Here is a 56237-nt window from a genome sequence, read left to right as displayed (position 1 = left end):
CCGCGTCAACGCCCTGTGCCCGGGGCCGGTGAACACCCCGCTGCTCAAGGAGCTCTTCGCCAAGGACCCCGAGCGCGCCGCGCGCCGTCTCGTGCACGTGCCCGTCGGCCGGTTCGCCGAGCCCGAGGAGATCGCGGCCGCGGTCGCGTTCCTCGCCAGCGACGACTCGTCCTTCGTCAACGCCGCCGAGTTCCTCGTCGACGGTGGCATCGCGGGCGCGTACGTGACCCCGCTGTAGGGTCCATGATCAAAAGGCCGGTCCGGCCGCGGGTGCAGACCCCGCGGCCGGACCCGGCCGAGGATCCCCCGGTGCGGGCCCGTACGGCCGGCCCCGGGGGATCTCCCGCCCCCGCACGCACCACCGCAAAGAGAGCACATGCGCACCAAGTCCGCCATCGTCGCCGGCCTCGCTGCCGCCGCGGCCCTCGCGACCGCGATCCCCGCCACCGCGGCCCCCGCCCACGACGCGCCCCGCCGCAACTGCCCCCAGCTCGACAAGAAGCTCCCGTGGGCCGGCGACAACCGCGCCCGGCTCCAGAAGATGATCGACGAGCGCGGCACCTGCTCCGGCAAGGGCGGCCCCCGCCCCGTCGCCGCCTTCGACTGGGACAACACCGTCGTCAAGAACGACATCACCGACGCCACGCTCGCCTGGGCGCTCAAGCACGACAAGATCCTGCAGCCGAAGAGCTGGAAGGACACCAGCGCCTGGCTCACCCCGGCCGCCGACAAGGCCCTCGCCAAGGCGTGCGGCACCGCCGTGCGCCCCGGCCGGCCGCTGCCCACCTCGAAGAACACCGCCTGCGCCGACGAGATCTTCGAGATCCGCGAGAAGTCGAAGACCATGGCCGGCGAGGACGCCTTCGCGGGCGACTGGAACCACCGCCGCACCGTGCCCGCCTACGCCTGGATCCCCCAGCTGTTCGCCGGTCACACGCCCGCCGCCCTGACCTCCTTCGCCAAGCAGGCGCGCGCCGAGCAGCTCGCCGCGCCCGTCGGCGCCGTGCAGACCGTCGGCACGCACACCCTCGCCGGCTACGTCCGCTACTACGACCAGCAGAAGGACCTCATCCGCACGCTCAAGGCGGCCGGCTTCGACGTCTACATCGTCTCCGCCTCCTCCGAGTCGATCGCCGAGGCCTGGTCGGGCGGCGTGGGCCTGGACGCCAAGCACACCATCGGCATCCGCAGCATCACCAAGCACGGCCGTCTCACCACGGCCATCAAGGGCTGCGGCGGCGTCGAGACCGGCCGCGGCGACGCCCTGCCGTACATGGACGGCAAGCGCTGCATGATCAACCAGGAGATCTTCAAGATCAAGGGCGCGAAGGCCTGGCAGCAGCAGGACTTCAAGCACCGCATCGCCCTCGGTGCGGGCGACGCCGACACCGACGTGACGTTCGTGAACGACGCCACCGGTGCGCACGTCGCGATCAACCGCAACAAGGCCGAGCTGATGTGCCGCGCCTACGACGACGCGGACGGCCGCTGGGTCGCCAACCCGATGTTCATCGACCCGATGCCGCGCAAGTCCGGCACGTACCCGTGCGCGACGACGGGCGCCACCGCGGAGGACGGCTCGAAGACGCCGGTCCGCCGCGCGGACGGCTCGGTCATCCCGGACCAGGCCGACAAGGCGTTCTGACGAAGGCCTGACGACACCGGCACACCGTCACAGAAACGTTTGGCCTTCGCCTCGGTAGGTGGCGACCGTATCCACGATGCGGTCGCCATCGACGAGCCGCAGCGCGGAGAACCGCTCGCACAGCTCTCCCGCCTTCGCGTGCCGGAACCACACCTTGTCACCGATCAGCAGGTCGTCCGCGGGCCCGCCGAGCAGCGGCGTCTGCACCTCGCCCGCCCCCTCCCGCGCGTCCAGCCGCAGGCCCGCCGGAAGGTACGGCTGCGGAAGCCGGTCGGATCCGGCCGCCCCCGACGCCGGGTACCCGCCGCCCAGGACGGTCACCACGCCCACCCCCGGCCGCCGCACCACCGGCAGCGCGAACAGGGCGGCCGGGCGGCCGTGGAACGACCGGTAGTGGTCGAACAGCCGCGGCACGAACAGCCCCGACCCCGCCGCGACCTCCGTCACCGCGTCCTCCGCGGCCGTGTGCTGCACGCTCCCCGTGCCGCCGCCGTTGACGAACTCCAGGTCCGCCACGGCGCGCACAGCCTTGACGGCCTCCGCCCGGCGCACCGCCAGCTCCCGGCGCGCCGCGGCCTGCATCAGCCGCACCGAACGCGAGTACAGCGGCCGGCCCTCCACCGCGTCACCCACACCCGCCACATGCGCCTCGTAGGCCATCAGGCCCACCAGCCGGAAGCCCGGCCTGCGCGCGACCGCCCGCGCCAGGTCCGCCAGCCGCTCCGGGTCTCGCAGCGGCGAACGCAGCGCCCCGATCCGCAGCCGGCCGCCCAGCAGCCGCAGCGAGGTGTCCAACTCCAGGCACACCCGCACTTCCTCACGCCCCGTCCGGGCCGCGTCGATCAGCGCCAGCTGGGCCGGGTCGTCCACGGTCACCGTGACCGCCCGCGCCAGCTTCGGATCCGCCGTCAGCTCCGCCAGGCCCGCCCGGTCGGCCGTCGGATACGCCAGCAGCACGTCCTCCACGCCCGACCGCGCCAGCCACAGGGACTCGGCCAGCGAGAAGCTCATCACACCCGTGAAGCCGTCCCGGGCCAGCACCCGCTCCAACAGCGCCCGGCAGCGCACCGACTTGCTCGCCACCCGCACCGGCTTCCCCTGCGCCCGGCGCACCAGGTCGGCGGCGTTGGCGTCGAAGGCCTGCAGGTCCACCACGGCCAGCGGCGCGTCGCAGGAGGCGGTCGCCCGGTCCAGCCGGGCCCGCTCGGCACTCGCGTGCACGGCAGGACGCGCGGCGGAACGTGCGGCAGGACGTGCGGCGGGAAGACGCATGGGGCGCAGCTTGCCAGAGCCGCCCGGCGGTGGACAGGGGCCCGGCACGGGCGAGATGGCAGGGCCCGCCACCAGCCCCGTAGAGTGGCGCCCACGCCGCGGACCGCACGCCCTGCGGCGTGATGTCCGGATACGAACCGGCCTGTCCCGAACGGGGACCGGGCGCGGACGGGTAAGCCAGCTCACGAGGGGGAGCGCAGGGTGAGCACCGAGGCGGACCGCGCTCCCGCACTGCCCGTCCGTCCCCTCCCGGCCGCCGCCTGCTTCCCGCCCCCGCCTCCACCCCTCCCGCCGATGCCGCCTCCGGGCTCCGGCCGCCGCTCCGGGGCCCGCACGCTGTCCGCCGCCGTCTGCCTCGTCCTCGGCCTCGGGCTCATCGGCGGCGCCCTCGCCGGGAGTTGGCTCGCCGACCGCGCCGACGGCGGCACCGCCGCCGAACGCGACTTCGCCCGCGGCGGCACGCTCTGGCGCACCGTCCCCGTCGACGACCTCTTCCCGCCCGTCCTGCGCGCAGACGCGGCCGGGCCCGGCGGCGCCGAACGCGTCTGGACCCGCATCGGCGTCGCCCCCGACAGCGGCTGCGAAGAAGCCTTCGACCCCCTCCTGGAGAAGGCCCTCGCCCCCGCCGGCTGCACGCGGCTGCTCCGCGCCACCTACACCGACGCCACGTCCACCGCCGTCACCACCGTCGGACTGCTCGTCACCGCCACCGGCAGCCAGGGCATGCGCGACCTGCGCCGGCGGTTCGCCGACGAACGGCTCGACGAGCGCACCGACCTGATGCCCCGCCCGTACGCGCCGCGCGGCACCGTCGCCGAGCACTTCGGCGACGCCCAGCGCGCCAGCTGGGCCGTCAGCGTCCTCACCGACGCACCCGCCGTCGTCTACGCCGTCACCGGCTTCGCCGACGGCCGCACCGGCACGCCCCCGCAGCCCGCCGCCCTCGCCACCCGCCCCGGCGCCACCACCGCCCCCGCGCAGGCCGGACTCGGCCACGAGGCCGCCGCCCTCGCCGGGCGCGTCGAGAGCGGCTTCCGGCAGGCCGTGCGGCGGACGACCGCCCAGGAGGGCTCCCGGTGACCACCGCCCCGCGCCGCCGGGCGTGCAGGCCCCTGCTCACGGCCGTCCTCGCCGCCGCGCTCGCCCTCCTGCCGGCCGCCGGGACCGCGCACGCCGACTCCATACGCGTCCAGGAATGGGCGCTCGAAGCCCTCCACGCCGAAGAGGCCTGGCAGACCACCAAGGGCGCCGGCATCACCGTCGCCGTCCTCGACACCGGCGTCGACGACGGCCACCCCGACCTCGCCGGGCAGGTCCTCCCCGGCAAGGACCTCATCGGCTTCGGCGCCGGCCCCGGCGACCGCGCCTGGGCCCGGCACGGCACCGCCATGGCCGGCATCATCGCCGGGCGGGGGCACGGGGCCGACGGCACGGACGGCGTCGTCGGCGTCGCACCTGAAGCGAAGATCCTTCCCGTACGGGTGATCCTCGAGGACGGCGACCCCTCCCGGGCCAAGGCCCGCAGCGGGCGCGGCAACGCCCTCGCCGACGGCATCCGCTGGGCCGCCGACCACGGCGCCCAGGTCATCAACCTCTCCCTCGGCGACGACAGCGAGACCGCCCACCCCGAGCCCCAGGAGGACGCCGCCGTCCAGTACGCCCTCGGCAAGGGCGCCGTCGTCGTCGCCTCCGCCGGCAACGGCGGCGAACAGGGCGACCACGTCTCCTACCCCGCCGCCTACCCCGGCGTCATCGCCGTGACCGCCGTCGACCGCTACGGCAGCCGGGCCGCGTTCTCCACGCGCCGGTGGTACGCGGCCGTCAGCGCGCCCGGCGTCGACGTCGTCATCGCCGACCCCGACCGCCACTACTACGAGGGCTGGGGCACGAGCGCCGCGGCAGCCTTCGTCTCCGGTGCGGTCGCCCTCGTCCGCTCCGCGCACCCGGGCCTGAGCCCCGCCCAGATCCGCCGGCTCCTCGTCGACACCGCCCGCGACGCGCCGCCCGGCGGACGCAGCGACTCCCTGGGGGCGGGCGTGGTCGACCCCGCCGCGGCCATCGCCCGCGGCGGGGACCTGACTCCCGAGTCGCTGAGCCCCCGGGCCGCGCGCGACTACAACAGCCCGTACTTCGGCACCTCCGGCCCCCCGGGCCGGCCCCCCGAGCCCCGGGACACCCCGGACTACACGGCCCCGGTCGCGGGTGCCCTGGGCGTACTCCTCCTGGCCACGGCCGCCACGCTGTGGAGGGGCCGCCGCCGCACGGCCTGAGCCGGCCCGGCACCGCCCTCTCACCCACCCTGTGCCCACGTTTCCTCCCGCCGCAGCGGCGCTCAGCCCGCGCGGCGCGGTCCGGCGGTGCGGGAGGGTCCTTGGCCGGGGGCCGGTTCGGCACCGCCGGGTTCCACGGCGCTGGCTGCGCGCCGTTGCGGCGGATTCAGGGGCTGGGCCCTGGGCACTCTCCCCGTGGTGCGGCCCGGCGGTGCCGGAAGCCCCTCGCCTGAGGCGGAGGCCGGGAGCCCCGGGCACTTCTCCCGCCGCAGTGGTGCTCAGCCCCCCGCGGCGCGGCCCGGCGGTGCCGGACAATCCTCGGCCCGAGTCCGGGTCGGCACCGCCGGGTTCCACCGTGGTGGTTGCACGCCGTTGCGGCGGATCAGGGGCTGGGGCCCCGGGCCCTCTCCGTCCGCCGCGGCGGACACGTGAGGCCCGGCCTCGGCCGGTCAGGCGCGGGGGCGCCCCGTAGGGCGTCAGGCGCGGACCATAGACTCTCCAGGTGGCGCTGAAGAATATTCCTGATCCCGGGTTCTCCGACGACGACGGTTCCGCCGATGCGGAGCTGACCGCCGCACTCGCGGCGTGGTCCGCGGAGCGGGACCGCGGCGCCGAGGCCCGCGTGCTCGCCGCGCTCCGCGGCGCCCGGCTGCTCGTGCCCGTCGTGGCCGTGCTCGGCGAGGTCGAGACGGGCCCGGACGGGCTGAAGCGCGAGAAGACCAGCGACATGGCCGTGCCGACGCTGCAGGCCCCGGACGGCCGCAAGGCGCTCCCCGCCTTCACCTCGATCGAGTCGCTGGCGCGCTGGCGCGCGGACGCCCGCCCCGTGGCCGTACCCCTGCACCAGGCCCTGCAGGCGGCCGCGCACGAGAAGGCCGACACGATCGTCCTGGACATGGCGGGCCCCGTGCCGTACCAGCTGACGGGCCCCGCCCTGCTGGCCCTCGCGGAGGGCCGGGAGAGCGCCGACCCGCTCACCGACCCGGCCGTGGCGGAGGCGCTCCGTACGGTCCTGACCGCCGAGCCGGCGGTGCGCCGGGCCCACCTGGTTCCCTCGCGGGAGGCGGACGGCACGCTGGCACTGGCCCTGGCCGGCGAGGCCGAGGCCTCCGGCGCGGTGCAGCGCATCGCGGAGGCGCTGGCCTCCGACGAGGTCCTGCGGGCCCGCCTCGTGCGCGGCCTCGACCTGGCGCTGCTGCCGACCGGCGCCTCCGTCCCCGGGGAGCCCCTCTTCACCCGCTGAGTCACCGCTGGGTGACCACCGGGTCACCCCCCTGAGCCACCCCGAGCCGGCCGCAGGCCGACAGGCGCCCCGCCGTGGATCGACCGACAATGCGAAGAAGGTCCACGAGATCCCTGGAGGACGCCATGGACGTGAAGCTGGGGGCCGCAAGTCTCGACTCCGTGGAGACGAGAACCGTCGCTGCCGAGTTCCTCGGCACTCTGCTGCTGGTCTTCTTCGCCGTCGGCTCCGCGGTCCTCGCGGCCGACTACATCGGAGTCCTCGGCATCGCCCTGGCCTTCGGCTTCGTCCTGCTGGCCCTCTGCTACGCGCTGGGCCCGGTGTCGGGCTGCCACGTGAATCCGGCGGTGACGCTCGGCATGCTGATGGAGGGCCGCATCGCGCTGCGCACGGCGATCGAGTACTGGGTGGCGCAGCTGCTCGGCGGCATCGTGGGCGCGGCGCTGCTGTTCCTGCTGGCCAAGCAGGTGCCGGGGCTGAGGACGGAGGGCGCGTTCGGCAGCAACGGCTGGGGCAAGCGCTCGGCGGTGCACCTGAACACGGGCGGTGCGTTCCTCGCGGAGGTCGTCCTGACCTTCCTGCTGGTCTTCGTCGTGCTCGCGGTGACCCACAAGATCGCGCTGGTGGGCTTCGACGGCCTTCCCATCGGCCTGGCCCTCGCGGTGATCCACCTGGTGGGCATCCCGCTGACGGGCACTTCGGTGAATCCGGCGCGGAGCCTGGGCCCGGCGCTGTTCGCGGGCGGTGGCGCGCTGTCCCAGCTGTGGCTGTTCATCGTCGCGCCGCTGATCGGCGGCGCCCTCGCGGCCTGCGCGCACCGGGTCACGCATCCGCCGTTCAGTCCGGCGAACCTGGCGAACGGCCTGGCGCTGCCGCAGTACCCGAAGGGGCCGACGACGGCCGCGCACCCGACGGAGGAGCGCCCCGGGCCGCGGGAGGACCGCGGCGACGGGGACGAGGGCGGGGAGGGCGGGGAGCGCCCCGATCAGGCGGGTCCGTCGGGCCTGGCCTGACCGGGGCGCCGCAGTCCCGGAGGAAGAAAAAAGGGGGGCTCAGCCGAAGACGGGGCCCGTGAACTTCTCGCCGGGCCCCTGACCCGGCTCGTCCTGCACGACGGACGCCTCGCGGAAGGCCAGCTGGAGGGACTTCAGCCCGTCGCGCAGCGGTCCGGCGTGGAAGTTGCTGATCTCGGTGGCACTGGCGGTCACGAGCCCGGCGAGCGCGGTGATCAGCTTGCGGGCCTCGTCGAGGTCCTTGTGCTGCTCGCCCTCCTCGGCGAGGCCGAGGTTGACCGCCGCCGAGCTCATCAGGTGCACCGCGACCGTGGTGATCACCTCGACCGCGGGAACGTCCGCGATGTCACGGGTCATGGTGTCGAAGTCCGGCTTCTCGCCGGTGGGGGTCGCGTCGTCGCTCATGGCGGACACGATACGTGCCGGTGAGGAATCGGTTCGCCGCGGGTTGGCGCACCCCCTGGCATCACTGCTAGGGTTGTGCACACGACCGGCTGGACACTCATGTGCCCGGCCCACAAGTGGAGCTCCGTTCTCCCACCTCGCCCGGCCACAGGCCGGCAGGTCTCCGGTCAGGCGGCGCCCATCGTTCCGTACGGACGATGGAGCTGCCCGATGCGCCCCGCGGCATGCCGTGGCGGTGTTCCGGTTTCATGGAGCCCCGCCTGTGTCCCGTCGGGGCATTTTTGTTGCACCGGCGCGGTTGGTCTTACGAAAAGACGTTACGTGGCCGCCCGCCAGGCCGCCGCGTGGTGCTACCGAGGAGGATCCATCAGCGCCGAGCCCCGCATCAACGACCGGATTCGAGTCCCCGAGGTGCGACTTGTCGGTCCCAGTGGCGAGCAGGTCGGCATCGTGCCGCTTGCCAAGGCACTGGAGCTTGCGCAGGAGTACGACCTCGACCTCGTCGAGGTGGCGGCGAACGCCCGTCCGCCGGTCTGCAAGCTCATGGACTACGGGAAGTTCAAGTACGAGTCGGCCATGAAGGCCCGTGAGGCGCGCAAGAACCAGGCGCACACGGTCATCAAGGAGATGAAGCTCCGGCCGAAGATCGACCCGCACGACTATGACACCAAGAAGGGTCACGTCGTCCGGTTCCTCAAGCAGGGCGACAAGGTCAAGATCACGATCATGTTCCGTGGTCGCGAGCAGTCCCGGCCGGAGCTCGGCTACCGACTGCTGCAGCGCCTCGCGGAAGACGTCCAGGACCTCGGTTTCGTCGAGTCGAACCCGAAGCAGGACGGCCGCAACATGATCATGGTCCTCGGTCCGCACAAGAAGAAGACCGAGGCGATGGCCGAAGCCCGCGAGGCGCAGGCCGCCCGTAAGGCGGAGCGCTCCGGCGCCTCGTCCGCGGACGCCGCCGAGGAGCCCGCAGAGGCGTGATCCGGGGGCGCCCCGCGCCCCGGATGACCCCCGCCCGGGGCATCCGCCCCGGACACCAACCGAACACAGATGACACTCCCGTGCGCCCTGATCCGGCCGGGGGAGTGCCACCGACGAGGAGAGAACGGCGCTATGCCGAAGAACAAGACGCACAGCGGTGCCAAGAAGCGCTTCAAGGTCACCGGCTCCGGCAAGGTCCTGCGCGAGCGCGCCGGCAAGCGCCACCTGCTCGAGCACAAGTCGTCCCGCCTGACGCGTCGCCTCACCGGCAACGCCGAGATGGCCCCGGCCGACGCCAAGAAGATCAAGAAGCTTCTCGGCAAGTGACGTTCCGGCTTCGGCCGCACGTCCACACCGGGACCCAATCGATTTCGGGTCGTGTGAGAATCCACCACGGCCCCGCTACAAGGAGTTAACAAGTGGCACGCGTCAAGCGCGCAGTCAACGCGCACAAGAAGCGCCGGGCGATCCTCGAGGCGGCCAGCGGTTACCGCGGCCAGCGGTCGCGCCTGTACCGCAAGGCCAAGGAGCAGGTCACCCACTCCCTGGTCTACAACTACAACGACCGCAAGAAGCGCAAGGGCGACTTCCGTCAGCTGTGGATCCAGCGCATCAACGCCGCTGCCCGCCAGAACGGCATGACGTACAACCGCCTGATCCAGGGTCTGAAGGCCGCCAACATCGAGGTGGACCGCAAGATCCTCGCGGACCTGGCCGTCAACGACATGAACGCGTTCGCCGCGCTCGTCGAGGTCGCCCAGAAGGCCCTGCCGGCCGACGTCAACGCCCCGAAGGCCGCTGCCTGACCGGCACCCCGAGGCTGTTGCTGACCGGACCCGCAGGCCCACGGCCTGCGGGTCCGCTCGCGTCCGGCCCCAGGAACCCTCCCGGTGCCGGCCCGGCACCGCACCGCGCACACCAGCAACCGAAAGTGAGCCCATGGCGGCCCCCGAGCTGACCTCCCTGCGATCGCCCCGTGTCATCGCGGCCCGCCGTCTTGCCAAGCGCAGCTTCCGCGCCAAGGAACGCCGCTTCATCGCCGAGGGGCCGCAGTCCGTCCGCGAGGCCATAGGCCATCTCGTCGAGGTGTACGTGACGCCGGACGCCGCCGGGCGCCACGCGGACATCGTCGACGCCGCCCGCGCCGCCGGGGTGCCCGTCCTCACCGCGACGGACGAGGTCATCGCCGAGATGTCCGACACCGTCACCCCGCAGGGCATCGTCGGCCTCTGCCGCTTCCTGGACACGCCCTTCGAGGAGATCCTGGCCGGCCGGCCCCGCCTGGTCGCCGTCCTGGCCCACGTGCGCGACCCCGGCAACGCCGGCACCGTCCTGCGCTGCGCGGACGCCGCCGGCGCGGACGCCGTCGTGCTCACCGACGCCTCCGTGGACCTCTACAACCCCAAGGCCGTACGGGCCTCCGTCGGCTCCCTCTTCCACCTGCCGGTCGCCGTGGGCGTCCCCGTCGAGCAGGTCGTGAGCGGCCTGCAGGGCGTCGGCGCCCGGATCCTCGCCGCCGACGGCGCGGGCGACCGCGACCTGGACGCCGAGCTGGACCGCGGCACCATGGGCGGGCCCACCGCCTGGGTCTTCGGCAACGAGGCGTGGGGCCTGCCGGAGGAGACCCGCGCGCTCGCCGACGCCGTGGTGCGCGTCCCCATCCACGGCAAGGCCGAGAGTCTGAACCTCGCGACGGCCGCCGCCGTGTGCCTCTACGCCTCCGCCCGTGCGCAGCGTGCACCCGGAGGGTGCCGCTCCGTGACCTTCAGCTAGTAGGGTTGCCCCCCGGGGGGATCGGGAGGGGGTGCGGATGACGAACGTCAGGACTTCCGGGGGCGTGCCCGGCGCCGCTCCGGCGGCGGACCCCGCGCCGCACGGATCCCACGGGCAGGACGGCACGGGCGCAGCGCCCGCCCAGGGGCTCGCGGGCCTCGGCCCGCACCCCGACGAGCTCCCCGACGGCCTCGTCGTCGCCGATGAGAACGGCCGCGTCACCTGCTTCAACGCCGCCGCGGCCCGGATCACCGCGGTCCGGCCCGACGAGGCGATCGGCCGCCCCCTGGAGAGCGCCCTGCCCCTGGAGGACCTGGACGGCCGCCGCTGGTGGCCGCTCACCGACCCGTACGGCGGCCTCGCCACCCGGGTGGGCCAGCCCGAGCGGAATCTGCTCCTCCCCGGCGGCCGCGAGGTCCTCGTCTCCGCGCGCTACGTCCGCGAGCGGCCCGCCGGGCCCCTGCGCCGCCTCGTCGTCCAGCTGCGCGGCACCGACGCCCGCCGCCGCACCGAGCGCAGCCACGCCGAGCTCATCGCCACCGTCGCCCACGAGCTGCGCTCGCCGCTCACCTCCGTGAAGGGCTTCACGGCCACGCTCCTCGCCAAGTGGGAGCGCTTCACCGACGACCAGAAGCGGCTGATGCTGGAGACCGTCGACGCCGACGCCGACCGCGTCACCCGGCTGATCGCCGAGCTGCTCGACATCTCCCGGATCGACTCCGGCCGCCTGGAGCTGCGCCGCCAGCCGGTCGACATCGTCGCGGCCGTCCGCCGCCACGTCCAGGCGTACACCACCGCGGGCCACCGCGCCGACCGCTTCGAGGTCAAGGTCACCGCCCCCCTGCCCGCCCTCTGGGCCGACCCCGACAAGGTCGACCAGGTCCTCGGCAACCTCCTGGAAAACGCGGTGCGCCACGGCGAGGGACGCGTCACGATAGAGGTGGCGCCGGCGCTGCTGAAGGCGCGGCCGGAGGGCACGGAAGGTACGGCGGTCACGGTGAGCGATGAGGGGCCGGGCATCCCGGAGGAGTCGATGAGCCGCGTCTTCACCCGCTTCTGGCGGGGCAGCAAGCGCGGCGGCACCGGCCTGGGCCTCTACATCGTCAAGGGCATCGTCGAGGCCCACGGCGGGACGATCACCGTCGAGCGGGCCGCCTGCGGCGGCGCCCGGTTCCGATTTACGTTGCCCGTGGGCGCCCCGGCCTTTCTCTCACAGGCCTGAGCGGGCGGCCCGCGGGCCCACCGACCCCCATGCGCCCCTTAGACTCGACCTTTGGCACCTTTGGCACGACCTTGGCACCCATCCGTCGGGCAAAGCCGCGCAGCGAAGCGAAGCCATCCAGAACCGGAAGCACGGGAAGAGATGTCCGCACCCAATAAGTCGTATGACCCTGTCGAGGTCGAGGCACTGAAACCGGAAGAGATCGAGCGCATGCGGGACGAGGCGCTCGCCGCCGTCGCCGCGGCCGCCGACCTCGACGCCCTGCGCGAGGTCAAGGCCGCGCACGCCGGTGACCGCTCGCCCCTCGCCCTCGCCAACCGCGAGATCGGCGCCCTGCCGCCGCACGCCAAGGCCGAGGCCGGCAAGCGCATGGGCATGGCCCGCGGTGCCGTGAACAAGGCCTTCGCCGCCCGCCAGGCCGAGCTGGAGGCGGAGCGGGACGCCCGCGTGCTGGTCGAGGAGGCGGTGGACGTCAGCCTGCCGTACGACCGCGTTCCCGCCGGCGCCCGGCACCCGCTGACCACGCTCAGCGAGCGCATCGAGGACGTCTTCGTGGCCATGGGCTACGAGGTCGCCGAGGGCCCCGAGGTCGAGGCCGAGTGGTTCAACTTCGACGCCCTCAACCTCGGGCCGGACCACCCGGCCCGCAGCATGCAGGACACCTTCTTCGTGCAGGGCGCGAAGAAGGACGCCGACTCCGGCGTCGTGCTGCGCACCCACACCTCCCCGGTGCAGGTCCGCTCGCTGCTCGACCGCGAGCCCCCGGTCTACGTCATCTGCCCGGGCCGCGTCTACCGCACCGACGAGCTGGACGCCACCCACACCCCGGTCTTCCACCAGGTCGAACTCCTCGCCATCGACGAGGGCCTGACCATGGCGGACCTCAAGGGCACCCTGGACCACATGGTGCGGGTGCTCTTCGGCGAGGACATGCGCACCCGGCTGCGCCCGTCGTACTTCCCGTTCACCGAGCCGTCCGCCGAGATGGACATGGTGTGCTTCGCCTGCCGCGGCGAGTCGGCCGGGAACCCCGACCGCCCCTGCCGCACCTGCTCCAGCGAGGGCTGGATCGAGCTGGGCGGCTGCGGCATGGTCAACCCCCGCGTGCTGACCGCCGCGGGCATCGACCCGGCGAAGTACAGCGGCTTCGCCTTCGGGTTCGGCATCGAGCGGATGCTGATGTTCCGCCACAACGTCGAGGACATGCGAGACATGGTCGAGGGTGACGTGCGCTTCACCCGGCCGTTCGGGATGGAGATCTGATGCGCGCCCCGCTTTCCTGGCTGCGGGAATACGTCGACCTGCCGGCCGGTGAGACCGGTCGCGACGTGCAGGCCAAGCTGATCGCCGCGGGTCTGGAGGTCGAGCGCGTCGAAAGCCTCGGCGCCGGCCTCAAGGGCCCCCTGGTCGTCGGCCAGGTCCTCACCATCGAGGAGCTGGAGGGCTTCCGCAAGCCGATCCGCTTCTGCACCGTCGACGTCGGCACCGCCAACGGCACGGGCGAGCCGCAGGAGATCGTCTGCGGCGCCCGCAACTTCTCCGTCGGCGACAAGGTCGTCGTCGTGCTGCCCGGCGCCGTCCTGCCCGGCGACTTCGCCATCGCCGCCCGCAAGACCTACGGCAAGGTCTCGCACGGCATGATCTGCTCCGGCGAGGAGCTGGGCATGGGCGACGACGGCACGCACGGCATCATCGTGCTCCCGCAGGAGTACGAGCCCGGCACCGACGCCATCGAGCTGCTCCAGCTCGTCGACGAGGTCCTGGACATCGCCGTCACCCCGGACCGCGGCTACTGCCTGTCGATGCGCGGCATCGCCCGCGAGGCCGCCACCGCCTACGGCCTGCCGCTGCGCGACCCGGCCCTGCTGGACGTGCCGGCGCCCAACAGCTTCGGCTACCCCGTGCAGATCGCCGACCCGGCCGGCTGCGACCGCTTCACGGCCCGCACCGTCACCGGTCTCGACCCCGAGGCCCGCTCCCCGATCTGGCTGCAGCGCCGCCTGCAGAAGGCCGGCATGCGCCCGATCTCGCTCGCCGTCGACATCACCAATTACGTGATGCTGGAGCTCGGCCAGCCGCTGCACGCCTACGACCGCTCGCGCCTCGACGGCCCGATCGGCGTCCGCCGCGCCGAGCGCGGCGAGAAGCTGACCACCCTCGACGGCACCAAGCGCGTCCTGGACGCCGAGGACCTGGTCATCACCGACAACCGCGGCCCGATCGGGCTCGCGGGCGTCATGGGCGGCGCCGAGACCGAGATCGCGGACCACGCGGCCGGCCGGGGCACCACCGAGGTCGTCATCGAGGCGGCCCACTTCGACCCGACGGCCATCGCCCGCGCCGTCCGCCGCCACAAGCTGCCCTCCGAGGCGGCCAAGCGCTTCGAGCGCGGCGTCGACCCGAAGGCGGCCTCCGCGGCCGCCCAGCGCACCGTCGACCTGCTGGTGCTGCTCGCGGGCGGCACCGCCGAGGCCGGCGTGACCGAGTTCGAGGCCCCCAGCGGCCCGCGCACCATCGCGATCCGCGCCGACCACCCGGACCGCGTGGCCGGTGTGGAGTACGGCCGGGAGACCGTCGTCCGCCGCCTCCAGCAGGTCGGCTGCGACGTCTACGGACAGGACGAGCTGATCGTCACCGTCCCGAGCTGGCGCCCCGACCTCACCGACCCGAACGACCTCGCCGAAGAGGTCATCCGGCTCGAGGGCTACGAGAACCTGCCCGCCACCCTGCCGGCGCCCCCCGCCGGCCGCGGCCTGACCCACCGCCAGCGGCTGCACCGCCGCGTCGGCCGGGCGCTGGCCGGCGCGGGCTACGTCGAGGTGCTCAACTACCCCTTCCTCGGGGACTGGGCGCTCGACCACCTCGGCCTGGAGGCCGGCGACGCGCGCCGCACCACGGTGCGCCTGGTCAACCCGCTCTCCGAGGCCGAGCCGGCGCTGCGCACCACGCTGCTGCCGGGCCTGTTCACGGCCCTGCGCCGCAACGACAGCCGCGGCGAGCACGACCTGGCCCTCTTCGAGACCGGCCTCGTCTTCCTGCCCACGGGCGAGGAGACCGCCCCGGTCCGGCTGCCCGTCGACCGCCGTCCCACCGACGAGGAGATCGCCGGCCTGAACGCCGCGCTGCCCGTGCAGCCGCGCCACGCCGCCGTGGTCCTCGCCGGGGCCCGCGAGCTCGCCGGCTACTGGGGCAAGGGCCGTCCGGCCGGCTGGGCCGACGCCGTCGAGGCCGCCCGCACGGTCGCCCGCGAGGCCGGCGCCGAGCTGATCGTCCGCCAGGACCAGCGCGCGCCGTTCCACCCGGGCCGCTGCGCCGCCCTGTTCGCCGTGGTCGACGGCGCCGAGGTGTTCGCCGGCTCCGCCGGTGAGCTGCACCCGCGCGTCATCAAGGCCTTCGGCCTGCCGGAGCGCGCCTGCGCCATGGAGGTCGACCTCGACGTCCTGGAGCGGGCGGGCACCGGTGCCGTCTCGGCCCCGCACGTGTCCTCCTACCCGGTGGCCACGCAGGACGTCGCGCTCGTCGTGGACGCCTCCGTCCCGGCCGCCGACGTCGAGGCCGCGCTGCGGTCCGGCGCGGGCGAGCTGCTGGAGTCGCTGCGCCTGTTCGACGTCTTCACCGGCGAGCAGCTCGGCGCGGGCAAGAAGTCCCTCGCCTACGCGCTGCGCTTCCGCGCGGCCGACCGCACGCTGACCGCGGAGGAGGCGTCCGCCGCGCGCGACGCCGCCGTCGCCGCGGCCGTCGAGCGCACGGGCGCGGTGCTGCGAGGCGCCTGAGGAAGGTGACGCCGCGTGACGGCCGCCGGGCTTCGGCGCGGCGGCCGAAAACAGTCGGCGGAGGCTGAATGAAGCCGCGGGAGACCGCGGAAAAGCAGCCGGAACGAGGGGCGCACCCGGGTGAACCGGGTGCGCCCCTCGCGCGTTCCCTCGCTCAGGAGTGTCCGAATATCACTCAATAGGGTGGAAACGAGGGTCCGGGTCGTTACTTAGCGCTGAACACTCGCGAGAATCGAGGGCGTCATTGCTGCTAGGGGGGCCAACGGCATGATCCGGACAAGAGCGGTGCGCTGGCGGCGGGGGGTGGTCTTCGCTCTCCCCGGGCTGTGGGTACTGGGAGTGGTCGTGTGGGAGCTGCTGAGCCCCCGCGGACAGGCCGTGCAGCTGCTCGCCGCCGCGCCCGCCATCGCCTGCGCGGGCACCGGCCGCCGCCAGTGCGTGGCCGCCGCGGGCGCCTGCGCGATCCTCGCCCTCGTGCCCCTGGGATCGGCCGGCCGCGCGGACGCCGGCATGCGCGTCGGCACCTGCTGCGCGATCCTCGCCGTCGCCGCCGCGGGCTGCGCCGTCACCGTGCGCCGCCGCCGGCTCCTGCGCGAGCTGGAGCGCGCCCGCGAGGTCGCCGCCACCGCCCAGAGCGTGGTGCTCCGCCCCCTGCCGCCCCGGCTCGACGGCATCACCGTCGCCGGCGGCCACCTCTCCGTCAGCGAGGGCGCCCTCGTCGGCGGCGATCTGTACGAGGCGCTGGCCACGCCGTACGGCGTGCGCATCGTCATGGGGGACGTCCGCGGCCACGGCCTCACCGCGATCTCCACCGTCGCCGCCGTCCTCGGCAGCTTCCGCGAGGCCGCCCACGACGAGCCCGATCTCGCCGATGTGCTCCGCCGTCTCGACCGCGCCCTCCAGCGCCATCTGTGCGAGCGGGCCCGCGCCGAGGGGAGGGCCGGGCCCGGGGGCGAAGCGGAACGCTGGCTGGGCGAGGACTTCGTGACCCTCCTGCTCCTGGAGGTCTGCTCCGACGGCGTGGTCACCGCGCTCAACTGCGGCCACCCCTGGCCGTACCGCCTCGCCTGCCCGGCCGGGGACGGCGATGGCGTGAGCGCCCGCGCCGCCGCCGTGGGCCGCGGCGATCCGCTGCCGCCGCTCGGCCTCTTCCCGCTGCCGCCCGAGCTGCCCGTCGCCCGCCTGACCCGGCTGCTGCCCGGCGACGCCCTGGTGCTCCACACGGACGGCGCGGAGGACGCGCGCGATGCGGCCGGAGCGTTCTTCCCGCTGGCCAGGGTCCTCGGTGATGCCGCCGGCGGGGCGCCCATCGTCCCCTCCCGCGTCATCGACCGCGTCCAGGCCGCCCTCCTGCGGCACACCGGCGGCCGGCTCACCGACGACATCGCCCTGCTGGTGCTGAGCAACGACCGCCGCCGCGCCGCGGAGCACGGGCCGCGCCCGTGCCTGGTCCGCTCGGGCCGCCCCCGCCGCTGACGGCCCCCGGCCCCCTCCAACTGACGCTCCGTCACGGCCGGTTCACACCCCGTGCGAAGGGATCTCCACTACGCTGGGCCCACCGAGCGCATGCGGAGGGGCAGGATGGAGCCCAACACTCTCCTAGACGCCATCCTCGACGAAGCAGGCATATCCCACGCCGGACTGGCCGCGCACATCAATGCGGCGGGCCGGGCCCGGGGGCTGTCCCTGCGGTACGAGCACACCGCCGTCGCCCGCTGGCTGAAGGGCCAGCGGCCCCGCGGCCAGGTGCCGGATCTGATCTGCGAGGTGCTCGGCGAGCGGCTGCACCGCCCGCTGACCCTCGACGACATCGGCCTCGGCACCCCGGGCAGCCCGCGCCTGCCCAACACCCCGCTCTCCGGCTTCGTCGAGCGGGCCACCGCCCTCTGGCGCTCCGACGAGCAGCAGCGCGAGCACGTCGTCACCGCCCCCGCCGTCACCGGGACCCCGGCCGTCATCCCGGTCTGGGAGTGGGAGAACCCGCCCGAGGACGCCGACGTCTCCCGGCGCGGCCTCACCCGGGTCTCCATGGACGACATCGAGATGCTGCGCGCGGCCCGCACCCACTACGAGCAGATGTACCGCAAGGCCGGCGGCATCGCGACGCGCGTCCGGGTCGTCGGCTTCCTCAACGCCGAGGCGGCCCCGCTGCTGCGCGGCAGCTACACCGATGAGACGGGCCGTCAGCTGCACCGGGCCACCGGCGGGCTGGTCGCCGTCGCCGGCATCTGCGCGTACGACTCGGACGCGCACGGCCTGGCCCAGCGCTACTTCCACCAGGCGCTGCGGCTGGCCAAGGCCAGCGGCGACCGCGGCCTCGGCGGCTACGTCATCGCCCTGCTCGTCAACCAGTCGCTGTTCATGCGCGAGTACCGGCAGGCCGTCGCGTTCGCCGAGTCCGCGCTGCGGGCCGCGGGCACGGAGCTGACCCCCGCCCTCGCGGCGGATCTCTACGCGATGCAGGCCAAGGCGTACGCCCGGCTCGGCGACGGTGCCGGTGCGCTCGCCTGCATCCGCCGCGCCGAGACCGCCGCCGAGCGCATCCGCCGCGGCCAGGAGCCCGCCGAGACCGGCTATGTGCAGCCCGGCCTGGTGAACGTGCAGGTGGCGGAGGCGCTGCTGAGCCTCGGCGACCTCGGACCCGCCCGTGAGCACGCGGACCGGGCCGTCGACACCCCCGCCCACGACCGGGGACGTGTCCACCGGCTCGCCATGCTCACGCACATCGAGCTGCGTCAAGGAGACGCGGACAAGGCGGTGGCCACCGCGCGGGAGATGACCGAGCAGGCGAGAGGCATGGAATCGCAGCGCTTACGGGACCGGCTCCGGGCGGTGCGCGAGCACCTGATCGAAAGTGGGTGTGCGGCCACTGCCGAGGCCGCCGAGATGATCGACGGGGCGTTGCGCGTGCCCCTGTGAGGACAGCGCCCGGGGAGGTGGCCACCTCGGCGGAAGGTGGCAACACGTGCGTTGGAAGAATCTCAGGGAGCGGACGGTTTATGCGAACCGCTGGTTCCGGGTCAATCTCGCAGACGTTCAACTCCCCGACGGCCGCCATCTCGACCACTTCCTCATCAGGCTGCGGCCCGTCGCCGTCGCCACGGTGGTCAACGAGGCCAACGAGGTCCTGCTGCTGTGGCGGCACCGCTTCATCACCGACAACTGGGGCTGGGAGCTGGCCGCCGGCGTCGTCGAGGACGGCGAGGACCTCGCCGGCGCGGCGGCCCGCGAAATGGAGGAGGAGACCGGGTGGCGGCCGGGCCCGCTGCGGCACCTGATGTCCGTGGAGCCGTCCAACGGCCTCACCGACGCCCGGCACCACATCTACTGGTCCGACGAGGCCGAGTACATCGGCGACCCGGAGGACGACTTCGAGTCCGACCGGCGCGAGTGGGTGCCGCTGAAGCTGGTGCCCGACATGATCGGCCGCGGTGAGGTGCCGGCCGCGAACATGGCGGCGGCGCTGCTCCTGCTCCACCACATCAGGCTCGGCTAGCGCGCGGCCCCGCACCCGGCCGCGGCACGTCCCGCGCTCACCGGCCGGTCGCCTGCCAGACGGCGAGTGCCAGGGCGGCGACCCCGGTGAGCGCGGCCAGCGAGGGCAGGGGCCACCTGCCGTGCTCCAGGGCCCGCACCCGGTCCGACATCTCCGTGAGATCGCGTTCCGACTGGTCGCTGCGCTGGGTGAGGAGGGCGAGGTGGCCGTCGATGCGGACGACGCCGACGTCGAGGCTACGACGGAGCTCCGCGAGCTCAGCCGTTCTGGTGGCCTGCTCGGGATGCATGGTCACGGTCCGTACCCCTTCCGGAATGACTCCTGTGTGTCCGACGAGCCGAGTCAATCGCGTGGCGGCGCGGAACGGGAGCGTGTGCGGGGGGTATATGCGAGTCACCGCCGCACACCCCGTGCGAACACGGGTGTGCGGCGGTGACGGTGCGTGACGCCCGTACGGGTACGGGCTTTACGTACGAGGGGCCGGTGCGGCGTACGAGGGATCAGTACGAGTAGAAGCCCGAGCCGGTCTTGCGACCGAGGCGGCCCGCGTCGACCATGCGCTGGAGCAGCGGGGGAGCGGCGTACAGCGGCTCCTTGTACTCCTGGTACATGCTGTCGGCGACCGAGGCCACGGTGTCCAGGCCGATGAGGTCGGCGAGCTTGAGCGGGCCCATCGGGTGGGCGCAGCCGAGCTCCATGCCGTTGTCGATGTCCTCGCGGCTGGCGATGCCCGACTCGAACATCCGGATCGCGGAGAGCAGGTACGGGATGAGGAGGGCGTTGACCACGAAGCCCGAGCGGTCCTGGGCGCGGATCGCGTGCTTGCCCAGCACGTTGGCGACCAGCGCGTCGGCGCGCTTGATCGTTTCCTCGCTGGTGGTGAGCGCCGGGATGAGCTCCACGAGCTTCTGCACCGGGGCCGGGTTGAAGAAGTGGATGCCGATGACCCGGTCCGGCCGGGAGGTGGCCACGGCCAGCTTCACCAGCGGGATCGAGGAGGTGTTGGAGGCCAGGATCGCGTCGGGGCGGGTGACCACCTGGTCGAGCACCTGGAAGATCTCGGTCTTGACCTGCTCGTTCTCGACGACGGCCTCGATGACCAGGTCACGGTCGGCGAACTCGCCGAGGTCGGTGGTGAAGCTCAGCCGGCCGAGCGTCGCGTCGCGCTCCTCCTCGGAGATCTTGCCGCGCTCGGCGGCCTTGCCGAGGGAGTTGGTCAGGCGGGTGCGGCCGATCTCCAGGGCCTCGCCGGTGGTCTCGGCGACCATGACGTCCAGACCGGCACGGGCACACACCTCCGCGATCCCCGCGCCCATCTGGCCGCAGCCCACCACCCCGACACGCGCTACGTCTGCCACAGTGTCCGTCACATCGTGCCTTTCGCTGATCTTGGTCGTCCGGCGGGGCGCCGCGTTCCCTGCCGCGCTCTCCGCCTCGTTCCAGACGTTACTCCGCGCCGTGCGGTCCCGGCGGTGCCGGGGCGGGCATGCTGGCCTCGAACGGTGTGACCGATCCGACGACACGGCGAAGAGAGGTCCCGCATATGGGGCGTATGACCCGAAGAGGGTTCACCGTGGCCGCCGCGGGGATGATGTCCTCCGCGCTGCCGGCACCCGGCGAGGCGGGAGCGGTGCGAGCGAGCGGGCGGGAGCCCGCGCCCGCGGAAGCCGGGCTCTCCCGGCCGGGAGGCACTCCCGGGCGCCGGCGCGAGTTCCGGGGGATGTGGGCGGCGACCGTCGTCAACGTCGACTGGCCGTCGAAGCCGGGCCTGACGCCCCGGCAGCAGCAGGACGAGCTGACCGCCCTGTTCGAGGCCGCCGTGGAGCGCCGGCTGAACGCCGTGATGCTGCAGATCCGCCCCACCGCGGACGCCTTCTGGCCCTCCCCGTTCGAGCCGTGGTCGGAGTACCTGACGGGCGCTCAAGGGCTGTACCCGGGCTGGGACCCGCTCTCCTTCGCCGTCCGCGAGGCCCACCGGCGAAGACTCGAACTGCACGGCTGGTTCAACCCCTACCGCATCGCCAACCACACCGACCCCGGCCGGCTCGTTCCCACGCACCCCGCCCGCATCCACCCCGAGTGGGTCGTCCCCTACGGCGGGAAGCTCTACTACAACCCCGGCCTGCCCGAGGTGCGCCGGTTCGTGCAGGACGCCATGCTCGACGCCGTCTCCCGCTACGACCTCGACGGCGTGCACTTCGACGACTACTTCTACCCGTACCCCGTGGCGGGACAGTGCTTCGACGACGACGCCGCGTACGCCCGCTACGGCTCCGGCTTCCCCGACCGGGCCGCCTGGCGGCGCGACAACATCGACCGGCTGGTGCGGGAGATGGGGCAGCGCATCAAGCGGCGCAAGCGGCACGTGCAGTTCGGGATCAGCCCGTTCGCGGTCTGGCGCAACCGCTCCACCGACCCGCTCGGCTCGGACACCCGCGCGGGCGTCCAGACCTACGACGACCTCGGCGCGGACACGCGCAAGTGGGTCCGCGAGGAGTGGATCGACTACATCGTGCCGCAGGTGTACTGGCACATCGGCTTCCCCGCCGCGGACTACGCGAAGCTCGTGCCGTGGTGGGCCGAGGCCGTGCGCGGCACGGGCGTGCGGCTGTACATCGGCGAGGCGCTGTACCGGGCGGGCGACCCCGCCCAGCCCGCGCCCTGGCAGGACCCGGCCGAACTCTCCCGGCACGTGGCCCTCGGGCGGGGGTACGCGGAGGTGCTGGGAAACGTGTACTTCTCCGCCAAGCAGGTCGTGGCGGACCCGATAGGAGCGATGGCGCGGGTGGTCAAGGACCACTACCCGGCACGGGTGCGTCCGCCGCGCTGACCGCGGCGGCCCGACGGACCGCCGCAGCGCCCTGCGCCGGTCCCGGCAGTCTGCCTCCGCCGCGACGGCGACGAGCCCCCTACGGCCTTTCCGTCGGTGCCGGACCCACCTGAGGTGCCTGCGGCACAGCCGGATCCCGCCGCCGCAGGGGTGGAGCGCCGCTGCGGCGGAAGGAAGGGGTGCGGGCCCCGGGGGCCGGAGGGGAGCCCGATCGGCTAGCCCTGGCCGGAGGCCTTGCGGTGGTCGACCACCGAGTCCGGGCCGGGCGACATGATCGTCTCGTGGCCTTTGCCGTCGCGGACCCGGTAGGGCGGATTGCCGTTGGGACCCAGCACCTCCACGATCTCCACGACGTGGTCCTTCGTGCCGACGACCCGGCCGTGCACCACCAGGTGGTCACCTTTGCTCGCATGCATCGACGGTGCCCTTCTGTTCGAGTTCCGTTCGAGATTCGCGATTCGAGATGTGCGCTGGGATGCTCCCAAGTCTACGGTGACCGGCGGTATATGGCCCGTCCCTCGGCCAGGTGGAGCAATGCGCCCCGCGCCCCGCTCAGCCGCGCGCCCGCTGCGTCACCCCGATGCACACGAGCACCGCCACCGCGGCCACCGGCGCGGCGGGCGTCAGGCTCTCGCCGAGCAGCAGCACGGACCAGACCAGGGTGAGCAGCGGCTGGGCCAGCTGCAGCTGGCTGGCGCGGGCCACGCCGATCGCGCTCATGCCGCGGTACCAGACCCACATGCCCACGAACTGCGACCCCGCGGCCAGCCACAGCAGCCCCGCGATCGTGTGGCCCGTCAGCCGTACGGGCTCGGCCGGCAGCGCCAGCGCGGCCCCCGCGGCCGCCACCGGCAGGCACAGCACCAGCGCCCAGGCGATGACCTGCCAGCCCGGCATCTCCCGGGCCAGCTGCCCGCCCTCCGCGTAACCCGCCGCGCACACGAGCAGCGCCCCGAACAGGTACAGGTCACTGGTCGAGGGGCTGCCGCCGCTCTGCTGCACGGCGAAGGCGATCACCACGGCGGCGCCCACGACGGCCGCGCCCCAGAACGTGCGCGAGTGACGCGTCCGGTTCCGTACGGACGAGTAGGCGGCAGTCGTCAGCGGCAGCAGGCCCACGACGACCGCGGCGTGCGAAGTGGTGGAGGTCTGCAGTGCCAGCGTGGTCAGCAGGGGGAAGCCGACGACCGTGCCGCCGGCCACCGCGCACAGCGCCGGCCAGTGGCGGCGGGCGGGGGCCCGTACGCGCAGCGCCAGCAGGCAGCCGCCCGCGATCAGGCCGCCGAGCAGCATCCGGCAGCTGACCAGGGACCACGGGCCGAGCCCCTCCAGGGCCCAGGCCGTGGCGGGGAACGTCAGCGAGAAGGCGGCCACGCCCAGGGCGGCCAGCAGGACGCCGCTCCGCGTGCGGACGGCCGAGGGGGAGGTGCTCGCGGGGCGCTGCACTGCTATCGCGGTCGGACGGATAGCGCTATCTTTGAGTCTCATGCATGAGCGTAACAGCGTCGCTGAACTGGCCGAAACCCTGAAAAGGGAGCTCGACCGCTACTCTCCGGGTGAGAAGCTGCCGTCGAGCCGGGCCCTCGTCGAGCGTTTCCGCGTCAGCCCCGTCACCGTCTCCCGGGCGCTCGCCGCGCTCGCCGCCGAGGGACTGGTGATCACCCGGCCCGGCGCGGGCGCCTTCCGTGCCGCCCCGCACAGCCCGCCCGCCCGCCTCGGCGACACCTCCTGGCAGCAGGTCGCCCTCAGCGCCGAGAGCGCCGCCGAGGCGATCCCGCGCGCCGTCGACGCCACGGGCGTGCTCATCACGCTCGCCGAGCCGCCGCCCGGCGTCATCGAGCTCAGCGGCGGCTACCTCCACCCCGCCCTGCAGCCCGAGCGCGCCCTCGCCGCGGCACTCGGCCGCGCCGGCCGCCGCCCCGGCGCCTGGGGCCGCCCGCCCATCGAGGGCGTGACGGAGCTGCGCGCCTGGTTCGCCCGCGAGATCGGCGGCCCCGCCGGCACCGTCGCCGCCTCCGAGGTGCTCATCACCGCCGGCGGCCAGAGCGCGCTGACCGCCGCGCTGCGGGCCCTCGCCCCGCCGGGCGCGCCGGTCCTCGTCGAGTCCCCGACCTACCCCGGCATGCTCGCCGTCGCCCGCGCCTCCGGCCTGCGGCCCGTCCCCGTCCCGGCGGACGCGCACGGCGTGCGCACGGACCTCCTCGCCGACGCGTTCCGGGCGAGCGGCGCCCGCGTCTTCGTCTGCCAGCCGCTCTTCCAGAACCCCTCCGGCGCGGTCCTGGCCGACGAGCGACGGCGCGAGGTGATGCGGGTGGCCCGCGAGGCCGGGGCCTTCGTCATCGAGGACGACTTCGCGCGCCGCCTCGCCCACGAGGACGCCCCGCCGCTGCCGCCCACGCTCGCCTCCGACGACCCCGACGGCATCGTCGTCCACGTCTGCTCCCTCACCAAGGCCACCTCGCCCAGCCTGCGCGTGGGCGCCCTCGCCGCCCGCGGGCCCGTCCTCGAACGCCTGCGGGCCATCCAGGTCGTCGACAGCTTCTTCGTGCCGCGGCCCCTGCAGGAAGCCGCCCTCGAACTCGTCGGCTCGCCCGCCTGGACCCGCCACCGGCGCACCGTCGCCGCCGAACTGCGCATCCGCCGCGAGGCGCTGCTCACCGCGCTACGCCGCGAACTCCCCGAGGTCACCGTGGACTTCGCCCCGCCCGGCGGCTTCCACATGTGGGCCCGGCTCCCGGACGGCACGGACGAGGACGCCCTGGCCGCGGCCGCGCTGCGGGCCGGCGTCGCCGTCGCCTCCGGCCGCCCCTCCTACCCCGCGGAATCCGCCGCCCCGCACCTGCGGCTCAGCTTCGCGGCCGCCGCGGGCGTGGCGGAGCTCGCGGAGGGCGTGGGGCGGCTGCGAACGGCGTTCCACGGGGTGCCGGGCGCGCCCGGCTAGAGTCGGAGACATGGCTTCAGACGAGGGGAACGGCCCGGTGCGGGTCGACAGCTGGATCTGGTCCGTACGGCTCGCCAAGACGCGCTCCGCGGCGGGTACGGCCTGCCGCGCGGGACACGTGCGCGTCAACGGCGATCGGGCCAAGCCGGCCCAGCCGGTCCGCGTCGGGGACGAGGTGCGGGTGCGGCTCGCCGGGCGCGAGCGCGTCGTCGTCGTGTCGCGCCTCATCAGCAAGCGCGTCGGCGCGCCCGTCGCGGCGGAGTGCTACGTCGACAACTCCCCGCCCGAGCCGCCGCGCGAACACGTGGCCGTGGCAGCCGTCCGGGACCGCGGCACGGGGCGCCCCACGAAGCGGGACCGCCGCGAACTGGAACGCTTGCAGGGCGGCAGGGGGCGCTGAGACGGGGCGGCCCGCGGCCGGACCGCCGCCGCCCCGTCGTGCCCGCCGGCTCAACCGCGGCCGCGGCCCCGCCGTGCTCGCGGCCCCGTCGTGTCCGCGGCCCCGCCGTGCCCGCGGCCCCGCCGTGCCCGCGGCCCCGCCGTGCCCGCGGTCAGTACGCGACCGTGAACCTGGCCCGGTGGTGCGCCGGGCGCTCCGCCTCGTCGAGGAGGGCCACGGACAGATCCTCCATCGATATGGCCGAGACGCCCTCGGCGTCCACCAGGAGTTCGTCCTTGCCCAGCCGGTACCGGCCGGTGCGCTCGCCCGGTTCCAGGAGGGCGGCCGGGCTCAGGTAGGCCCAGTCGACCTCCTGGTCCGCCCGGCAGGCCGCGAGCTGGTCGTTGCAGGCCAGGGCGATGGGCCGCCAGTCGGCGGGGAAACCGGGCCCGTCGATCACGGTGGTGCCCTCGGTGCCGGGGAGGGTCAGGCTGCCCGCGCCGCCGACGAGCAGCAGCCGCACCCCCGTGCGGGCGAGCCCGGCCAGCAGCCCCTCCGTGGCGGCGACGAGCTGCCGCTCGCTGCCGGGCGCGGGGCGGGTCGCGCCGATCACGACGTCCTGCCCGGCGCTGAGCCGGGCGACGTCGTCCGGGTTCGAGGCGTCGCCCGTACGGGCCTCCGCCGCGGCCGGCAGTTCGGGGAAGCGGGCGGCGTCGCGTACGACGGCGGTGACGTGGTGGCCGCGGGAGAGGGCTTCGGCCACCACGCGGCTTCCCACGTTGCCGGCCGCTCCGAAGACGGTGATGCGCATGACTGTCAGCTCCTGTGCTGTGTGGTGGATCAAGCGGTGGATGAGGTCGTCCCGGCCGCCGGCCGGTCCGTGGGGGGAAGGGTGTGCGTGCTGCGCGAGCCGCGCCCGCGTCCTCCCTGCGCCGCGACGAGCGACCCGAGGACGACGACCGCGCCGAACCCCTGCGCGACGGTGAGTTCCTGACCGAGCGCCAGCCAGCCGAGCACCGTGGCGACGAGCGGGCTGAGGAGTCCGAGGAACGTGACGTCGGTGGGGGTGAGCAGGCGGATCCCGCGGAACCACAGGGCGTACGCGAGGGCCGAGCCGATGACGGCGAGGTAGGCGTAGCCGGCGAGGTTCGTGCTCGTCGGCGCGGGCGGCGGGCCCTCGGTGAAGAGGGCGACGGGGAGGAGGAGCAGTCCGCCGGCGACGAGCTGCCAACCGGTGGTCGCGAGCAGCGGCGCGGGCGATGTCCAGCGCTTGCTGAGGACGACGCCGGTGGCCATGACGACGGCCCCGCCGGCCGCGGCGGCGACGCCGAGCCCGTCCAGCCGTGCGCCGGCCCGCAGGACGAGCAGGCTGACGCCCGCCACGCCGGCGACGGCGGCGATCAGTGTGCGCGGCCTGAGCCGCTCGCCGAGCAGGCCGGAGGAGAGCACGGCGACCAGCAGCGGCTGTATCGCGCCGACGGTCGCGGCGACCCCGCCGGGCAGCCGGTACGCGGCGACGAACAGCAGCGCGAAGAACGCGCCGATGTTGAGCGCGCCGAGCACCAGCGCCCGCCACCACCACACGCCCTGCGGCAGCCGCCGCGTGACGGCGACGAGCGCGAGCCCCGCGGGCAGGGCGCGGACGACCGCGGCGAGCAGCGGACGGCCCGGCGGGAGGAGCTCGGTCGTGACGAGGTAGGTGGTGCCCCAGACGGCGGGCGCCAGGGCGGTGAGCAGCAGGGTTCCGACTCGATTGCTTAGCACTAAAGCAATGTATCTCAGCGCTAAGACATCTGGGCAGGGGTGGCCGACGTGAGGTACCTCACCGCTAAGGCAATTGACGTCGGTCCTTTACGCTGGAGCGATGGCAGACCACGTCGACCTGGTGCTCGCACAGTGGGCCGTACGCCGCCCCGACCTCGATGTCTCGCCGATGGCGGTGATCGGCCGGCTCTCCCGGCTGTCCCGCCTCGTGGACGCCGAACTGCGCCGCACCTTCACCGCCCACGGCCTCGACGCCGCGTCCTTCGACGTGCTCGCGACCCTGCGGCGCAGCGACCCGCCGCACAGCCTGACCCCCGCCGAGCTCATGCGGTCCTCGATGGTCACCTCGGGGGCGATCACGCAGCGCCTCGACCGCCTGGAGGCCCGCGGCCTGGTGAGCCGCAGCCCCAGTGCCTCGGACGGACGCAGCGTCGTCGTCGCCCTCACGGACGCCGGCCGCGACCTCATCGACGAGGCCCTGCCCGACCACGTCGCCACCGAGGCCCGCCTGCTCGCCGCGCTCACGGAAGGGGAGCGCGACGCGCTCGCGACGACCCTCGCGACGCTCTTGGAGTCACTCAGCGAGGAGAAGGACGGGAAGGGCGGGAAGGACAAGAAGGCGTGAGGGGCGGGGCCGAGCCCCCGCCTCCCCTCTCTCCCCCCATCTCTCCCTTCACCCGCCCCTCAGACCTCCGTCTCAGAACTCCGTCCGCACGTCGAGCCGCCCGAGCCGCTCGGGGTCCGCAAGGATGTCGATCTCGACGATCCGGCCGTCCGCGATCGTGAATCCCAGCACGGACAGCAGCCGCCCCTCCAGCGCCGTGACGACCCCCGCGGCGCCGTTGACCAGGGCCCGGCGCGCGAACAGGGCCGGGGACCGGAAGAGCATGGCCTGCCCCGCCACCTCCCGCGCACCACGGACCTCCTGCGATCCGCGCACGCCCCCCGCCCCGGCGTCGGCCCGCAGCACCACGTCCGGATCGAGCACGGCCAGCAGGGCGTCGAAGTCGCCGGCGCGCGAGGCCGCCATGAAGGCGTCGACGACCTTCCACTGCCGGGCGAGGTCCGTCTCGGGCTCCGGGGCCGCGCCCCGCACCCGGCGGCGCGCCCGGCTCGCGAGCTGCCGCGCCGCGGCCGTCGTCCGCCCGACCATGGGCGCGATCTCGTCGAACGGCATGCCGAACATGTCGTGCAGGACGAACGCCAGCCGCTCGGCCGGATCCAGCGTGTCCAGCACGACCAGCAGGGCGAGGCCGACCGAGTCCGCGAGGAGTGCCTCGTGCTCGGGGTCGACCTCTTCCTCGCTCCGGCTCACGACCGGGTCGGGCACCCGGACGTCCAGCGGCTCCTCGGCCCGCGACGCGCGCGAGCGCAGTATGTCGAGGCAGACCCGGCCGACGACCGTGGTCAGCCACCCGCCGAGGTTGGCGACCCCGTCCGCGCCGGAGCGGTCGAGCCGCAGCCACGCCTCCTGCACGGCGTCGTCCGCCTCGCTGAGCGAGCCGAGCATGCGGTAGGCGACCGCCCGCAGCCGGGAGCGGTGGGCCTCGAAGCGCTCCGCCAGGAATTCGTTGTCGTTCATCGGTCACACTCTTCCGTCGCGATCCGTCGTAGAGATGACGGGCGGGAGGGCACCGATGTGACAGGCGGCGTGACGGCCGGGGCGGCGGCCGATGTGACACGTGAGTGTGGCCAGGGTCCTGTCGAGAGGGGCCCCGGCACGAGATATCTTGATGTCGAGCAATGTTACAGACGTGGAGCGGAGCACCCGGTGACTGACTCGACCATCATCTATACGCACACCGACGAGGCCCCGGCCCTGGCCACGCACTCGTTCCTGCCTGTGGTCCAGGCCTACGCCTCGACGGCCGGGGTCACCGTGGAGACGCGTGACATCTCGCTGGCGGGGCGCATCATCGCCCACTTCCCGGAGTACCTGGAGGAGGGGCAGCGCATCCCCGACGCGCTGGCCGAGCTGGGTGAGCTGGCCAAGAAGCCCGAGGCCAACATCATCAAGCTGCCGAACATCTCGGCGTCCATCCCGCAGCTGAAGGCCGCCGTCGCCGAGCTGCAGGCCCAGGGCTACGCCCTGCCGGACTACCCGGACGACCCGAAGACCGACGAGGAGCGCGAGATCCGCGCCCGCTACGACAAGGTCAAGGGCAGCGCCGTCAACCCGGTCCTGCGCGAGGGCAACTCCGACCGCCGCGCCCCGGCGTCGGTCAAGAACTACGCCAAGGCCCACCCGCACCGCATGGGCGCCTGGTCGGCCGACTCGAAGACGAACGTCGCCACCATGGGCGTCGACGACTTCCGCTCCACCGAGAAGTCCGCGGTCGTCGCCGAGGACGGCACGTTCCGCATCGAGCTCAAGGGCGACGACGGCTCCACCACCGTCCTGCGCGAGTCGGTCCCCGTCCTCGCGGGCGAGGTCGTCGACGCCTCCGTCATGCGCGTCGCCGCGCTGCGCGAGTTCCTGGCGGAGCAGGTCGCCCGTGCCAAGGCCGAGGGCGTGCTGTTCTCCGTGCACCTGAAGGCCACGATGATGAAGGTCTCCGACCCGATCATCTTCGGCCACGTGGTGCGCGCCTTCTTCCCGAAGACCTTCGCGAAGTACGGCGAGGTCCTGATCGCGGCCGGCCTGAGCCCGAACGACGGCCTCGGCGGCATCTTCAAGGGCCTGGAGTCGCTTCCCCACCTGGGCGAGGAGATCAAGGCCTCCTTCGACGCCGAGCTCGCCGAGGGCCCGGCCCTGGCGATGGTCGACTCCGACAAGGGCATCACCAACCTGCACGTCCCGAGCGACGTCATCGTCGACGCCTCCATGCCGGCCATGATCCGTACCTCCGGCCACATGTGGGGCCCGGACGGCCAGGAGGCCGACACCCTCGCCGTCCTGCCGGACAGCAGCTACGCGGGCGTCTACCAGGCCGTCATCGAGGACTGCCGTGCCAACGGCGCCCTCGACCCGGCGACGATGGGCTCCGTGCCCAACGTCGGTCTCATGGCCCAGAAGGCCGAGGAGTACGGCAGCCACGACAAGACCTTCGAGATCCCCGTCACCGGCACGGTGCGGGTCGTCGACGGCGCGGGCAACGCGGTCCTGGAGCAGGCGGTCGGCCAGGGCGACATCTTCCGCATGTGCCAGGCCAAGGACGCCCCGATCCGCGACTGGGTCAAGCTCGCCGTCACCCGCGCCCGCGCCACCGGCGTCCCGGCCGTCTTCTGGCTCGACGAGAACCGCGCCCACGACGCGCAGCTCATCGAGAAGGTCAAGGCGTACCTGCCGGAGCACGACACCGAGGGCCTGCAGATCGAGATCATGTCGCCGGTCGAGGCGACCAAGTTCTCGCTGGAGCGCATCCGCCGCGGCGAGGACACGATCTCCGTCACCGGCAACGTCCTGCGTGACTACCTGACGGACCTGTTCCCGATCCTCGAGCTCGGCACCAGCGCCAAGATGCTGTCGGTCGTCCCGCTCATGAACGGCGGCGGCCTGTTCGAGACCGGCGCCGGCGGCTCCGCCCCGAAGCACGTGCAGCAGCTCGTCAAGGAGAACTACCTCCGCTGGGACAGCCTCGGCGAGTTCTTCGCCCTCGCGGCCAGCTTCGAGCACCTCGCGACGACCACGGGCAACGCCCGCGCCAAGGTCCTCGCCGACACCCTCGACCGCGCGACCGGCACCTTCCTCAACGAGGACAAGTCGCCGAGCCGCCGCCTGGGCGGCATCGACAACCGCGGCAGCCACTTCTACCTGGCGATGTACTGGGCCCAGGAGCTGGCGAAGCAGGCCGACGACGCGCAGCTCGCGGAGGCGTTCGGGCCGCTGGCCAAGACGCTGACCGAGCAGGAGGAGACCATCGTCGCCGAGCTGATCGCGGTGCAGGGCTCCCCGGCCGACATCGGCGGCTACTACCAGCCCGACGTGACGAAGGCCTCGGCCGTCATGCGCCCGTCGGCGACGTTCAACCAGGCTCTGGCGACCCTGGCCTGACACGCCCGCGGCGCACGCCGCACCGTTCCGCCCCGGCCGGCCTCGTGCCCGGCCGGGGCGGTTTCGTTTCCGGCCGTGCCCCGGCTCACCCGCGACCGCCCGCAGCAGGGCCGGTGACCTCCCATGCCGCCTCGATCATCGGGAAGATCTCGTCCACCGCGGCCTCCGGATCGGCCGCCGCGAGGGCCAGCGCATAGGCGTCGACCACGAACCTCGCGATCGTCCGGCAGGCCGTCGCGGTCCGCGCCGGCCCGGAATCCGTGGCGATGGCCGCCGCCAGCGACTCCGCATGGCGCAGCATCATCGACTCCTCGTACTCCCGCAGGGCGGGTGACGCGCCGATCATGCGCCGGACCGGGGCGGCGCCGTCCGCCGCGCAGTGCCGCACCAGTGCCTGGATCGCGTGGCGCAGCGCGGGGATGAGCGGTTCGTGCGGCGCGCGACCGGTGACCGCCTGGATGAGGCGCTGCAGGAAGTCGTCGTCCTGCTCGAACACCAGGGCCTCTTTCGAGGCGAAGTGGGAGAAGAGCGTCGTGACGGCCACGTCGGCCTCGGCGGCCACGTCACGGATGCCCACCGCGTCGTATCCGCGTTCCAGGAAGAGCCGCAGGGCGGTGTCGGCGATCTTCCGGCGGGTCGCGGCCTTCTTGCGTTCGCGGCGTCCGGTCGGCACGGTCATACGCTCACGCTATCAGGTACAAATCCATAACGTGTTCAAAACCCTAACCGTTAGTGTTAAGTTCGGCCGCATGAAGAAGGTGAGCTTCGCCGAATTCGGCGGTCCCGACGTCCTGCGCCTCATAGACGCCGAAGAGCCCCACGCGGGCCCCGGCCGCATACGCATCGCCGTGCGGGCGGCGGGCGTGAACCCCGTCGACTGGAGGATTCGTGAAGGCCAGAAGCTGGGCGCCCATCCGATCGAGCTGCCCTCCGGAGTCGGGCTGGACGCCGCCGGTGTGGTGGACGAGGTCGGCGAGGGCGTCGAAGGCGTCGAGGTCGGTGACCACGTGTTCGGCGAAGGCTCCAGCACCTATGCCGAGTTCGCCGTGCTGTCGGCCTGGGCCCGCATGCCCGAGGGCCTGACGTTCGACGAGGCGGCCGGGTACCCCTCCGTGGTGGAGACCGCGCTGCGCATCATCCGCGAGGTCGGCGTGCGGTCCGGGCAGACGCTGCTGGTCAGCGGCGCGTCCGGGGGAGTCGGCTCGGCCGTGCTGCAGATCGCCCGCGACCGCGGCATCACGGTGATCGGCACGGCCGGGGCCGCGAACCAGGACTACCTGCGCAGCCTGGGCGCCCTCGCCACGACGTACGGCGAGGGCTGGGTCGAGCGGGTGCGGCGGCTCGGCCGTGTCGACGCGGCCCTCGATCTGGCCGGCTCGGGCGTGATCCGCGAACTCGTCGGTCTGACCGGGAGCCCGCAGAAGGTCGTCTCCATCGCCGATCTCGGTGCGCCGGAGCTCGGTGTCCGGTTCTCCGGAGTGGCCGGGAGCGTGCCGGACGCGCTCGCCGAGGCCGCGCGCCTCATCTCGCGGGGAAGGCTCCACATCCCGGTCGAGAAGGCGTACGCGCTGGCCGATGCCGCGGCGGCGCACGCCGACAGCCGGGCCGGTCACACGCGCGGGCGCCGCGTCATCATCGTCTGACCGACTCCTGCGCCGCACGCCCGGCGGCGCCCTCGTGCCCCGCGCCGCGTTCCTCCCGGCGATCCCGCCGGCAAAGGATCTCCCACCGCACCATTGCATAAATCTTCATTCATTCGTATAGTCATGCCATCGACCAGGAGGGGCCCGATGGCAGTACGTGTGGCAGTGGCAGGAGCGAGCGGATACGCGGGCGGCGAAGTGCTGCGCCTGCTCCTCGCGCACCCCGGCGTACGGATCGGGGCCCTCACCGCGAACAGCAACGCGGGCCAGAGGCTCGGCGCCGTGCAGCCGCACCTGCTGCCGCTGGCCGGGCGCGTGCTGGAAGCCACGACAGCCGATGTCCTCGCCGGGCATGACGTGGTGTTCCTGGCGTTGCCGCACGGTCAGTCGGCGGCGGTGGCTGCTGAGTTGGGTGAGGGCACGCTGGTGGTGGACTGTGGTGCGGACTTCCGGTTGAAGGACGCGGGGGAGTGGGAGCGGTTCTACGGGTCGGCGCATGCGGGGACGTGGCCGTACGGTCTGCCTGAGTTGCCGGGTGGGCGGGAGGCGTTGAAGGGCGCGCGGCGGATCGCCGTGCCCGGGTGCTACCCGACCGCGGTGTCCTTGGCGCTGGCGCCGGCCTATGGGGCGGGGCTGGCCGAGCCGGAGGCAGTGGTCGTGGCCGCGTCGGGGACGTCGGGCGCGGGCAAGGCGGCCAAGCCGCACCTGCTGGGCTCCGAGGTCATGGGCTCCATGAGCCCGTACGGCGTGGGCGGCGGCCACCGGCACACCCCGGAGATGATCCAGAACCTCTCCGCGGCGGCGGGGGAGCGCGTGACGGTCTCCTTCACCCCCACCCTCGCCCCGATGTCCCGCGGCATCCTCGCCACGTGCAGCGCCAAGGCCCGCCCCGGCGTCACCGCGGAGGGCCTGCGGAGCGCGTACGAGAAGGCGTACGCGGACGAGCCCTTCGTCCACCTGCTTCCCGAGGGGCAGTGGCCGGCCACTGCCGCGGTGTACGGGTCGAACGCCGCGCTGCTGCAGGTGGCGCTGGACGAGGCGGCCGGGCGGATCGTCGTGGTGAGTGCGATCGACAACCTCACCAAGGGCACCGCGGGGGGTGCGGTGCAGAGCATGAACATCGCCCTCGGGCTCCCCGAGGACCTGGGGCTGGCGGTCACGGGGGTGGCGCCGTGAGCGTCCGCCGGGTCCTCGCGACCCTCCTGGCACGGCTGGTCCCGTGCGACACGGCCGAGAACACGATGAGCGAGCGGGCGAAAGAGGAGATGCAGTGAGCGTCACGGCAGCACAGGGCTTCACGGCGGCGGGCATCGCCGCCGGGATCAAGGAGAACGGCAACCCCGACCTGGCCCTCGTGGTCAACCAGGGGCCGCGTCTGGCCGCTGCGGGCGTCTTCACCGCCAACCGCGTCAAGGCCGCGCCGGTGCTCTGGTCCCAGCAGGTCGTCAAGGGCGGGCAGATCTCCGCCGTCGTCCTCAACTCCGGTGGCGCCAACGCCTGCACCGGTCCCGAGGGTTTCCAGGACACGCACGCGACCGCGGAGAAGGCGGCGGAGGTGCTGGGGCACAGTGCCGGGGAGATCGCGATCGCTTCCACGGGTCTGATCGGGGTGCGGTTGCCGATGGACAAGCTGCTTCCCGGCATTGAGAAGGCCGCGGCCGGGCTCTCCGCGCACGGCGGGGAGAAGGCGGCCATCGCGATCAAGACGACCGACACCGTCCACAAGACCGCCGTCGTCCAGGGCGACGGGTGGACGGTGGGCGGGATGGCCAAGGGTGCGGGCATGCTCGCCCCGGGCCTGGCCACCATGCTCGTCGTCCTGACCACCGACGCCGACATCGACACCGCGGGCCTCGACAGCGCACTGCGCGCCGCCACCCGGACGACGTTCGACCGAGTGGACTCCGACGGCTGCATGTCCACCAACGACACGGTCCTGCTGCTGGCCTCCGGCGCCTCCGGCATCACCCCCGGCCTGGAGGTTTTCGCGGAGGCGGTGCGGGAGGTGTGCGACGACCTGGCGCGTCAGCTGATCGGTGATGCCGAGGGGGCGAGCAAGGACATCCGGATCGAGGTGATCAACGCCGCCAGCGAGGACGACGCGGTCGAGGTCGGGCGCTCCATCGCCCGTAACAACCTCCTCAAGTGCGCCCTGCACGGTGAGGACCCGAACTGGGGCCGTGTGCTGTCCGCGATCGGCACCACGTCCGCGGCCTTCGACCCCGACAAGCTCAATGTGGCCATCAACGGTGTGTGGGTCTGCCGCAACGGCTCCGTCGGCGACGACCGCGACCTCGTCGACATGCGCTACCGGGAGGTCCGCATCACCGCCGACCTCGCCGAGGGCTCCGAGACCGCCGTCATCTGGGCCAACGACCTCACCGCCGACTACGTCCACGAGAACAGCGCGTACTCCTCATGACGACCACGGACAGCACGGACACCCCCGACACCGCGGGCACGACCCGCAAGCACACCGCCCTCCCCAAGGCCCGCATCCTCATCGAGGCGCTGCCCTGGCTGACGCGGCACCACGGCAAGACCGTCGTCATCAAGTTCGGCGGCAACGCCATGGTCGACGACGAGCTCAAGGCCGCCTTCGCCCAGGACGTCGTCTTCCTCCACCACGCCGGGCTGCGCCCCGTCGTCGTGCACGGCGGCGGCCCGCAGATCAGCGCCCAGCTCGACCGGATGGGCCTCACCTCGGAGTTCAAGGCCGGCCTGCGCGTCACCACGCCCGAGGCCATGGACGTCGTCCGCATGGTCCTCGCCGGGCAGGTGCAGCGCGAACTCGTCGGGCTGCTCAACGAGCACGGCCCGCTCGCCGTCGGGATGACGGGCGAGGACGCCCACACCATGACCGCCACCAAGCACTACGCCGAGATAGGCGGCGAGCGCGTCGACATCGGCCGCGTCGGCGAGATCACCGCCATCGACACCGGCGCCGTCCAGGCCCTGCTCGACGACGGGCGGATCCCCGTCATCTCCTCCGTCGCCCGCAGCGCCGACGACGCCGACGCCCACGGGGTGTTCAACGTCAACGCCGACACCGCGGCCGCCGCCCTCGCCGCGGCCCTCGGCGCCGAGACGCTCATGGTCCTCACCGACGTCGAGGGCCTCTACGAGGACTGGCCGCACAGCGACGAGGTCATCAGCCGGCTCACCGCGAGCGAACTGGAGGAGCTGCTCCCGGACCTGGCGAGCGGCATGGTGCCCAAGATGCAGGGCTGCCTGCACGCCGTGCGCAACGGCGTCACCACGGCCCGTGTGATAGACGGCAGGGTCCAGCACTCGATCCTGCTGGAGATCTTCACGGACGAGGGGATAGGCACGATGGTCGTGCCCGACGAAGCGGTGAGCGGACCGGAGGGGAAGCAGTGAGCAACACGGAACTCACCCGGCGCTGGCAGGGCGCCCTGATGGACAACTACGGCACCCCGCGCATCCCCCTGCTCCGCGGCGAGGGCAGCACGGTCTGGGACGCCGACGGCAAGGCGTACCTCGATCTCGTCGGCGGCATCGCCGTCAACGCCCTCGGCCACGCCCACCCGGCGGTCGTCCGGGCCGTGTCGGACCAGATCGCCACCCTGGGCCACGTCTCCAACCTCTTCACCGCCGAGCCGACCGTCGCCCTCGCCGAGCGGCTGCTCGGTCTCGCGGGCCGGCCGGGGCGCGTGTACTTCGCCAACTCGGGCGCGGAGGCCGTCGAGGCGGCCTTCAAGATCGGACGGCGGACGGGGCGGTCCCGCATGGTCGCCGCCACCGGCGGCTTCCACGGCCGCACGATGGGCGCGCTCGCCCTCACCGGCCAGCCCGCCAAGCAGGACCCCTTCCTGCCGCTCCCCGCCGGCGTCACCCACGTCCCCTACGGGGACGAGGAGGCGCTCCGGGCTGCCGTCACCACCGACACCGCGCTCGTCGTGCTGGAACCCGTCCAGGGCGAGGGCGGCGTCATCGTCCCGCCCCCCGGCTACCTGGCCGCCGCCCGCGAGATCACCCGCGCCACCGGCACCCTCCTCGTCCTGGACGAGATCCAGACAGGTATCGGCCGTACGGGCCACTGGTTCGAGCATCAAGCACAGGGCGTCGAGCCCGACGTCGTCACCCTCGCCAAGGGCCTCGGCGGCGGCCTGCCCATCGGCGCCACCCTCGCCTTCGGTCCGGCGGCCGACCTGCTGACACCCGGTCAGCACGGCTCCACCTTCGGCGGGAACCTCGTCGCGTGCGCCGCCGCCCTGGCCGTCGTCGACACCCTGGAGAGCGAGGGGATCCTCGCCCGCGTGACGGCGGCGGGGGAGCGGCTGCGTGACGGGATCGCTGCGCTCGGCCACCCCCTCGTCGACCGCGTCCGTGGCGCGGGCCTGCTGCTGGGTATTGTCCTTTCCGAGCCCCTTGCACCGAAGGTGCAGCAGGCAGCACAGGACGCCGGCCTTCTGGTGAACGCGGTCGCACCCGACGTGGTGCGTTTGGCCCCACCGCTGGTCATCACCGAAGATGAGGTGGAAACGTTCCTCCGGGCACTGCCGGGTGTCCTGGACGCCGCTGCTCCCGGGGAACGACGAAGCGGAGACTGACGAGACGATGACCCAGGCGCAGGAGCCGGAGCCGTTCCACGGCGGACAGGCCGTACCGCAGACCCGTACCGCCCGCCACCGCCGGATCGTGGACATCCTCGGCCGGCAGGCGGTCCGGTCGCAGAGCCAGCTCGCCAAGCTGCTCGCCGACGACGGCCTGTCCGTCACCCAGGCGACGCTCTCCCGCGACCTCGACGAACTGGGCGCGGTCAAGATCCGCAACACCGGGGGCGAGCTCATCTACGCCGTCCCCTCCGAGGGCGGCGACCGCACCCCCCGGGCCCCGCTCGGCGAGTCCGCGACCGAGGCCCGCATGGCCCGCCTCGCGGGCGAACTGCTGATCTCGGCGGAGGCGTCCGCGAACCTCGTCGTCCTGCGCACCCCGCCGGGCGCCGCCCAGTTCTTCGCCTCGGCGATCGACCAGGCGGGCGTCCACGAGATCATCGGCACGATCGCGGGCGACGACACGGTGATGCTCATCAGCCGTGACCCCAAGGGCGGCCAGGCGCTCGCGGACCACCTCCTGAGGCTGGCTCAGAAGGAGCGCTGACGGCCCGTCCGAACGCGCCCGCGGGCCTCCGCGGGCGTGAACTCGCCACCGGTGTGGGCAGGATGACGAGGGGCGCAGGGCGTCGGCCTCGTGAACACCGGCCCAACAGCAGGCATGGGGCGAGGGAGGACACATGCTGGCGATCCGCGCGGCGAAGCTCTTCGACGGGATAGGCCCGGGGACCGTCGAGCGGCCCGCGGTGCTGGTGGAAGGCGGGCGGATCACCGGCGTGGTGCCCGGTGGGAACGTTCCCGCGGAGGCCCGGCTCGTGGACCTGGGGCGGGCGACGCTGCTGCCCGGGTTCGTGGACACCCACGTCCACCTCGCCTTCGACGCGAGCGAGGACGCCGTCGGCCGGCTGCGGGCCGCCGGCGACGACGAACTGCAGGGCCGCATGCGGGCCGCGGCCCGCGCGACCCTCGCCGCGGGCGTGACGACCGTGCGCGACCTCGGGGACCGGGGGTATCTGGCGCTGCGGATCCGGGACGAGACCGCCAAGGACCCCACGGCCGGGCCCACCGTGCTCGCCTCCGGCCCGCCCCTGACGACCGCCCGCGGCCACTGCTGGTTCCTCGGCGGGCGGGCCGAGGGCGTCGACGGGATCCGGGCCGCCGTCCGCGAACGGGCCGGGCGCGGCGTGGACGTCGTAAAAGTGATGGTCACCGGCGGCGACCTCACCCCCGGCTCCGACCCCTTCCACGTGCAGTACGGCCACGCCGAGCTGCTCGCCGCCGTGCGCGAGGCGCACCGGCACGGCCTGCCGATCACGGCGCACGCGCACTCCGCCGCCGGCATCGCCGACGCGGTCGCCGCCGGGTTCGACATGGTCGAGCACTGCTTCTTCGTCACCGAGATCACCGACGAGAGCGACGAGACCGACCCCGGCGTGGACTACGACCGGCGGGTGCTCGACGACATGGTCCGCCTGGGCGTGGTCGCCTCCCTCACCCTGGGCTCCCTGCCCGGCGGCCCGCCGCCCCCGCCGCGGATCGCCCGCCGCATCCCCGGCCTGGTCGCCGGGCTGGCCGCGATGCGGGAGGCGGGAGTAGCGGTGGTGTGCGGGAGCGACTCGGGAATCTTCCCGGCCAAGGCCCACGGCAGCCACCCCTACAGCATCGCCGCCATGGTGGAGACGGGCTTCACCCCGCTGGAGGCGCTCCGCGCGGCCACCTCGGCCGCGGCCCGCGCCTGCGGCGTCGCCTGCCGCAAGGGCTGTATCGCCCCCGGCTTCGACGCGGACCTCGTGGCCGTGGCCGGGGACCCGCTCGCCGACATCACGGCCGTCCACGCGGTGACCGCGGTCTTCCGCGAAGGAACGCGCGTTCCCCTGCCGTAGCCGGCCCGGCCGCGCGCATCACCCCTCACGGGCCCGGAAACGACGGAAGCCGTTCCCTCGCTGTGCGAGGAAACGGCTTCCGACCTGCGATGTTCGCTGGTCGGGACGGCGGGATTTGAACCCACGACCCCTTGACCCCCAGTCAAGTGCGCTACCAAGCTGCGCCACGTCCCGGTGCTCGTCCCTCCCGGGTTTCTTCCCGGTGGGGCGTGCAGAAAGAAAATATCCTGTTTGGCGGCGTGATCCAAATTCGGGGGTCACCACCTCGTCTGCGTGACCGTCTCGTCACGGAAAGCAATCCGCATGGAGCATTGACGAACCATACGGTGGAGTGCATAGTTATACCCATCAGCGAATGCATCGTAAGGAGAAACCCGTGACCGAGCGCGTCGTACTCGCCTACTCCGGCGGCCTGGACACCTCCGTCGCCATCGGCTGGATCGCCGAGGAGACGGGCGCCGAGGTCATCGCCGTTGCCGTGGACGTCGGCCAGGGCGGCGAGGACCTGGACGTCATCCGCAAGCGCGCGCTCGCCTGCGGTGCGGTGGAGGCGGAGGTCGCCGACGCCAAGGACGAGTTCGCCGATGAGTACTGCCTCCCGGCGATCAAGGCCAACGCCCTCTACATGGACCGGTACCCGCTGGTCTCCGCCCTCTCCCGGCCCACGATCGTCAAGCACCTCGTGGCCGCCGCGAAGAAGCACGGCGCGACCACCGTCGCCCACGGCTGCACCGGCAAGGGCAACGACCAGGTGCGGTTCGAGGCCGGCATCTCCTCCCTCGCCCCCGAGCTGAAGTGCATCGCCCCCGTCCGGGACTACGCGATGACGCGGGACAAGGCCATCGCCTTCTGCGAGGCCAAGGGCCTGCCGATCGCCACCACCAAGAAGTCGCCGTACTCCATCGACCAGAACGTCTTCGGCCGGGCCGTCGAGACCGGCTTCCTGGAGGACATCTGGAACGCCCCGATCGAGGACGTCTACGACTACACCGCCAACCCGGCCACCCCCCGGGAGGCCGACGAGGTGATCATCACCTTCGAGCAGGGCGTCCCGGTCGCCATCGACGGCAAGCCCGTCTCCGTGCTGCAGGCCATCCAGCAGCTCAACGAGCGGGCCGGCGCGCAGGGCGTCGGCCGGCTCGACATGGTCGAGGACCGGCTCGTGGGCATCAAGTCCCGGGAGATCTACGAGGCTCCCGGCGCCATCGCGCTGATCACCGCCCACCAGGAGCTGGAGGCCGTCACGGTCGAGCGCGAGCTCGCCCGGTACAAGCGGCAGGTCGAGCAGCGGTGGGCCGAGCTCGTCTACGACGGCCTGTGGTTCTCCCCGCTCAAGCGGGCCCTGGACGGCTTCATCGCCGAGGCCAACGAGCACGTCTCCGGCGACATCCGGATGACGCTGCACGGCGGCCGGGCCGTCGTCAACGGCCGGCGGTCCCAGAAGTCGCTCTACGACTTCAACCTCGCCACGTACGACACGGGCGACACGTTCGACCAGTCGATGTCGAAGGGCTTCATCGAGATCTTCGGCCTGTCCTCGAAGATCGCCGCGAAGCGCGACCTGGCCGTCTGACCCGCGGCCCGTCCCGACGTCCCTCCGCCTCCCCGGCCCGCCGCGGCCGGGGAGGCCCCAGCACCGCGCCACGCAGAGGAGCAGCACGATGACCACGGGTCCGCAGAGCCAGCCCGCAGGCGGCGACGTACGTCTCTGGGGCGGCCGGTTCGCCGACGGGCCCGCCGAGGCCCTCGCCAAGCTGTCCGCCTCCGTCCACTTCGACTGGCGGCTCGCCCCCTACGACATCGCCGGCTCCCGCGCGCACGCCCGCGTGCTGCACAAGGCCGGGCTGCTCACGGACGACGAGCTGCAGCGGATGATCGACGGCCTCGGGCTGCTGGAAGCCGACGTCGCCGCCGGCACCTTCACCGGCACCGTCGCCGACGAGGACGTGCACACCGCCCTGGAGCGCGGCCTGCTGGAGCGGCTCGGCCCCGACCTCGGCGGCAAGCTGCGCGCCGGGCGGTCCCGCAACGACCAGGTCGCCACGCTCTTCCGGATGTACCTGCGCGACCACGCCCGGATCATCGGCGGGCTGATCGCCGACCTCCAGGAGGCGCTCGTCGGCCTCGCCGAGGCGCACGCGGACGTCGCCATGCCGGGCCGGACGCACCTGCAGCACGCCCAGCCGGTGCTCTTCGCCCACCACGTGCTCGCACACGTCCAGGCGCTGTCGCGGGACGCGGAGCGGCTGCGGCAGTGGGACGAGCGCACGGCGGTCTCGCCGTACGGCTCGGGCGCGCTCGCCGGGTCCTCCCTGGGGCTGGACCCGGAGGCGGTCGCCGCCGACCTCGGCTTCGAGCGCGGCTCCGCGGGCAACTCCATCGACGGGACGGCCTCGCGGGACTTCGTCGCCGAGTTCGCCTTCGTCACGGCCATGATCGGCGTCGACCTGTCGCGCATCGCCGAGGAGGTCATCATCTGGAACACGAAGGAGTTCTCCTTCGTGACCCTCCACGACGCCTTCTCCACCGGCTCGTCGATCATGCCGCAGAAGAAGAACCCGGACATCGCCGAGCTGGCGCGCGGCAAGTCCGGGCGGCTCATCGGCAACCTCACCGGCCTGCTCGCCACGCTCAAGGCCCTGCCGCTCGCCTACAACCGCGACCTGCAGGAGGACAAGGAGCCGGTCTTCGACTCCTGCGACCAGCTGGAGGTCCTGCTCCCGGCCTTCACCGGGATGATGGCGACCCTCACGGTCAACCGCGCCCGGATGGAGGAGCTGGCCCCCGCCGGTTTCTCGCTGGCCACCGACATCGCCGAGTGGCTGGTCAAGCAGGGCGTGCCGTTCCGTGTGGCGCACGAGGTGGCGGGGGAGTGCGTCAAGGAGTGCGAGTCGCGGGGCATCGAGCTCGACGGGCTCACCGACGAGGACTTCGCCGCGATCTCCCCGCACCTGACGCCCGAGGTCCGCTCGGTCCTGAGCGTGCCCGGCGCGCTGGCCTCGCGCAGCGGGCGGGGCGGCACCGCGCCGTCCGCGGTCGCGGTCCAGCTCGGCGAGGTCAAGGCGGACCTCGCGGTCCAGCGGGAGTGGGCGGAGGCCGTGCGCGGCTGAGGCCCGTGACGCCCTACGGCCCGTGACGCCTTACGGACCCTGACGCCTGCGGCGGCCCGGCGGCCCCTGCCTCCCGGCTCGATCCTCGATCTGAGACGACGATAACCCGAGTGAGACATCCACGTCTCATTCGGGTTATCGTCGTCTCATGAGTGTTGACCGGGACCATGTGCTGAGGGAGGCCGCCGCCCTGCTCACCCGCAAGGCGACCGCCTCCATGGACGAGATCGCCAAGGCCGCGGGGATCGGCCGCGCCACCCTCCACCGCCACTTCGCCGGGCGCGACGCGCTCGTGCGCGCCCTGGAGGAGCTGGGCATCCAGCAGTTCGAGCAGGCCCTGGACGCGGCCCGGATCGAGGAGGGCGACGCGGCCGGCGCCGTCCGCCGCCTGATCGACGAGGTCGAGCCCGTCGCCGGCATGCTCGCCTTCCTCTTCACCGAGAACCAGCTCTACGAGAACGGCACCAACGAGGGCTGGAACCGGCTCGACACCCGCGTCCAGCGGCTCTTCAGTCGCGGCCAGGAGGACGGCTCCTTCCGGCTCGACCTCACGCCCGCCTGGCTCACCGAGGCCCTCTACGGCCTGATCGGCACCGGCGCCTGGGCCGTCCAGGACCGGCGCGTGGCCGCCAAGGACATGCCCCGCATGGTCGCCGAACTGCTCCTGGGCGGCGCCGAGCGAAGGGCCGAGACCGAGCGGAGGATGAAACGGTGACCGGAACCACCGGCGGCCCGCTGACCGAGCGGGCGCCCGCCGAGACATCCCGTCCCGGACGCTGGCTCGCGCTCGCCGTCCTCGCCCTGGCCGTCCTCCTCGTGGCCGTCGACGCGACCGTCCTCGGTCTCGCGACGCCCTTCCTCAGCGAGGACCTGCGCCCGTCCGGCACCCAGCTGCTGTGGATCGGCGACGTCTACTCGTTCGTCATCGCCGGACTCCTGGTCTCCATGGGCAGCCTCGGCGACCGCATCGGCCGCAAGAAGCTCCTGCTGACCGGCGCGGTGGCCTTCGGCGCGGTCTCCGTGCTGAACGCCTACGCCACCAGCCCCGAGATGATGATCGCGGCCCGGGCCCTGCTGGGCGTCGCGGGCGCGACGCTGATGCCGTCCACGCTCGCCCTGATCCGCAACATCTTCCACGACCCCAAGGAACGCAGCCTGGCCATCGGCATCTGGGGCGCCATGGCCTCGGCGGGCGCCGCGGTGGGCCCGGTCGTGGGCGGCTTCCTGCTGGGCCACTTCTGGTGGGGCTCGGTCTTCCTGATCAACCTGCCGGTGATGGCCGTGCTGGTGCTCGTCGGCATCAAGCTGCTGCCCGAGTCCCGTGACCCGTCGCCCGGCCCGTGGGACCTGCTCAGCGTGGTGCTCTCCATGACCGGCGTCATCGCCGTCGTCTACGCGATCAAGGAGGGGGCGACGCACGGCCTGCGCTGGGACGTCGCCGCGGCGGCCGCCGTCGGAGTCCTCGCGCTGGTGTGGTTCGTCCGCCGCCAGCTCACGCTGCCCTCGCCGCTGCTGGACATGCGCCTCTTCCACCACCGGGGCTTCTCCGGCGCGGTGCTGGCCGACCTGCTGACCGTCCTCGGCCTGTCCGGCATGGTCTTCTTCCTGTCGCAGTTCCTCCAGCTCGTCCAGGGGCGCAGCCCGCTGGAGGCGGGCCTGGCCGAACTGCCGGCCGCGATCGGCGCGGTCACCGCGGGACTGCTCGCGGGGCGGGCCGCACGGCGGTTCTCGGTGCGCTCGGTGGTGACCGGCGGGCTCGCGGCCATCGGCGTCGCCCTCGCGGCGCTCGTCTGGCTGCAGTCCGACACCGCCTACCCGGTCCTCGGCGCGACCCTGCTGGTCGTGGGCGTCGGTGCGGGCTTCTCCTTCACCGTCACGGCCGACGTGATCCTCTCCAGCGTGCCCAAGGAACAGGCGGGCGCCGCCTCGGCCGTCTCGGAGACGGCGTACGAGCTCGGTGCCGCGCTCGGCATCGCGTTGCTCGGCTCGATCGTCACCGGCGTCTACCGGGACTTCACCGTCCCGGCGGGCGTGCCCGCGACGGCCGCCGACGAGGCCCGGGAGTCCCTCGGCGGTGCCGTCGAGTCGGCCGCGGCCCTGCCGCCCGATCAGGGCTCGGACCTGCTCGTCTCCGCTCAGGACGCCTTCGTCGAGGGCCTGCGGATCGCCTCCGGCGTCGGCGCCGTGGTGCTGCTGGCGACGGCCGCCGCGGCGTGGTTCCTGCTCCGCGGCCAGAAGCTGGAGGAGGGCTACGGCGGCTGATCCGGCCCGCGGGCACGGCGGATCCGCCGCGCGGGTACGGCAAACGGAACCGCGTTCGCCGGATTGAGCCGGGCGCGGCTCACATGAGCAAAGCGCACGACAGGCCGGGGCGGCAAGCCCCGGCCTGTGTGACATATGCCGGAAACAATTTCTCTTGACTGGATCCTTACGCCCGGGCAACGATCACGACCACTGGTCGACATTGTCGAACGTGGTTCGGTTTACGACAGCGGTTTTCCGCCGTCCCGTTGCCAAAGGACACCCCCCTCATGCGCCTCCGCAGAACGGTCAGACTCCTGCTCGCCGCCGCGGCCACCGCGGCCCTGGGCCTGACGGGCCTCGCCGCCTCCCCGGCCTCCGCCTCCGTCCTGGACATCCCGCCGAAGGGCGCCAACGACTGGTCCTGCAAGCCGGATTCGGCCCACCCCGAGCCCGTCGTGCTGGTCAACGGCACCTTCAAGCTCATGGCCGAGAACTGGTCCGCGCTCTCCCCGAAGCTGAAGGAGGCGGGCTACTGCGTCTTCGCCTTCAACTACGGCAACATGGAGACCGCCCCCATCCCGCAGGCGGCGGCGGAGCTGCGCGACTTCGTGGAGGCCGTGCGGGGCGCCACGGGTGCGAAGAAGGTCGACCTCGTCGGTCACAGCCAGGGCGGCATGATGCCGCGCTACTACGTGAAGTTCCTGGGCGGCGCGGACAAGGTCGACGACCTCGTCGGCATCGTCCCCTCCAACCACGGCACGAAGAACCCGCTGGCCGTCGCGGCCGGCTGGACGATCTGCCCGTCCTGCGTCGACCAGCAGTGGGGCTCGGACTTCATGAAGAAGCTCAACGCGGGCGAGGAGGCGCCGGCCGGCCCGGACTACACGGTCATCTCCACGCGCTACGACGAGGTCGTCGTCCCCTACACCAGCGCCCTGCTGAACGGCCCGGCCGAGCGCGTCACCAACGTCGTGCTGCAGGACAAGTGCAAGCTCGACCCGTTCATGCACGACCAGGCCACCAAGGACCCGGTCGTCGCCCAGTGGGTCCTCAACGCGCTGGGGCGCAAGGGCCCGGCCGACCCGGCCTTCCAGCCCACCTGCATCAGCCTGGGATAGCCGAAGCCCGGGCCGGCCGGAGCGGCCGGCCCGGGCAGGGCCGGGAAGAGTGGATGTGACGTGACGTCAGGCGGCCTTCGAGGCCCTGGCCTTGGTCGCGTAGACGTCGACGTACTCCTGGCCCGACAGGCTCATGACCTCGCTCATCACCTCGTCGGTGACGGCGCGCAGGATGTACCGGTCGCGGTCCATGCCCTCGTAGCGGGAGAAGTCCAGCGGCTCGCCGAAGCGCACCGTGACCGGGGCGAGGTGCAGCATGCCCTTGCCGCCCGGCTGGACCTTGTCCATGCCGACCATCGCGAACGGCACCACCGGCGCGCCCGTCATCAGCGCGAGGCGGGCGATGCCGGTGCGGCCGCGGTAGAGCCGGCCGTCGGGGGAGCGGGTGCCCTCGGGGTAGATGCCGAAGACCCGGCCCTCGTCGAGGATCCGGCGGCCGGTCATCAGCGCCGCGACACCGCCGTGGCCGCCGTCGCGGTCCACCGGGATCATGCCGGAGCTGCGGAAGAACCAGGCCATGAGCCGGCCCTTGATCCCCTTGCCCGTGACGTACTCGTCCTTGCCGATGAAGAACACCTGGCGCTTGACCACCAGCGCCAGGAACAGCGAGTCGACGAAGGTCACGTGGCTGCCCGCGAGGATGACCGGTCCGCTGCCGGGGATGTTCTCCGTGCCCTCCACCTTGGGGCGGTACAGGACGCGCATGAGCAATCCGAGGAACGCCTTGAGCAAGATGCGGGACAACGGGGCCCTCCGGTCGTGATGGTCGGTGCGGCGCATGCCTGCGCAGGGGCTGACCATACTCGCCGGTATGGCCCACGCGCACCCCGGGTAGGGGGACGCGATACGGAGTGTTGACATGAGTTTGCACGCCGTTTGTCTTCCGTCTTCACAGACGGAAGTCGTACGTGTTTACGATCTGCGCGTCCGACAGGTGCCCGACCGGCGCCGGGACCGCAAGCAAGGAGCGTTCATGGATCAGGAGCAGCGGCCGGGCAGGCGCACCCTTCTGGGGGCCGCCGCGGCCCTCGGCGCGGGAGCGGTCGTCCTCGGCGGCGGAGCGGGCACGGCGGCGGCCGCGACCGCCGCCCCGGTGGCACAGGGCCGCGGCGGCGGCACGGGCGGCGGTTCGTACAAGGACCTGCCCGTGCCCACCGTCATCGGCCACCGGGGCGCCTGCGGCTACCGCCCCGAGCACACCCTCGGCTCCTACCAGTTCGCCCTCGACAACGGCGCGGACGTCATCGAGCAGGACGTCGTCCCCACCAAGGACGGGCACCTCGTCTGCCGCCACGAGAACGACATCACCGCCACGACCGACGTCGCCTCCCGCCCGGAGTTCGCCTCCCGCAAGACGACGAAGACCGTCGACGGCGAGGCCCACACCGGCTGGTTCACCGAGGACTTCACGCTCGCCGAGCTCAAGACGCTGCGCGCCAAGGAGCGCATCCCCGGCAACCGGCAGCACAACACCCTCTACGACGGCGTGTGGCAGGTGCCCACCTTCGAAGAGGTCCTGAAGTGGGCCGACGAGCAGGGCCGCAAGCGCGGCCGGCGCATATGGCTGCACGTCGAGACCAAGCACCCCACGTACTTCCGCAAGGCCGGCCTCGGCCTGGAGGAGCGGCTCGCCAAGCTGCTGCGCCGCTACAACCGCTCGGGCCGCAACGGCTACACCTTCCTGCAGTCCTTCGAGCCGAGCAGCCTCCAGCGGCTGGGCCGGCTGGGCGTCGACTGCCCGAAGGTGCTCCTGCTGGACGACCTCACGACGCAGCCGTGGGACTTCGTCGAGGCCAAGGACCCGCGGAAGGTCGCCGACCTCATCACGCCCGCGGGCCTGAAGTGGGTCTCCGGCTTCGCCCAGGGCATCGGCCCGTGGCTGAACCTCATCATCCCGCGGGACAAGAACGACAAGCTGACCAAGCCGACGACGCTGGTGCGGGACGCGCACGCCGCGGGGCTGATCCTGCACCCGTACACCATGCGCAACGAGAACAGCTTCCTGCCGGCGGACTTCCGGCGCGGCACCGACCCCAACGCGTACGGCGACGCGCTCGCGGCGTTCAAGACGTACTTCGCGACCGGGATCGACGGCATCTTCTCGGACAACTGCGACACGGCGGTGCTGGCGCGGGACGCGTTCCGCAAGGCCTGACGCGTACGGGCCCGGGCCTGCCCGGCATCGCCGGGCAGGCCCGTCGGGCACGGCGCAGCCGGAACCGGGTCCGCCACCCGGACGGGTGATAACCCGCGACACCGGCAACCGGCGCGGCAAGCGCACACGTCCCGCCTCGCATGACGCAGAGCGAACTCCTGACCCGGCTGAGCCCGCTGCTCAAAGCGGAGTGCGCCGCCGAGGCGGCCGCGGTCGCCGGGACCGACGCCGCCGACCTCGAGCAGGGCGTCTGGGTGCGGCTGCTCAGTGACAGCCGCACCATCGTCTCCGCGGCCCGGCTGCGGGCGACCGTCAGGGCGGAAGCCCGTGCCGCCCGCCGCCGCGCCCGGCGCGAGGTGCTCTACGACCCCACCCACGGCGAGCCGCCGTGCGCCCCCGACGCGGGCGTCGAACAGCAGGTGCTCGCCGCCGAAGAGGGCCGCGCGCTGCGCGCCGCCGTGCGCCGCCTGCCCGGCCGGTGCCCCCGCCTGCTGGCGGCCCTGCTGTCCCGGAAGGACCCGACCTACCGAGAAATCGCAGGCGAGTTGGGAATGTCACAAGGATCTTTGGGGCCGGTACGTTCCCGTTGCCTGGGATGCCTGCGCAGAATGCTGACGGCGGAGGTTGCGGCTCCTGAACCCTGGGGAAAGGAGCGGTAGACAACCGGCGCCACGGAGGCGGCGTGCACCCGCGACGGCTCCTGTCAGTGCGGATCAGGGCGGACCGAACCCACAAGGGGAGGCGTGGGCACATGGGCATGAGCGTGACCATCTCTGCGGCGACCGATCACGACGCCGAGCAGATCCTCAAGCTCCAGTACCTCTGTTACCAGGGCGAGGCCGAGCTCTACGGCGACTACTCCATCGCACCGCTCACCCAGACCCTCGCCGAGCTCCGCGCCGAACTGGCGGCGGGCTGCGTGCTGGTGGCCAGGCTGGGCGACGAGGTCGTCGGCTCGGTGCGCGGCGCGGCCGGGCCGGAGGGCGCGGCGGTGATCTCCGGGATGATCGTGCACCCCCGCATGCAGCGGCACGGCCTGGGCGGGCGGCTGCTGGCCGCGGTCGAGTCCCGGCTCGCGGCGGAGGGCGCCACCCGCTTCCGGCTCGCGACCGGGCACCGCAACGAGGGGACCCTGCGCCTGTACCGCAAGTGGGGGTACGCGCAGGTCGCCACCGAGCAGGTCACGCGCAAGCTGACGCTGGTGACGATGGAGAAGGGCCTGAAGGAGCAGCAGGAGACGGCGCCCGGGGTGCGCGAGAACGCCGCCGAGGCGGCCCTCGCGACGAGCGTCTAGCCGGCCTGTGGCTGCGCCGCGCGGCGCAGCCACACCATCGCGGTCACCGGGAGGATGACCGGGATGAAGAGGTAGCCCATCCCGTAGTCCGACCAGACCGTGGCGTCGGGGAAGGCGGACGGCGCGACGAGCGTCCACGTGCCGACGACGAGGACGCCGGCGAGCTCGGCGGCACAGCACACGAGGGCCGCCTTGCGGGCCGCGGGGCCGCCGCGGACGAGGGAGTACGTGATGAAGGCGTACACCACGGCGGCGACGGCGGACAGCACGTAGGCCAGGGGCGCCCGGCCGAAGTCGAGGATCATCTGGACGATCGAGCGGGAGGCCGCGGCGACGGTGAAGACGCCGTAGAGCCACACCAGCAGCCGGCCCGGGCCCTCGCCGAGGTTGAAGCCCGCCTTGGCGGGGGTGGTCGGTTCGGTCACGGTCAGCCTCCCCAGATGTCGTAGAGCCGCACTTCGAGCACGGCGAGGATGACGCCGCCGGCCGCCACGGTGGCCGAGCCCCAGCGGGTGCGCTCGGCGAGGGACATGAAGCCCGCGGCGGGTACGGCCGCGGCCGAGCCGATCAGATAGGCCAGGAAGATGGCGGTGCCCTGCTCGGGCTTGTCGCCGCCGGCCAGCCGCACCACGCCGATGACGAGCTGGACGATCGCCAGGACGGACACCACGGCCATGCCGATGAAGTGCCAGTCCTTGGTGGACTGGTCGCGGGAGAAGGCGAAGCCGCACCAGGCGGCGAGCGCGAGGGCGGTCACGCCGACCGCGAGCGTCAGTGCGTCGATCACCGTGGCCACCGCGCTGCCGGGGCGTGCGGATGGGGCTGGACAAGCATGGGACGACTTTAATGGCCCGCCCCCGGGGGACCGCGCTCGGCCCCGCGCCGGGCGCCGCCGGCCCGTGGCCTTGACCACACCGGAGATCGCGCCGCGTGGTGGAGCGGACCCGCCGCGGATGACCCGGGGGAGCGTCCGTGCAGGTCACCGGTGGTGGCCTAATGGCCTGAAGATCACTTACGGAAGTGTGGCGTGTCCATGTATTGACCTTCCCTGTCCGCTATTCGGACAGGCTTGGCCGAGTCGCACGCCTGTCTGTTTTACTTCCTGCATGACCACGACGAGCAGCCGCACCTGTGCGACCGAGGCGATGACGACGCCCGGCGCTGCTCGCCGCATGTGTCGAATGTGTGACTGCTGAGGGCCCCCGTTCCGTGCCTCGCGCCCCGAAGCGAGACCCGTAGAGCCCGCGTACCGCGTCCCGCCGGACCGGACCGGAAGGCTCGCCCCGCGTCACCAGGATCCCCCGAAGCCGCGACCCCGCTCGCGCCCGCCGGGGCACCCTATGCCGCGCTCCGCAATGAATGCCCGTGCCCGGCCGCCTCACACGCCGCGCACTCGACAGTGACGGAAACCCCTGTGATCACCACTACGGGCCTGACAAAGGTCTACCGCTCACGCGGCCGCGAGGTCACCGCCCTCGACGGCGTCGACCTCCACGTGCGGGAGGGTGAGGTGTACGGCGTCGTCGGTCAGAGCGGCGCCGGAAAGTCGACCCTCATCCGCTGCGTCAACCTCCTGGAGCGGCCCAGCTCCGGCACGGTCACCGTGGCGGGCCAGGACCTCACCGCCCTCGCCGGGCGCGGCAACCGCGCCGGAGCCGAGCTCCGCAAGGCGCGCAGCCGCATCGGCATGGTCTTCCAGCACTTCAACCTGCTGTCCTCGCGGACCGTGCAGTCCAACATCGAGCTGCCCCTGGAGATCCTCGGCGTCTCCGGCAAGGAGCGCGAGCGCAAGGCCCTCGAACTCCTCGACCTCGTAGGCCTCGCCGACAAGGCCAAGGCCTACCCCGGCCAGCTCTCCGGCGGCCAGAAGCAGCGCGTGGGCATCGCCCGCGCCCTCGCCGGCGACCCCAAGGTGCTGCTCTCCGACGAGTCGACCTCCGCGCTCGACCCGGAGACCACCCGCTCCATCCTGCAGCTGCTGCGCGACCTCAACCAGCAGCTCGGCCTGACCGTCCTCCTCATCACCCACGAGATGGAGGTCGTCAAGACGATCTGCGACTCCGCGGCCCTGATGAAGGGCGGCCGCGTCGTGGAGTCCGGCACCGTCTCCGAACTCCTGGCCACCCCCGGCTCGGAGCTCGCCGCCGAGCTCTTCCCGGTCGGCGGCGAGCCCTCCGGCCCGGACCGCACCGTCGTGGACGTCACCTTCCACGGCGACGCCGCGACCCAGCCGGTCATCTCCCAGCTCTCCCGTACGTACAACATCGACATCTCGATCCTGGGCGCCGCGATGGACACCGTCTGCGGCAAGCAGGTCGGCCGGATGCGCATCGAGCTGCCCGGCCGCTTCGAGGAGAACGTCGTCCCCATCGGCTTCCTGCGCGAGCAGGGCCTCCAGGTGGACGTGGCCGATGTGCAGAATCCGGCTCCGGCCGACGCGCTCCTGAAGGATGGTGCCAAGTGACCTGGGCCGAGATGCAGCCCCTGCTGCAGAACGCGTGTCTGGACACCCTCTTCATGGTGTGGTGGTCCACCGTCTACACCATCCTCGGCGGCCTGCCGCTGGGCATCCTGCTGGTCCTCACCGACCGCGGCGGCCTGCTGCAGAACGTCGTGGTCAACAAGGCCGTCGGGGTGGTCGTCAACCTCGGCCGCTCGCTGCCCTTCATCGTCCTCATGGTGTGGCTGATCCCCTTCAGCCGCTTCGTGGTCGGCACCTCCATCGGGCCCAGCGCGGCCGTCGTGGCCCTGGCCATCGGCGCGATCCCGTTCTTCGCCCGGCTGGTGGAGACCGCGCTCCGCGAGGTCGACCACGGCCTCGTCGAAGCCGTCCAGTCCATGGGCGGCGGCACCTGGACCGTGATCTTCAAGGTGCTGCTCCCGCAGGCCCTGCCCTCCGTCATCGCGGGCCTGACCACCACCGTCATCGCCCTCATCGGCTACTCCGCGATGGCCGGCGCGGTCGGCGGCGGCGGCCTGGGCAACCTGGCCATCGTCTACGGCTACCAGCGCTCCGAGACCGGCCTGATGAACATCACCATCGTGCTGCTCATCGTCATCGTCACCCTCGTCCAGCTCGCCGGCGACCTCGCCGTGCGGACCCTCGCCCGGCGCGGCGGACGGCAGGCGGCCCCCGTGGGGCTGCGCCGTCTGTTCGCCCCCGCGCGCCCCGCGGCGGCGAAGCCCGTCGCGACCGTCCCGGCCCAGGCCGAGGCGCCGGAGGCCGTCAAGTCCTCCTGAACCCAAGACTTCCTGATCGGAGCTGATCAGGCCTGGCACCGAGGGGCTCTTCGCCCCTCACCGCAGCACCACGAGCCCGGACCCTTTGCCGGGCGCAACACCTCGTGAACCCAGGAAAACCAGAAAGAGGGGCACTCTTCGTGCGTACCACCGTCAAGCTCACCGCCGCCGTCGCGGCCGCCGCCGCACTCACCCTCGGCCTGAGCGCGTGCAGCGCTCCGTCCGACACCTCCTCGTCCGGCAGCTCGTCGAAGAAGGGCAAGGACGCCGACCCGGCCGCCAAGCTCGTCGTCGCCGCCAGCCCGACCCCGCACGGCGACATCCTCAACTTCGTCCGCGACCACCTCGCGGAGAAGGCCGGCCTGAAGCTGGAGGTGAAGGAGTTCAACGACTACGTGCTCCCCAACACCGCCACGCAGAACGGCGAGGTCGACGCCAACTTCTTCCAGCACAAGCCGTACCTCGACGACTTCAACAAGAAGAACAAGACCGACATCGTCCCGGTCGTCAACGTCGAGATCGAGCCGCTCGGTCTGTACTCCGAAAAGGTAAAGAAGGCCGGCGACCTCGGCAGCGGCGCGACCATCGCCGTGCCCAACGACGCCACCAACGAGGGCCGCGCCCTGAAGCTGCTGGCCGACAACGGCGTCATCGTCCTCAAGGACGGCGTCGGCGCCGCCGCCAAGCTGTCCGACATCAAGGACGACAAGGGCGTGAAGTTCACCGAGCTCGAGGCCGCCCAGATCCCCTCCCGCCTCGCCGACGTCGACGCCGCCGTCATCAACGGCAACTTCGCCATCGGCCACAAGCTCAACCCGGCCAAGGACGCCATCGCCCTGGAGAAGGCCGACGGCAACCCCTACGCCAACTTCCTCGCCGTGAAGAAGGGCAACGAGGCCGACCCGCGCGTCCAGAAGCTCGCCAAGCTCCTGAACTCCGACGAGGTGAAGAAGTTCATCGAGGAGAAGTTCAGCAACGGCGCCGTTCTGCCCGCCTTCGGCGCGGTGAAGAGCTGACCCCGGTCACCCCTCCCGTCACCACAACCGCCCCTGTGGCCCCAGGCCCCGCGCACGCGACGACGTGCGCGGGGCCTACGCGCTTGGCGCACGCACGCATCGATGCTGCATGCTGGTGCACCCGAGCCCGGACCGCCCCGTCCTCAAGCCCACTTCCCCGGCGTTGGAGCAGCACATGACATCCACCTTCCCGGACATCTCCATCAGTACGGACCGGCTCGTGCTGCGCCCGTTCGAGGCCCAGGACGTGCCCGCGCTCGCCGAGATGATGGGCGACGAGCTCGTCACCGCCTGGACCTCCGTCCCCCACCCCTACACCACGGCCGACGCCCGTGACTGGGCCCTGCGCGAGGCCCCTGCCGAGCGCACCTCCGGGCGCGGAATCGTCTTTGCGGTCACCGAGTTCCTCACCCACCGCCTCGTCGGCTGCGTCCACCTCCACCACACCGACTGGCGCGCCCTCTCCGCCGAGGTCGGCTACGTCGTCGCCCCCTGGGCCCGCGGTGAGGGCTACGCCTGCGAATCCGTCCTCGCGGTGGCCGAGTGGCTCTTCAACGACCAGAAGTTCGAGCGCCTGGAGCTGCGCACCGCCGCCGACAACACGGCCTCCCAGCAGGTCGCGCAGAAGATCGGCTGCATCAGCGAGGGAGTGCTGCGCAACGCCTGGATAGGACGCGGCCGCACCGAGGACGGGGGCTGGACCGAGCTCCGCTCCGACCTCATCATCTGGAGCCTCCTCCCCGAGGACCTCGACGAGCTCCGTGAGCAGCCCGCCGGCGACCCCGGGTACGCCGCGGCCTTCCGCGACTGGTCCTGACACCCCGGCTCTTGACGCCCGGGCCACGGACGCCCCCGCTCCCGACGCCCCTGTCCTCGGCTGTCCCCGACGCCCCGGCCGGCCGGGTCCCACCCCCGGCACGAAAAGCGGAGCCGGAAGGTCCGGACCAACACGGGGTACGCTCACCCTGCCCGCCGACGGGCACCCACCGCAGACCCGCCCACAAGCCCAGGAGAATGACGACGATGGCCGACCGGGTCACGGTGATCGGGTGGGACGGCTCACCACTCACGGACGCGGCCCGCTCCGCCCTGGCCGCCGCCACCCTCGTGGCCGGCGCCGCCCACCACCTCGCGCTCCCCGAAGTGCCGCCCGCCGCCGAGCGCGTCCGCCTCGGCAGCGTCGACCTCGCCGCCCGCCGCATCGCCGGCCACCGCGGCTCCGCCGTCGTCCTCGCCGACGGCGACCCCGGCTTCTTCGGCGTCGTCCGCACCCTGCGCGCCCCCCAGCACGGGCTGGAGGTCGAGGTCGTGCCCGCCGTCTCCGCCGTCGCCGCCGCCTTCGCCCGCGCCGGCATGCCCTGGGACGACGCCCAGGTCGTCGCCGCCCACAGCCGCGACCTGCGCCGCGCCGTCAACGTCTGCCGCGCCCACCCCAAGGTCGCCGTCCTCACCTCGCCCGGCGCCGGCCCCGCCGAACTCGCCCTCCTCCTCGGCGACGTCCACCGCACCTTCGTCATCTGCGAGGAACTCGGCACCGAGCGCGAACAAGTCACGGTCCTCACCTCCGACAAGGCCCCCGACCACCACTGGCGCGACCCCAACGTCGTCATCGTCATCGGCGGCAGCGGCAGCGCCGGCCCCGTCGCCGTCCCCGGCTGGGGCGCCACCCGGCCCCGCGCCGGCGGCGGCTGGATCGCCGGCCGCGACCCCGGCTACCCCCCGGCCGTCCGCGGCTGGGCCTTGCCCGCCGACGCCTACGGCAGCGACCTCGGCGAGGGCGAGGCCACCGAACTGCGCGCCGCCCAGCTCGCCCGCCTCGGCCCCCGCGTCGGCGACCTCGTCTGGGACATCGGCTCCGGCTGCGGCGCCGCCGCCGTCGAGGCCGCCCGCTTCGGCGCCGCCGTCATCGCCGTCGACCGGGACCCCGACGCCTGCGCCCGCACCACGGCCGTCGCCCGCCGCTACGGCGTCCAGCTCCAGGTCGTCCACGGCGCCGCCCCCCAGGTCCTGGAGGACCTCCCCGAGCCCGACGTCGTCCGCGTCGGCGGTGGAGGCCCCGCCGTCGTCGCGGCCTGCGCCGCCCGCCGCCCCGAGCGCATCGTCGCCCACGCCGCCACCCGCGACGAGGCCGAGGCCGTCGGCCGCGCCCTCGCCGAAGGCGGCTACGGCGTCGAATGCACCCTGCTCCAGGCCGTGGAGCTCGACACCGCCGCCTGGTCCGAGCGCGAACGCTCCGTCGCCTTCCTGCTGAGCGGACGCCGCACCCACCTGTGACCCCTGCCGGGCCGGGCGGAGGGTAGGCTGGCGGATCGTTGTACCGCCCCCTCGGTGTCCGACACCACAGTCGCCAATGTCCCGAACGCACCCTCCTCTTGGCGGGAGCACGGCAAGGTAGGGGCGGGCGACGCACAACGTGCCGCGAGGCACGGACGCTCGTTCTTGACTATGGGCGTGAGCGGTTGGAAGGAGCACTACCGATGGGCGAGGGGTACGCATGACCGACACCGGCCAGTTCCCGGGCGAGGGACAGCCGGAGAACGCAGGCGCGCTGCCCGGCCACCCGTTCCCCACGGAAGCCGTAGCCCCTGCCGACCCCGGCGCCCCGGCGCCTCCCGCCGCCTTCACCTTCCTCGACCACGGGGACGGCACGGAGGCGGACGGCGCCGACGAGGACGACCTCCTGCTGATGCCGGGCGCCCAGGGCGCCTGGATGGAACAGCCGGCCGTCCAGGGCGGCACGCACGAGAGCGGCGGGCGCGACACCGGCTCCGTCGACTACGGCGACGTCCGCACGCCCCCGGCCGCCGCCGCGGCCCAGCCGCCCGCCGCCCCCGCGGCGCCGCGCCGCCCCCTCCACATGGGCCCGCCCGTCCCCGACCCCACCAGCGGAGTCGTCCGCTCCCTCGCCGACCGCGGCCCCGCCGCGCCGGCCCCCGCCCCGGTCCGCCCGCCCGTC

General features: G+C 73.1%; 54 protein-coding genes, 1 tRNA gene and 1 pseudogene (1 of these 56 running past the window's edge). 42 read left to right on the top strand and 14 right to left on the bottom strand.

Going from position 1 to position 56237, the window contains the following annotated elements; translation table 11 throughout:
* Positions 1–238, top strand: partial view of a 3-oxoacyl-ACP reductase gene (locus B7P34_RS12585; RefSeq protein WP_106675936.1) — the 3' end only. The gene continues 548 nt to the left of window position 1, outside the view; the window shows 238 of its 786 coding nt (coding positions 549–786); its start codon lies off the left edge, out of view; it ends in the stop codon at positions 236–238.
* Between the two features lie 138 nt (positions 239–376).
* Positions 377–1645, top strand: a complete 1269-nt coding sequence (locus tag B7P34_RS12580; RefSeq protein WP_106675935.1) for a hypothetical protein — start codon at positions 377–379, stop codon at positions 1643–1645.
* A 27-nt stretch (positions 1646–1672) separates the two neighbouring features.
* On the opposite strand, the gene B7P34_RS12575 is transcribed toward B7P34_RS12580, so the two are convergent.
* On the bottom strand, positions 1673–2866 hold the full coding sequence (locus tag B7P34_RS12575; protein WP_223267784.1) for an amino acid deaminase/aldolase: 1194 nt from the start codon (positions 2864–2866) through the stop codon (positions 1673–1675).
* 252 nt (positions 2867–3118) lie between these two features.
* Here B7P34_RS12575 and B7P34_RS12570 point away from each other — a divergent pair, with 252 nt between their 5' ends.
* The 4 genes from B7P34_RS12570 to B7P34_RS12555 all read left to right on the top strand — a co-directional run bounded on the left by B7P34_RS12570 (position 3119) and on the right by B7P34_RS12555 (position 7443).
* Positions 3119–3997, top strand: coding sequence for a hypothetical protein (locus B7P34_RS12570; RefSeq protein WP_223267783.1), 879 nt, complete (start codon positions 3119–3121; stop codon positions 3995–3997).
* Positions 3994–5187 carry a type VII secretion-associated serine protease mycosin gene (gene mycP, locus B7P34_RS12565; RefSeq protein ID WP_106675933.1) on the top strand — a complete coding sequence of 398 codons (1194 nt, stop codon included), beginning with the start codon at positions 3994–3996 and terminating at the stop codon, positions 5185–5187. Before B7P34_RS12570 ends, mycP begins: the two co-directional genes overlap by 4 nt.
* 502 nt (positions 5188–5689) lie before the next feature.
* The gene (locus B7P34_RS12560; protein WP_106675932.1) at positions 5690–6430 is read left to right on the top strand and encodes an SseB family protein; all 741 of its coding nucleotides are present in this window, start codon (positions 5690–5692) and stop codon (positions 6428–6430) included.
* A 125-nt stretch (positions 6431–6555) separates the two neighbouring features.
* Entirely contained in the window at positions 6556–7443 is an 888-nt protein-coding gene (locus tag B7P34_RS12555) for an MIP family channel protein (protein WP_353620243.1), read from the top strand.
* A 39-nt stretch (positions 7444–7482) separates the two neighbouring features.
* On the opposite strand, the gene B7P34_RS12550 is transcribed toward B7P34_RS12555, so the two are convergent.
* Positions 7483–7848, bottom strand: a complete 366-nt coding sequence (locus tag B7P34_RS12550; RefSeq protein ID WP_106675956.1) for a DUF1844 domain-containing protein — start codon at positions 7846–7848, stop codon at positions 7483–7485.
* Between the two features lie 321 nt (positions 7849–8169).
* Here B7P34_RS12550 and infC point away from each other — a divergent pair, with 321 nt between their 5' ends.
* The 10 genes from infC (at position 8170) to B7P34_RS12495 (ending at position 19093) form a co-directional block, all read left to right on the top strand.
* The gene (infC, locus tag B7P34_RS12540) at positions 8170–8829 is read left to right on the top strand and encodes a translation initiation factor IF-3 (RefSeq protein WP_106675931.1); all 660 of its coding nucleotides are present in this window, start codon (positions 8170–8172) and stop codon (positions 8827–8829) included.
* 132 nt (positions 8830–8961) lie between these two features.
* Entirely contained in the window at positions 8962–9156 is a 195-nt protein-coding gene (rpmI, locus tag B7P34_RS12535; RefSeq protein ID WP_030369870.1) for a 50S ribosomal protein L35, read from the top strand.
* Between the two features lie 92 nt (positions 9157–9248).
* The gene (rplT, locus tag B7P34_RS12530) at positions 9249–9635 is read left to right on the top strand and encodes a 50S ribosomal protein L20 (protein ID WP_030369869.1); all 387 of its coding nucleotides are present in this window, start codon (positions 9249–9251) and stop codon (positions 9633–9635) included.
* Positions 9636–9768: 133 nt separating this feature from the next.
* Entirely contained in the window at positions 9769–10602 is an 834-nt protein-coding gene (locus B7P34_RS12525; RefSeq protein WP_030369868.1) for a TrmH family RNA methyltransferase, read from the top strand.
* Between the two features lie 37 nt (positions 10603–10639).
* Positions 10640–11824 (top strand): sensor histidine kinase, encoded by a 1185-nt coding sequence (locus B7P34_RS12520; protein ID WP_106675930.1) that lies wholly within the window; start codon positions 10640–10642, stop codon positions 11822–11824.
* Between the two features lie 141 nt (positions 11825–11965).
* Positions 11966–13087: a phenylalanine--tRNA ligase subunit alpha gene (gene pheS, locus B7P34_RS12515; RefSeq protein ID WP_106675929.1), complete on the top strand. Its 1122-nt coding sequence runs from the start codon at positions 11966–11968 to the stop codon at positions 13085–13087.
* Positions 13087–15597, top strand: coding sequence for a phenylalanine--tRNA ligase subunit beta (pheT, locus tag B7P34_RS12510; protein ID WP_106675928.1), 2511 nt, complete (start codon positions 13087–13089; stop codon positions 15595–15597). Before pheS ends, pheT begins: the two co-directional genes overlap by 1 nt.
* Before the next feature lie 267 nt (positions 15598–15864).
* Positions 15865–17073: a PP2C family protein-serine/threonine phosphatase gene (locus tag B7P34_RS12505; protein WP_106675927.1), complete on the top strand. Its 1209-nt coding sequence runs from the start codon at positions 15865–15867 to the stop codon at positions 17071–17073.
* Positions 17074–17178: 105 nt separating this feature from the next.
* Positions 17179–18516 (top strand): tetratricopeptide repeat protein, encoded by a 1338-nt coding sequence (locus B7P34_RS12500; RefSeq protein WP_106675926.1) that lies wholly within the window; start codon positions 17179–17181, stop codon positions 18514–18516.
* Between the two features lie 46 nt (positions 18517–18562).
* The gene (locus B7P34_RS12495) at positions 18563–19093 is read left to right on the top strand and encodes an NUDIX hydrolase (protein WP_058045202.1); all 531 of its coding nucleotides are present in this window, start codon (positions 18563–18565) and stop codon (positions 19091–19093) included.
* Positions 19094–19130: 37 nt separating this feature from the next.
* Here the strand turns inward: B7P34_RS12495 and B7P34_RS12490 are convergent, their stop codons facing one another.
* Together B7P34_RS12490 and B7P34_RS12485 are read right to left on the bottom strand one after the other, a co-directional pair.
* The gene (locus tag B7P34_RS12490) at positions 19131–19388 is read right to left on the bottom strand and encodes a hypothetical protein (protein ID WP_223267782.1); all 258 of its coding nucleotides are present in this window, start codon (positions 19386–19388) and stop codon (positions 19131–19133) included.
* Between the two features lie 205 nt (positions 19389–19593).
* Positions 19594–20451: a 3-hydroxybutyryl-CoA dehydrogenase gene (locus B7P34_RS12485; protein WP_189382720.1), complete on the bottom strand. Its 858-nt coding sequence runs from the start codon at positions 20449–20451 to the stop codon at positions 19594–19596.
* A 194-nt stretch (positions 20452–20645) separates the two neighbouring features.
* Here B7P34_RS12485 and B7P34_RS12480 point away from each other — a divergent pair, with 194 nt between their 5' ends.
* Positions 20646–21923, top strand: coding sequence for a glycoside hydrolase family 10 protein (locus tag B7P34_RS12480; RefSeq protein WP_223267781.1), 1278 nt, complete (start codon positions 20646–20648; stop codon positions 21921–21923).
* A 215-nt stretch (positions 21924–22138) separates the two neighbouring features.
* Here B7P34_RS12480 and B7P34_RS12475 read toward each other — a convergent pair whose 3' ends face one another.
* Together B7P34_RS12475 and B7P34_RS12470 are read right to left on the bottom strand one after the other, a co-directional pair.
* A complete protein-coding gene (locus B7P34_RS12475) occupies positions 22139–22339 on the bottom strand; it encodes a DUF1918 domain-containing protein (RefSeq protein ID WP_106675924.1) in 201 nt (66 codons plus the stop codon).
* Positions 22340–22475: 136 nt separating this feature from the next.
* Positions 22476–23369 (bottom strand): DMT family transporter, encoded by an 894-nt coding sequence (locus B7P34_RS12470; protein WP_223267780.1) that lies wholly within the window; start codon positions 23367–23369, stop codon positions 22476–22478.
* A 40-nt stretch (positions 23370–23409) separates the two neighbouring features.
* On the opposite strand from B7P34_RS12470, the gene B7P34_RS12465 reads away from it, so the two are divergent.
* Complete coding sequence (locus B7P34_RS12465) at positions 23410–24864, top strand: PLP-dependent aminotransferase family protein (RefSeq protein ID WP_106675922.1); 1455 nt, start codon at positions 23410–23412, stop codon at positions 24862–24864.
* Positions 24865–24874: 10 nt separating this feature from the next.
* Entirely contained in the window at positions 24875–25264 is a 390-nt protein-coding gene (locus B7P34_RS12460) for an RNA-binding S4 domain-containing protein (protein WP_106675921.1), read from the top strand.
* A 151-nt stretch (positions 25265–25415) separates the two neighbouring features.
* Here B7P34_RS12460 and B7P34_RS12455 read toward each other — a convergent pair whose 3' ends face one another.
* Both B7P34_RS12455 and B7P34_RS12450 read right to left on the bottom strand, forming a co-directional pair.
* Positions 25416–26054, bottom strand: coding sequence for an NAD(P)-dependent oxidoreductase (locus B7P34_RS12455; RefSeq protein ID WP_106675920.1), 639 nt, complete (start codon positions 26052–26054; stop codon positions 25416–25418).
* Between the two features lie 29 nt (positions 26055–26083).
* The gene (locus B7P34_RS12450; protein ID WP_106675919.1) at positions 26084–27007 is read right to left on the bottom strand and encodes an EamA family transporter; all 924 of its coding nucleotides are present in this window, start codon (positions 27005–27007) and stop codon (positions 26084–26086) included.
* A gap of 100 nt (positions 27008–27107) precedes the next feature.
* Here B7P34_RS12450 and B7P34_RS12445 point away from each other — a divergent pair, with 100 nt between their 5' ends.
* The gene (locus B7P34_RS12445) at positions 27108–27632 is read left to right on the top strand and encodes a MarR family winged helix-turn-helix transcriptional regulator (protein WP_106675918.1); all 525 of its coding nucleotides are present in this window, start codon (positions 27108–27110) and stop codon (positions 27630–27632) included.
* A 72-nt stretch (positions 27633–27704) separates the two neighbouring features.
* On the opposite strand, the gene B7P34_RS12440 is transcribed toward B7P34_RS12445, so the two are convergent.
* Positions 27705–28589 (bottom strand): sigma-70 family RNA polymerase sigma factor, encoded by an 885-nt coding sequence (locus B7P34_RS12440; RefSeq protein WP_106675917.1) that lies wholly within the window; start codon positions 28587–28589, stop codon positions 27705–27707.
* Positions 28590–28778: 189 nt separating this feature from the next.
* Between B7P34_RS12440 and B7P34_RS12435 the strand changes: the two genes are divergently transcribed.
* Positions 28779–31001, top strand: a complete 2223-nt coding sequence (locus B7P34_RS12435; RefSeq protein ID WP_106675916.1) for an NADP-dependent isocitrate dehydrogenase — start codon at positions 28779–28781, stop codon at positions 30999–31001.
* Positions 31002–31086: 85 nt separating this feature from the next.
* Here the strand turns inward: B7P34_RS12435 and B7P34_RS12430 are convergent, their stop codons facing one another.
* The gene (locus tag B7P34_RS12430) at positions 31087–31680 is read right to left on the bottom strand and encodes a TetR/AcrR family transcriptional regulator (protein ID WP_106675915.1); all 594 of its coding nucleotides are present in this window, start codon (positions 31678–31680) and stop codon (positions 31087–31089) included.
* Between the two features lie 70 nt (positions 31681–31750).
* Between B7P34_RS12430 and B7P34_RS12425 the strand changes: the two genes are divergently transcribed.
* The 7 genes from B7P34_RS12425 (at position 31751) to B7P34_RS12395 (ending at position 39104) form a co-directional block, all read left to right on the top strand.
* Positions 31751–32644 (top strand): NADP-dependent oxidoreductase, encoded by an 894-nt coding sequence (locus B7P34_RS12425; RefSeq protein WP_106675914.1) that lies wholly within the window; start codon positions 31751–31753, stop codon positions 32642–32644.
* A gap of 147 nt (positions 32645–32791) precedes the next feature.
* Positions 32792–33820, top strand: a complete 1029-nt coding sequence (argC, locus tag B7P34_RS12420; RefSeq protein WP_106675913.1) for an N-acetyl-gamma-glutamyl-phosphate reductase — start codon at positions 32792–32794, stop codon at positions 33818–33820.
* Between the two features lie 94 nt (positions 33821–33914).
* Positions 33915–35066, top strand: a complete 1152-nt coding sequence (argJ, locus tag B7P34_RS12415; protein ID WP_106675912.1) for a bifunctional glutamate N-acetyltransferase/amino-acid acetyltransferase ArgJ — start codon at positions 33915–33917, stop codon at positions 35064–35066.
* The gene (gene argB / locus B7P34_RS12410) at positions 35063–36025 is read left to right on the top strand and encodes an acetylglutamate kinase (protein WP_106675911.1); all 963 of its coding nucleotides are present in this window, start codon (positions 35063–35065) and stop codon (positions 36023–36025) included. The genes argJ and argB overlap by 4 nt, the downstream gene beginning before the upstream one ends.
* The gene (locus B7P34_RS12405) at positions 36022–37218 is read left to right on the top strand and encodes an acetylornithine transaminase (RefSeq protein WP_106675910.1); all 1197 of its coding nucleotides are present in this window, start codon (positions 36022–36024) and stop codon (positions 37216–37218) included. Before argB ends, B7P34_RS12405 begins: the two co-directional genes overlap by 4 nt.
* 7 nt (positions 37219–37225) lie before the next feature.
* Complete coding sequence (locus tag B7P34_RS12400) at positions 37226–37768, top strand: arginine repressor (RefSeq protein WP_030365252.1); 543 nt, start codon at positions 37226–37228, stop codon at positions 37766–37768.
* A gap of 133 nt (positions 37769–37901) precedes the next feature.
* The gene (locus B7P34_RS12395) at positions 37902–39104 is read left to right on the top strand and encodes an amidohydrolase family protein (RefSeq protein WP_106675909.1); all 1203 of its coding nucleotides are present in this window, start codon (positions 37902–37904) and stop codon (positions 39102–39104) included.
* Between the two features lie 97 nt (positions 39105–39201).
* On the opposite strand, the gene B7P34_RS12390 is transcribed toward B7P34_RS12395, so the two are convergent.
* A tRNA-Pro gene (locus B7P34_RS12390) sits at positions 39202–39278 on the bottom strand.
* Between the two features lie 202 nt (positions 39279–39480).
* Here B7P34_RS12390 and B7P34_RS12385 point away from each other — a divergent pair.
* The 5 genes from B7P34_RS12385 to B7P34_RS12365 all read left to right on the top strand — a co-directional run bounded on the left by B7P34_RS12385 (position 39481) and on the right by B7P34_RS12365 (position 45576).
* The gene (locus B7P34_RS12385) at positions 39481–40677 is read left to right on the top strand and encodes an argininosuccinate synthase (protein ID WP_106675908.1); all 1197 of its coding nucleotides are present in this window, start codon (positions 39481–39483) and stop codon (positions 40675–40677) included.
* Positions 40678–40765: 88 nt separating this feature from the next.
* A complete protein-coding gene (gene argH, locus B7P34_RS12380) occupies positions 40766–42214 on the top strand; it encodes an argininosuccinate lyase (RefSeq protein ID WP_106675907.1) in 1449 nt (482 codons plus the stop codon).
* Between the two features lie 148 nt (positions 42215–42362).
* Complete coding sequence (locus tag B7P34_RS12375) at positions 42363–42929, top strand: TetR/AcrR family transcriptional regulator (protein WP_106675906.1); 567 nt, start codon at positions 42363–42365, stop codon at positions 42927–42929.
* Positions 42926–44476: an MFS transporter gene (locus tag B7P34_RS12370; protein WP_223267779.1), complete on the top strand. Its 1551-nt coding sequence runs from the start codon at positions 42926–42928 to the stop codon at positions 44474–44476. The genes B7P34_RS12375 and B7P34_RS12370 overlap by 4 nt, the downstream gene beginning before the upstream one ends.
* A 269-nt stretch (positions 44477–44745) precedes the next feature.
* The gene (locus B7P34_RS12365; RefSeq protein ID WP_106675905.1) at positions 44746–45576 is read left to right on the top strand and encodes an alpha/beta fold hydrolase; all 831 of its coding nucleotides are present in this window, start codon (positions 44746–44748) and stop codon (positions 45574–45576) included.
* A 66-nt stretch (positions 45577–45642) separates the two neighbouring features.
* On the opposite strand, the gene B7P34_RS12360 is transcribed toward B7P34_RS12365, so the two are convergent.
* Positions 45643–46320, bottom strand: coding sequence for a lysophospholipid acyltransferase family protein (locus B7P34_RS12360; RefSeq protein ID WP_106675904.1), 678 nt, complete (start codon positions 46318–46320; stop codon positions 45643–45645).
* 229 nt (positions 46321–46549) lie between these two features.
* Between B7P34_RS12360 and B7P34_RS12355 the strand changes: the two genes are divergently transcribed.
* The 3 genes from B7P34_RS12355 (at position 46550) to B7P34_RS12345 (ending at position 49025) form a co-directional block, all read left to right on the top strand.
* The gene (locus B7P34_RS12355; RefSeq protein WP_106675903.1) at positions 46550–47731 is read left to right on the top strand and encodes a glycerophosphodiester phosphodiesterase; all 1182 of its coding nucleotides are present in this window, start codon (positions 46550–46552) and stop codon (positions 47729–47731) included.
* Between the two features lie 140 nt (positions 47732–47871).
* Complete coding sequence (locus B7P34_RS12350; protein WP_106675902.1) at positions 47872–48390, top strand: sigma-70 family RNA polymerase sigma factor; 519 nt, start codon at positions 47872–47874, stop codon at positions 48388–48390.
* 92 nt (positions 48391–48482) lie between these two features.
* Positions 48483–49025 (top strand): GNAT family N-acetyltransferase, encoded by a 543-nt coding sequence (locus tag B7P34_RS12345; RefSeq protein WP_106675901.1) that lies wholly within the window; start codon positions 48483–48485, stop codon positions 49023–49025.
* Here the strand turns inward: B7P34_RS12345 and B7P34_RS12340 are convergent.
* Positions 49022–49450: a hypothetical protein gene (locus B7P34_RS12340; protein ID WP_223267778.1), complete on the bottom strand. Its 429-nt coding sequence runs from the start codon at positions 49448–49450 to the stop codon at positions 49022–49024. The genes B7P34_RS12345 and B7P34_RS12340 overlap by 4 nt on opposite strands.
* 2 nt (positions 49451–49452) lie before the next feature.
* Positions 49453–49812, bottom strand: coding sequence for a hypothetical protein (locus tag B7P34_RS12335; RefSeq protein ID WP_106675900.1), 360 nt, complete (start codon positions 49810–49812; stop codon positions 49453–49455).
* Between the two features lie 627 nt (positions 49813–50439).
* On the opposite strand from B7P34_RS12335, the gene B7P34_RS12330 reads away from it, so the two are divergent.
* The 6 genes and pseudogenes from B7P34_RS12330 to B7P34_RS12305 all read left to right on the top strand — a co-directional run.
* Complete coding sequence (locus B7P34_RS12330) at positions 50440–51489, top strand: methionine ABC transporter ATP-binding protein (RefSeq protein ID WP_189382718.1); 1050 nt, start codon at positions 50440–50442, stop codon at positions 51487–51489.
* Complete coding sequence (locus tag B7P34_RS12325; RefSeq protein ID WP_106675898.1) at positions 51486–52265, top strand: methionine ABC transporter permease; 780 nt, start codon at positions 51486–51488, stop codon at positions 52263–52265. Before B7P34_RS12330 ends, B7P34_RS12325 begins: the two co-directional genes overlap by 4 nt.
* Before the next feature lie 140 nt (positions 52266–52405).
* Positions 52406–53281: a MetQ/NlpA family ABC transporter substrate-binding protein gene (locus B7P34_RS12320; RefSeq protein WP_106675897.1), complete on the top strand. Its 876-nt coding sequence runs from the start codon at positions 52406–52408 to the stop codon at positions 53279–53281.
* 175 nt (positions 53282–53456) lie between these two features.
* Entirely contained in the window at positions 53457–54098 is a 642-nt protein-coding gene (locus B7P34_RS12315; protein ID WP_106675951.1) for a GNAT family N-acetyltransferase, read from the top strand.
* Positions 54099–54304: 206 nt separating this feature from the next.
* On the top strand, positions 54305–55555 hold the full coding sequence (gene cbiE, locus B7P34_RS12310) for a precorrin-6y C5,15-methyltransferase (decarboxylating) subunit CbiE (protein ID WP_106675896.1): 1251 nt from the start codon (positions 54305–54307) through the stop codon (positions 55553–55555).
* 220 nt (positions 55556–55775) lie between these two features.
* Positions 55776–56237: pseudogene (locus B7P34_RS12305) on the top strand (hypothetical protein); the annotation flags it as partial.

It is taken from the genome of Streptosporangium nondiastaticum, from assembly GCF_003011965.1.
Classification (GTDB): domain Bacteria; phylum Actinomycetota; class Actinomycetes; order Streptomycetales; family Streptomycetaceae; genus Streptomyces; species Streptomyces nondiastaticus.
This window is presented reverse-complemented; position numbering and strand designations above follow the sequence as displayed.

What these genes read in the sequence shown, in the direction of transcription:
- pheT (WP_106675928.1), top strand. Translation starts at nt 13,087, where the DNA reads ATGCGCGCCCCGCTTTCCTGGCTGCGGGAATACGTCGACCTGCCGGCC.
- pheS (WP_106675929.1), top strand. Translation starts at nt 11,966, where the DNA reads ATGTCCGCACCCAATAAGTCGTATGACCCTGTCGAGGTCGAGGCACTG.
- B7P34_RS12555 (WP_353620243.1), top strand. Translation starts at nt 6,556, where the DNA reads ATGGACGTGAAGCTGGGGGCCGCAAGTCTCGACTCCGTGGAGACGAGA.
- B7P34_RS12365 (WP_106675905.1), top strand. Translation starts at nt 44,746, where the DNA reads ATGCGCCTCCGCAGAACGGTCAGACTCCTGCTCGCCGCCGCGGCCACC.
- B7P34_RS12425 (WP_106675914.1), top strand. Translation starts at nt 31,751, where the DNA reads ATGAAGAAGGTGAGCTTCGCCGAATTCGGCGGTCCCGACGTCCTGCGC.
- B7P34_RS12460 (WP_106675921.1), top strand. Translation starts at nt 24,875, where the DNA reads ATGGCTTCAGACGAGGGGAACGGCCCGGTGCGGGTCGACAGCTGGATC.
- argC (WP_106675913.1), top strand. Translation starts at nt 32,792, where the DNA reads ATGGCAGTACGTGTGGCAGTGGCAGGAGCGAGCGGATACGCGGGCGGC.
- B7P34_RS12375 (WP_106675906.1), top strand. Translation starts at nt 42,363, where the DNA reads ATGAGTGTTGACCGGGACCATGTGCTGAGGGAGGCCGCCGCCCTGCTC.
- B7P34_RS12465 (WP_106675922.1), top strand. Translation starts at nt 23,410, where the DNA reads ATGCATGAGCGTAACAGCGTCGCTGAACTGGCCGAAACCCTGAAAAGG.
- B7P34_RS12520 (WP_106675930.1), top strand. Translation starts at nt 10,640, where the DNA reads ATGACGAACGTCAGGACTTCCGGGGGCGTGCCCGGCGCCGCTCCGGCG.
- B7P34_RS12355 (WP_106675903.1), top strand. Translation starts at nt 46,550, where the DNA reads ATGGATCAGGAGCAGCGGCCGGGCAGGCGCACCCTTCTGGGGGCCGCC.
- B7P34_RS12400 (WP_030365252.1), top strand. Translation starts at nt 37,226, where the DNA reads ATGACCCAGGCGCAGGAGCCGGAGCCGTTCCACGGCGGACAGGCCGTA.
- B7P34_RS12445 (WP_106675918.1), top strand. Translation starts at nt 27,108, where the DNA reads ATGGCAGACCACGTCGACCTGGTGCTCGCACAGTGGGCCGTACGCCGC.
- cbiE (WP_106675896.1), top strand. Translation starts at nt 54,305, where the DNA reads ATGGCCGACCGGGTCACGGTGATCGGGTGGGACGGCTCACCACTCACG.
- B7P34_RS12345 (WP_106675901.1), top strand. Translation starts at nt 48,483, where the DNA reads ATGGGCATGAGCGTGACCATCTCTGCGGCGACCGATCACGACGCCGAG.
- argB (WP_106675911.1), top strand. Translation starts at nt 35,063, where the DNA reads ATGACGACCACGGACAGCACGGACACCCCCGACACCGCGGGCACGACC.
- rpmI (WP_030369870.1), top strand. Translation starts at nt 8,962, where the DNA reads ATGCCGAAGAACAAGACGCACAGCGGTGCCAAGAAGCGCTTCAAGGTC.
- B7P34_RS12550 (WP_106675956.1), bottom strand. Translation starts at nt 7,848, where the DNA reads ATGAGCGACGACGCGACCCCCACCGGCGAGAAGCCGGACTTCGACACC.
- B7P34_RS12395 (WP_106675909.1), top strand. Translation starts at nt 37,902, where the DNA reads ATGCTGGCGATCCGCGCGGCGAAGCTCTTCGACGGGATAGGCCCGGGG.
- B7P34_RS12350 (WP_106675902.1), top strand. Translation starts at nt 47,872, where the DNA reads ATGACGCAGAGCGAACTCCTGACCCGGCTGAGCCCGCTGCTCAAAGCG.
- B7P34_RS12525 (WP_030369868.1), top strand. Translation starts at nt 9,769, where the DNA reads ATGGCGGCCCCCGAGCTGACCTCCCTGCGATCGCCCCGTGTCATCGCG.
- B7P34_RS12480 (WP_223267781.1), top strand. Translation starts at nt 20,646, where the DNA reads ATGACCCGAAGAGGGTTCACCGTGGCCGCCGCGGGGATGATGTCCTCC.
- B7P34_RS12315 (WP_106675951.1), top strand. Translation starts at nt 53,457, where the DNA reads ATGACATCCACCTTCCCGGACATCTCCATCAGTACGGACCGGCTCGTG.
- B7P34_RS12505 (WP_106675927.1), top strand. Translation starts at nt 15,865, where the DNA reads ATGATCCGGACAAGAGCGGTGCGCTGGCGGCGGGGGGTGGTCTTCGCT.
- B7P34_RS12580 (WP_106675935.1), top strand. Translation starts at nt 377, where the DNA reads ATGCGCACCAAGTCCGCCATCGTCGCCGGCCTCGCTGCCGCCGCGGCC.
- B7P34_RS12500 (WP_106675926.1), top strand. Translation starts at nt 17,179, where the DNA reads ATGGAGCCCAACACTCTCCTAGACGCCATCCTCGACGAAGCAGGCATA.
- B7P34_RS12440 (WP_106675917.1), bottom strand. Translation starts at nt 28,589, where the DNA reads ATGAACGACAACGAATTCCTGGCGGAGCGCTTCGAGGCCCACCGCTCC.
- B7P34_RS12475 (WP_106675924.1), bottom strand. Translation starts at nt 22,339, where the DNA reads ATGCATGCGAGCAAAGGTGACCACCTGGTGGTGCACGGCCGGGTCGTC.
- argH (WP_106675907.1), top strand. Translation starts at nt 40,766, where the DNA reads ATGACCACGGGTCCGCAGAGCCAGCCCGCAGGCGGCGACGTACGTCTC.
- B7P34_RS12455 (WP_106675920.1), bottom strand. Translation starts at nt 26,054, where the DNA reads ATGCGCATCACCGTCTTCGGAGCGGCCGGCAACGTGGGAAGCCGCGTG.
- B7P34_RS12430 (WP_106675915.1), bottom strand. Translation starts at nt 31,680, where the DNA reads ATGACCGTGCCGACCGGACGCCGCGAACGCAAGAAGGCCGCGACCCGC.